This window comes from Paenibacillus sp. SAF-068 (assembly GCF_051967555.1).
Lineage (GTDB): Bacteria > Bacillota > Bacilli > Paenibacillales > Paenibacillaceae > Paenibacillus.
Map to the genome: position 1 here is coordinate 841919 of NZ_JBQCJX010000002.1, position 46085 is coordinate 888003.

49 protein-coding genes (1 of these 49 cut by a window edge) are annotated in these 46085 nt (G+C 46.3%); 44 read left to right on the forward strand and 5 right to left on the reverse strand.

The window, feature by feature from the left end; all coding sequences use genetic code 11:
• From ACTHPG_RS17590 to ACTHPG_RS17625, 8 genes are all read left to right on the forward strand, one after another.
• Positions 1 to 645, forward strand: the final stretch of a protein-coding gene (locus ACTHPG_RS17590; protein WP_440390780.1) for a stalk domain-containing protein. Its footprint begins 1605 nt before the window's first position; the window shows 645 of its 2250 coding nt (coding positions 1606-2250); its start codon lies off the left edge, out of view; its stop codon occupies positions 643 to 645.
• Between the two features lie 294 nt (positions 646 to 939).
• Entirely contained in the window at positions 940 to 1404 is a 465-nt protein-coding gene (locus ACTHPG_RS17595; protein WP_278294253.1) for a Fur family transcriptional regulator, read from the forward strand.
• Positions 1405 to 1406: 2 nt separating this feature from the next.
• Entirely contained in the window at positions 1407 to 1658 is a 252-nt protein-coding gene (gene yidD / locus ACTHPG_RS17600) for a membrane protein insertion efficiency factor YidD (protein WP_440390781.1), read from the forward strand.
• Between the two features lie 458 nt (positions 1659 to 2116).
• On the forward strand, positions 2117 to 4141 hold the full coding sequence (gene metG / locus ACTHPG_RS17605; RefSeq protein WP_440390782.1) for a methionine--tRNA ligase: 2025 nt from the start codon (positions 2117 to 2119) through the stop codon (positions 4139 to 4141).
• Positions 4142 to 4444: 303 nt separating this feature from the next.
• Positions 4445 to 5503, forward strand: a complete 1059-nt coding sequence (locus tag ACTHPG_RS17610) for a metal ABC transporter substrate-binding protein (protein WP_440390783.1) — start codon at positions 4445 to 4447, stop codon at positions 5501 to 5503.
• Between the two features lie 98 nt (positions 5504 to 5601).
• Complete coding sequence (locus ACTHPG_RS17615) at positions 5602 to 6360, forward strand: metal ABC transporter ATP-binding protein (protein WP_440390784.1); 759 nt, start codon at positions 5602 to 5604, stop codon at positions 6358 to 6360.
• Between the two features lie 52 nt (positions 6361 to 6412).
• The gene (locus ACTHPG_RS17620) at positions 6413 to 7216 is read left to right on the forward strand and encodes a metal ABC transporter permease (RefSeq protein WP_278294255.1); all 804 of its coding nucleotides are present in this window, start codon (positions 6413 to 6415) and stop codon (positions 7214 to 7216) included.
• 49 nt (positions 7217 to 7265) lie between these two features.
• Positions 7266 to 7979: a cytochrome c biogenesis CcdA family protein gene (locus ACTHPG_RS17625; RefSeq protein WP_440390785.1), complete on the forward strand. Its 714-nt coding sequence runs from the start codon at positions 7266 to 7268 to the stop codon at positions 7977 to 7979.
• 146 nt (positions 7980 to 8125) lie between these two features.
• Here the strand turns inward: ACTHPG_RS17625 and splB are convergent, their stop codons facing one another.
• On the reverse strand, positions 8126 to 9196 hold the full coding sequence (gene splB / locus ACTHPG_RS17630) for a spore photoproduct lyase (protein ID WP_440390786.1): 1071 nt from the start codon (positions 9194 to 9196) through the stop codon (positions 8126 to 8128).
• Between the two features lie 192 nt (positions 9197 to 9388).
• Here splB and mntR point away from each other — a divergent pair, with 192 nt between their 5' ends.
• The 3 genes from mntR to ACTHPG_RS17645 all read left to right on the forward strand — a co-directional run bounded on the left by mntR (position 9389) and on the right by ACTHPG_RS17645 (position 12729).
• Positions 9389 to 9817, forward strand: coding sequence for a transcriptional regulator MntR (mntR, locus tag ACTHPG_RS17635; RefSeq protein ID WP_062835284.1), 429 nt, complete (start codon positions 9389 to 9391; stop codon positions 9815 to 9817).
• 210 nt (positions 9818 to 10027) lie between these two features.
• Positions 10028 to 11638, forward strand: coding sequence for a family 10 glycosylhydrolase (locus tag ACTHPG_RS17640; RefSeq protein ID WP_440390787.1), 1611 nt, complete (start codon positions 10028 to 10030; stop codon positions 11636 to 11638).
• Between the two features lie 89 nt (positions 11639 to 11727).
• Positions 11728 to 12729 carry a patatin-like phospholipase family protein gene (locus tag ACTHPG_RS17645; RefSeq protein ID WP_440390788.1) on the forward strand — a complete coding sequence of 334 codons (1002 nt, stop codon included), beginning with the start codon at positions 11728 to 11730 and terminating at the stop codon, positions 12727 to 12729.
• 60 nt (positions 12730 to 12789) lie between these two features.
• Here the strand turns inward: ACTHPG_RS17645 and ACTHPG_RS17650 are convergent, their stop codons facing one another.
• Complete coding sequence (locus ACTHPG_RS17650) at positions 12790 to 13122, reverse strand: hypothetical protein (RefSeq protein WP_440390789.1); 333 nt, start codon at positions 13120 to 13122, stop codon at positions 12790 to 12792.
• 5 nt (positions 13123 to 13127) lie between these two features.
• Complete coding sequence (locus tag ACTHPG_RS17655; protein ID WP_062835280.1) at positions 13128 to 14120, reverse strand: DUF1385 domain-containing protein; 993 nt, start codon at positions 14118 to 14120, stop codon at positions 13128 to 13130.
• Between the two features lie 213 nt (positions 14121 to 14333).
• Between ACTHPG_RS17655 and ACTHPG_RS17660 the strand changes: the two genes are divergently transcribed.
• The 5 genes from ACTHPG_RS17660 (at position 14334) to ACTHPG_RS17680 (ending at position 18825) form a co-directional block, all read left to right on the forward strand.
• Positions 14334 to 14912, forward strand: a complete 579-nt coding sequence (locus ACTHPG_RS17660) for a YqhR family membrane protein (protein ID WP_440390790.1) — start codon at positions 14334 to 14336, stop codon at positions 14910 to 14912.
• A gap of 76 nt (positions 14913 to 14988) precedes the next feature.
• Positions 14989 to 15432, forward strand: coding sequence for a type II 3-dehydroquinate dehydratase (gene aroQ / locus ACTHPG_RS17665; RefSeq protein WP_062835278.1), 444 nt, complete (start codon positions 14989 to 14991; stop codon positions 15430 to 15432).
• A 39-nt stretch (positions 15433 to 15471) separates the two neighbouring features.
• Positions 15472 to 16545: a M24 family metallopeptidase gene (locus ACTHPG_RS17670; RefSeq protein WP_440390791.1), complete on the forward strand. Its 1074-nt coding sequence runs from the start codon at positions 15472 to 15474 to the stop codon at positions 16543 to 16545.
• 289 nt (positions 16546 to 16834) lie between these two features.
• Positions 16835 to 17392 (forward strand): elongation factor P, encoded by a 558-nt coding sequence (gene efp / locus ACTHPG_RS17675; protein WP_339166411.1) that lies wholly within the window; start codon positions 16835 to 16837, stop codon positions 17390 to 17392.
• Between the two features lie 179 nt (positions 17393 to 17571).
• The gene (locus tag ACTHPG_RS17680) at positions 17572 to 18825 is read left to right on the forward strand and encodes an aspartate kinase (RefSeq protein ID WP_440390792.1); all 1254 of its coding nucleotides are present in this window, start codon (positions 17572 to 17574) and stop codon (positions 18823 to 18825) included.
• An 88-nt stretch (positions 18826 to 18913) separates the two neighbouring features.
• Here the strand turns inward: ACTHPG_RS17680 and ACTHPG_RS17685 are convergent, their stop codons facing one another.
• Positions 18914 to 19663 (reverse strand): 2-phosphosulfolactate phosphatase, encoded by a 750-nt coding sequence (locus tag ACTHPG_RS17685; protein ID WP_440390793.1) that lies wholly within the window; start codon positions 19661 to 19663, stop codon positions 18914 to 18916.
• Positions 19664 to 19926: 263 nt separating this feature from the next.
• On the opposite strand from ACTHPG_RS17685, the gene spoIIIAA reads away from it, so the two are divergent.
• From spoIIIAA to ACTHPG_RS17815, 26 genes are all read left to right on the forward strand, one after another.
• Positions 19927 to 20931 (forward strand): stage III sporulation protein AA, encoded by a 1005-nt coding sequence (spoIIIAA, locus tag ACTHPG_RS17690; protein WP_440390794.1) that lies wholly within the window; start codon positions 19927 to 19929, stop codon positions 20929 to 20931.
• Positions 20924 to 21442, forward strand: a complete 519-nt coding sequence (gene spoIIIAB / locus ACTHPG_RS17695) for a stage III sporulation protein SpoIIIAB (protein ID WP_440390795.1) — start codon at positions 20924 to 20926, stop codon at positions 21440 to 21442. Before spoIIIAA ends, spoIIIAB begins: the two co-directional genes overlap by 8 nt.
• Positions 21443 to 21471: 29 nt before the next feature.
• Positions 21472 to 21675 carry a stage III sporulation protein AC gene (gene spoIIIAC / locus ACTHPG_RS17700; RefSeq protein WP_017687585.1) on the forward strand — a complete coding sequence of 68 codons (204 nt, stop codon included), beginning with the start codon at positions 21472 to 21474 and terminating at the stop codon, positions 21673 to 21675.
• A gap of 32 nt (positions 21676 to 21707) precedes the next feature.
• The gene (gene spoIIIAD, locus ACTHPG_RS17705; protein WP_017687586.1) at positions 21708 to 22097 is read left to right on the forward strand and encodes a stage III sporulation protein AD; all 390 of its coding nucleotides are present in this window, start codon (positions 21708 to 21710) and stop codon (positions 22095 to 22097) included.
• Between the two features lie 68 nt (positions 22098 to 22165).
• Positions 22166 to 23308, forward strand: a complete 1143-nt coding sequence (spoIIIAE, locus tag ACTHPG_RS17710; protein WP_397376270.1) for a stage III sporulation protein AE — start codon at positions 22166 to 22168, stop codon at positions 23306 to 23308.
• A gap of 31 nt (positions 23309 to 23339) precedes the next feature.
• On the forward strand, positions 23340 to 24170 hold the full coding sequence (gene spoIIIAF, locus ACTHPG_RS17715; protein WP_440390796.1) for a stage III sporulation protein AF: 831 nt from the start codon (positions 23340 to 23342) through the stop codon (positions 24168 to 24170).
• A gap of 15 nt (positions 24171 to 24185) precedes the next feature.
• On the forward strand, positions 24186 to 24824 hold the full coding sequence (gene spoIIIAG, locus ACTHPG_RS17720; RefSeq protein ID WP_440390797.1) for a stage III sporulation protein AG: 639 nt from the start codon (positions 24186 to 24188) through the stop codon (positions 24822 to 24824).
• Positions 24825 to 24890: 66 nt separating this feature from the next.
• Positions 24891 to 25709: a SpoIIIAH-like family protein gene (locus tag ACTHPG_RS17725; protein ID WP_440390798.1), complete on the forward strand. Its 819-nt coding sequence runs from the start codon at positions 24891 to 24893 to the stop codon at positions 25707 to 25709.
• 139 nt (positions 25710 to 25848) lie between these two features.
• Positions 25849 to 26313, forward strand: a complete 465-nt coding sequence (accB, locus tag ACTHPG_RS17730) for an acetyl-CoA carboxylase biotin carboxyl carrier protein (protein ID WP_440390799.1) — start codon at positions 25849 to 25851, stop codon at positions 26311 to 26313.
• Between the two features lie 56 nt (positions 26314 to 26369).
• Positions 26370 to 27713, forward strand: coding sequence for an acetyl-CoA carboxylase biotin carboxylase subunit (gene accC / locus ACTHPG_RS17735; RefSeq protein ID WP_440390800.1), 1344 nt, complete (start codon positions 26370 to 26372; stop codon positions 27711 to 27713).
• 218 nt (positions 27714 to 27931) lie between these two features.
• Positions 27932 to 28342 carry an Asp23/Gls24 family envelope stress response protein gene (locus tag ACTHPG_RS17740; protein WP_017687593.1) on the forward strand — a complete coding sequence of 137 codons (411 nt, stop codon included), beginning with the start codon at positions 27932 to 27934 and terminating at the stop codon, positions 28340 to 28342.
• A 145-nt stretch (positions 28343 to 28487) separates the two neighbouring features.
• Entirely contained in the window at positions 28488 to 29027 is a 540-nt protein-coding gene (amaP, locus tag ACTHPG_RS17745; protein WP_017687594.1) for an alkaline shock response membrane anchor protein AmaP, read from the forward strand.
• Between the two features lie 14 nt (positions 29028 to 29041).
• A complete protein-coding gene (locus tag ACTHPG_RS17750; RefSeq protein WP_017687595.1) occupies positions 29042 to 29275 on the forward strand; it encodes a DUF2273 domain-containing protein in 234 nt (77 codons plus the stop codon).
• A 220-nt stretch (positions 29276 to 29495) separates the two neighbouring features.
• Positions 29496 to 29948, forward strand: coding sequence for a transcription antitermination factor NusB (gene nusB / locus ACTHPG_RS17755; RefSeq protein ID WP_440390801.1), 453 nt, complete (start codon positions 29496 to 29498; stop codon positions 29946 to 29948).
• A 115-nt stretch (positions 29949 to 30063) separates the two neighbouring features.
• The gene (gene folD, locus ACTHPG_RS17760; protein WP_440390802.1) at positions 30064 to 30921 is read left to right on the forward strand and encodes a bifunctional methylenetetrahydrofolate dehydrogenase/methenyltetrahydrofolate cyclohydrolase FolD; all 858 of its coding nucleotides are present in this window, start codon (positions 30064 to 30066) and stop codon (positions 30919 to 30921) included.
• A 61-nt stretch (positions 30922 to 30982) separates the two neighbouring features.
• Complete coding sequence (xseA, locus tag ACTHPG_RS17765; RefSeq protein WP_440390839.1) at positions 30983 to 32296, forward strand: exodeoxyribonuclease VII large subunit; 1314 nt, start codon at positions 30983 to 30985, stop codon at positions 32294 to 32296.
• On the forward strand, positions 32286 to 32543 hold the full coding sequence (xseB, locus tag ACTHPG_RS17770) for an exodeoxyribonuclease VII small subunit (protein ID WP_017687599.1): 258 nt from the start codon (positions 32286 to 32288) through the stop codon (positions 32541 to 32543). Before xseA ends, xseB begins: the two co-directional genes overlap by 11 nt.
• Positions 32536 to 33441 (forward strand): polyprenyl synthetase family protein, encoded by a 906-nt coding sequence (locus ACTHPG_RS17775; protein ID WP_440390803.1) that lies wholly within the window; start codon positions 32536 to 32538, stop codon positions 33439 to 33441. The genes xseB and ACTHPG_RS17775 overlap by 8 nt, the downstream gene beginning before the upstream one ends.
• Before the next feature lie 283 nt (positions 33442 to 33724).
• Positions 33725 to 35632, forward strand: coding sequence for a 1-deoxy-D-xylulose-5-phosphate synthase (gene dxs / locus ACTHPG_RS17780; RefSeq protein WP_440390804.1), 1908 nt, complete (start codon positions 33725 to 33727; stop codon positions 35630 to 35632).
• 22 nt (positions 35633 to 35654) lie between these two features.
• The gene (locus ACTHPG_RS17785) at positions 35655 to 36500 is read left to right on the forward strand and encodes a TlyA family RNA methyltransferase (RefSeq protein ID WP_440390805.1); all 846 of its coding nucleotides are present in this window, start codon (positions 35655 to 35657) and stop codon (positions 36498 to 36500) included.
• 84 nt (positions 36501 to 36584) lie between these two features.
• Entirely contained in the window at positions 36585 to 37070 is a 486-nt protein-coding gene (locus tag ACTHPG_RS17790; RefSeq protein ID WP_440390806.1) for a hypothetical protein, read from the forward strand.
• Between the two features lie 77 nt (positions 37071 to 37147).
• Positions 37148 to 37597 carry a transcriptional regulator AhrC/ArgR gene (ahrC, locus tag ACTHPG_RS17795; RefSeq protein WP_017687604.1) on the forward strand — a complete coding sequence of 150 codons (450 nt, stop codon included), beginning with the start codon at positions 37148 to 37150 and terminating at the stop codon, positions 37595 to 37597.
• A 236-nt stretch (positions 37598 to 37833) separates the two neighbouring features.
• Complete coding sequence (gene recN / locus ACTHPG_RS17800) at positions 37834 to 39552, forward strand: DNA repair protein RecN (protein ID WP_440390807.1); 1719 nt, start codon at positions 37834 to 37836, stop codon at positions 39550 to 39552.
• A 120-nt stretch (positions 39553 to 39672) separates the two neighbouring features.
• Entirely contained in the window at positions 39673 to 41001 is a 1329-nt protein-coding gene (gene spoIVB, locus ACTHPG_RS17805) for a SpoIVB peptidase (protein WP_440390808.1), read from the forward strand.
• A gap of 195 nt (positions 41002 to 41196) precedes the next feature.
• A complete protein-coding gene (gene spo0A, locus ACTHPG_RS17810) occupies positions 41197 to 42003 on the forward strand; it encodes a sporulation transcription factor Spo0A (protein WP_062835258.1) in 807 nt (268 codons plus the stop codon).
• Positions 42004 to 42347: 344 nt separating this feature from the next.
• Positions 42348 to 43304, forward strand: coding sequence for a GGDEF domain-containing protein (locus tag ACTHPG_RS17815; protein ID WP_440390809.1), 957 nt, complete (start codon positions 42348 to 42350; stop codon positions 43302 to 43304).
• Between the two features lie 294 nt (positions 43305 to 43598).
• Here ACTHPG_RS17815 and ACTHPG_RS17820 read toward each other — a convergent pair whose 3' ends face one another.
• The gene (locus ACTHPG_RS17820) at positions 43599 to 44411 is read right to left on the reverse strand and encodes a hypothetical protein (protein ID WP_440390810.1); all 813 of its coding nucleotides are present in this window, start codon (positions 44409 to 44411) and stop codon (positions 43599 to 43601) included.
• Between the two features lie 542 nt (positions 44412 to 44953).
• On the opposite strand from ACTHPG_RS17820, the gene panD reads away from it, so the two are divergent.
• Together panD and ACTHPG_RS17830 are read left to right on the forward strand one after the other, a co-directional pair.
• Entirely contained in the window at positions 44954 to 45334 is a 381-nt protein-coding gene (gene panD / locus ACTHPG_RS17825; protein WP_210110441.1) for an aspartate 1-decarboxylase, read from the forward strand.
• 122 nt (positions 45335 to 45456) lie between these two features.
• On the forward strand, positions 45457 to 46085 hold a 629-nt coding region (locus tag ACTHPG_RS17830), incomplete at its 3' end, for an AMP-binding protein (protein WP_440390811.1).

The following is a 46085-nucleotide window of genomic DNA, read 5'->3' on the forward strand; positions in this document are numbered from 1 at the left end:
ACCGGACAAAAGAAAGTGTACATCCAGCCAGGAGAAAGCAAGCTGATTCTCAATGATCTGAGCGTACTCCCGATGAAACAGGGACAAGTCATCTCCTTGTATTCGGATGTATTCAGTGACTATGAACTGGATTACAACATTATCATGATCGAAGAAAACAAGGACCCGATGGAAGTGCTGTCCAGCCTGCCAGTTCTGGATCGTGATGGTGTTCACAACCGTGGTACCTATCCAAATGCCACACGGATCATTACGTACGATCAAGAAGTAGGGTCGAAGCCTGCACGTCTTCCACTTGGAGATAATGCAAGTGATCCGAACCTTGTAGGAACGGACCCTATGGCGTACACGGAAGCTTCCAACGCCGGTAACTTCGGTGTTTTGTACAAAATCACTTTAAATAATGTTGCTCCGCGCACGTTGATTTCATTCAACCCTCGTGGAGGCAGATACTCAGGTGTGGCGCTCGTGAATGGACAAGTCGTTCAGATTTCCACAGGTAAATCTGTAACTGCACCTAATGAGCAAAGCGTAATGTATCGCACAGGTTCGTACGGCGAGAGTGTAACTATTCTCTTCTCGGCGGCTCCAGGTAGTAACCTGCCTGTTAACCTGCTGTTCACACCGCTTCCGGCTGAAAAGTAATACCATGAACATGCACGGACGGTTTGGAGTGAAAGCTTATATCATATATACCCGTTCACCCCAAAAGTCGCCCGAACGATTGATCATCTGAACCGTCAGGAAGGGATTCCATCCACATGCAATGTCATTAGCTCAAAGCTAAACGTAATGGCAATGCGTGTATATGGAGTCCTTTTTATGTGATGTTGGAATGACCCAACCCGGTGGCTTCGTTGACTCTAATCGTAATTTGATGCATTATTAGATGTATACAGATGAGGAAAAATGCTCGTATGACAGGAGGTGCTTTAGATCATGCTGTCGACAGAACAGATTATTTCGACCATGTCCTCACAGGGGCTACGCATTACCGATCAGCGGAAAACACTGGCCCGGTTATTTGCCGAGTCCCCCGGGTATCTTACACCCAAGGACGTCTATGAATATATGGGTAAGACTTACAGCGGACTGAGTTTTGACACAGTATATCGAAATTTGCGTGTGATGCAGGAACTAGGTGTACTGGAACAGGTCATCTTCGAAGATGGCGTTAAATTCAAAGCACACTGCAGTGAAGATCATCATCACCATCATATGATCTGTCTGAAGTGTCAGAAGACATATCCTATTATTTTTTGCCCGATGCAACTTGCGGATGCGCCTGAGCAATTTCAGGTTGTAGACCATAAGTTCGAGGTGTTTGGATATTGCAAGGACTGTGCTGAGCATGCTCCGGCCAAAGCGGTCTCTGGACATCATCACGCTCACGGGAAGCATTAATTATGAAGTTATCGCGCAGAATAGCTCAGGCACCCATTCGGGTGTACCGCAACTATATTTCTCCATTAACGCCGCCAACATGTCGGTTCTACCCAAGCTGTTCGGCTTACGCCATGGAGGCGATTGAAGTGCACGGTGCGCTCAAAGGCTCGTTGTTAACAGCAAAACGCATTGCCAAATGTCACCCTTTTCATCCTGGTGGAGTGGATCTGGTGCCACCAAAGGCGGAGAAGTCCGCTCTGGTATCGGAGTAAGGTTATAACCTGAAGCATTCGGGTGGCCTGGAAGAAGCAGTAATGGATTGAACTTGAGGATGCTGTCCACTTGACAAAGGGGCTCGCATTTCAGTATATTTTTCCTATATGATTTTCCAGTGAAGGGATAAGTACAGACACACCCCCAGTGCAGAGAGCCGGATGAGCTGAGAACCGGTCTGGGAGGAGGATGGAACATGGTCCCGGAGGAACCTCTTTCGAGCGTGCAGACAGTGATTTCAGAGCTGCTGTCGTAAGGCTGAGGCGTGATCCAGCGTTAATGGGCGGTCGAAGGACCGACAGAGCCTGTGTTTTGTGAAAAACATGGGGAATTTGGGTGGTAACACGTGAGAGCAACTCTCGTCCCATAGGGGCGGGAGTTTTTTGTGTTCTTTTTTAGTTGTTTTGGACGAAGGGATCACATGAAGCAGGAACATTTGAAGGAGGAGAAGTCATTCATGGCTGACCAAAAAACATTTTATCTGACAACCCCGATCTATTATCCGAGTGACAAATTGCATATTGGGCATGCGTATACCACTGTGGCGGGAGATGCGATGGTTCGTTATAAGCGTCTGCGTGGGTATGATGCTCATTATCTGACAGGAACCGACGAACATGGCCAGAAGATTGAGCGCAAGGCACAAGAGAAAGGACAGACACCGCAAGCTTTTATCGACGATATCGTTGTGGGGATCAAGGAACTGTGGAAAAAGCTGGACATTTCCAATGACGACTTTATCCGTACAACCGAAGAGCGTCACAAAACCGTCGTTCAGGATATCTTTGACCGTTTGCTGAAACAGGGAGATATCTACAAAGGTGAGTATGAAGGCTGGTACAGCATTCCGGATGAGACGTATTACACGGAGACTCAACTGGTGGATGTAGAGAAGAATGAAAAGGGCGAGATTATCTCAGCCAAGAGCCCGGATAGCGGACACCCGGTTGAATTGGTCAAAGAAGAATCCTACTTCTTCCGCATGAGCAAATATGCAGATCGTCTGTTGAAATATTATGAAGAGAACCCGGGCTTTATTCAGCCGGAATCTCGTAAGAACGAGATGATCAACAACTTCATTAAGCCGGGTCTTGAAGATTTGGCTGTATCACGTACTACATTTGAATGGGGCGTCAATGTTAAAGGCGATCCAAAACACGTGGTTTACGTGTGGATTGATGCATTGTCCAACTATATTACAGCTCTGGGCTATGGTTCATCCGATGCATCCCTGTATAACAAGTTCTGGCCTGCGGATGTACATCTGGTAGGTAAAGAAATTGTTCGTTTCCATACGATCTATTGGCCAATTATGTTGATGGCATTGGATCTGCCATTGCCGAAGAAAGTGTTTGCACATGGTTGGTTGTTGATGAAGGATGGCAAGATGTCCAAATCCAAAGGCAATGTCGTTGATCCAGTCACTCTGATTGACCGCTATGGTCTCGATGCACTGCGTTATTACCTGCTGCGTGAAGTGCCGTTTGGTTCCGATGGTACGTTTACACCGGAGAGCTTCGTAGAACGTGTCAACTCCGATCTTGCGAACGATCTGGGTAACCTGTTGAACCGTACAGTTGCCATGGTAGACAAATATTTCGAAGGCAAAGCCCCTGCGTTTGCATCGAATGTAACGGAATTTGATGCTTCGCTGGAAGAAGCAGGCCATGCCACGGTAGAAAAAGTGGAACAGGCGATGGAAAACCTGCAGTTTTCCGTAGCACTGACAGCGATCAGCCAGTTTGTCAGCCGCACCAATAAATACATTGATGAGACGCAGCCATGGGCGCTGGCTCGTGATGAAGCAAAACGCGATGAATTGGCATCCGTTATGGCTCACCTGATCGAAAGCTTGCGCATTGCTTCCATTCTGTTGGAACCGTTCCTGACACGTGCTCCTCATAAAATCTGGGCACAGCTCGGCATTCAGGAAGGTGAACTCACGGCTTGGGATACAGCCAAGCAATGGGGTCTGGTTCCGGCTGGAAACGCCTTGCAAAAAGGTGATCCAATCTTCCCGCGTCTGGATTCCGAACAGGAAATTGCTTATATCTCAGAAGCGATGACTGGCGGCCAAAAAGCGGCACAGCCTGAAGCAAGTCAAACAGATGCTGGAACTTCGGCAGCTGTTGAACCAGTAACTGCACCTGAGGGTACCGAAGAGATCGGTATTGACGATTTTGCCAAAGTTGAACTGCGTGTGGCTCAAGTCATTTCCTGCGAACCGGTCAAAAAAGCAGATAAATTGCTGAAATTGCAACTCGATCTGGGTTATGAGCAGCGCCAAGTCGTTTCAGGAATCGCGAAGTTTTACTCGCCAGAAGAGATGGTTGGACGCAAAGTGATCTGTGTGACTAACCTGAAACCGGTGAAGCTTCGTGGTGAACTGTCTCAGGGTATGATCCTTGCAGCGTCCCATGGTGACCAGCTTACACTTGCTACAGTACCAGACAACATGCCTAATGGCGCACAAGTGAAATAAAAAGAATCAATTTCATATACCTTTAGCTGCTTCTATCAAGGGTAGTTACAAAAATCCTTTCTTATGAGTTATGAAATTGCTTCAAATACTGTCGTAACTATGACTCAAGGTGGCCCGATATAATTCGGGTCCCTTTTTTTATTGGTATAATTCATATCTGAAGGGAAGAGAACAAGCATATACTGTTATGAACTCCGGACTTCAGGAAAGAATGAATAGGACGGGATAGCTTGACAAGTAGGTTCAGGTTACCTATAATTCTTTCAGTAATGTTTACGATTAAGAGATACGGAGTGAATCATAATGACATTTTATAAAATGCAACATCAAGTTCAGGATAACCCGACAGGAAAGACGAGCAAAAGAGGCAACATGAAGTTGCTGTGGACGGGTTTGTTTATTCTCACTTTGCTGGTATTGTCTGCGTGTGGGCAGGATCGTTCCAATAGTGCGAAGATTGTGGAAGGTAAAGTAAACGTTGTGACGACATTTTATCCTGTATATGCTTTTACGACAGCAATCGGTGGTGAAGATGCCAATGTCATTAACCTGCTGCCAACGGGGGTAGAGCCACATGACTGGACTCCGAAGAGTCAGGATATTGTTAATACATCCAAGGCACAGCTGTTTTTCTATAATGGAGCTGGACTGGAAGGATGGGTGCCGAATTTCCTAAAATCGTTGAATAGCGATACACAGGTGAAGTCTGTTGCCGTTAGCGAAGGTGTGAAGCTGTTGACCGCTGAAGGTGATGACGGGCATGGGCATGGCGAAGAGCATGAAGACGAGCATGCAGATGAACACGCTGATGAGGCTACCAGTGAAGATGTCGCTGATCATCATATTGATCCACATACGTGGGTTAGTCCGAAATCAGCCATGATCATGGCTGAAAACATCAAAAATAGTCTGGTCGAAGCAGATCCTGATCACAAAGCAGGTTACGAACAGCGTTACGAAGAGCTTCATACCAAGCTTGAGACGCTGGATCAGCGTTTTACAGATGAGTTGGCTACCGTACCGAACAACGAAATTGTTGTCTCGCATCAAGCGTTTGGCTATCTTGCGCGTGATTATGGACTAACCCAGCATGCCATTATGGGACTCTCCCCGGATGCTGAACCGACAGGACAGGATATTGTGAAGCTTGCGAAATTGGTTAAAGACGAAGGCATTAAGTACATTTTCTTCGAAGAGCTGGTATCTGACAAATTGGCGAAAACATTGGCAAGTGAAGCAGGAGTGGAGACCATGGTCCTTAATCCGGTTGAGGGATTAACCAAGGAGCAGGCAACCAACGGGGATGATTATTTCACTTTGATGGAGAAAAATTTGCAAAATCTGCTGATCGCATTAAAATAAGATAGAATGAAGGATTCAGACCTAAGAGTCTTTACCGTTCGCGGTGAAGGCTCTTAGGTGCTATGAGATCCCCATATATAATGAAAGGCGGCTTTGCCATGCAGCAAATCATGCCATTATGTCATGATCCAATTATAGAGATCGAGAAACTATCATTTTCCTACGGGGACCAGCGAGTGATTGAGAATCTTGATTTTATGGCCCAGGAGCGGGACTTTGTCGGGATTATCGGTTCCAATGGGGCGGGTAAAACGACATTGCTGCGCATGCTGGTAGGACTGTTGCCTCCAGCGCAAGGAGATATTAAACTATTCGGACAGTCGATTCGCAGATTCAAAGACTGGGAACGAATCGGGTATGTGCCACAAAAGAACGCATTTAACCCATTATTCCCTGCGACTGTTCGAGAAGTGGTTATGTCTGGCTTGTACAACAACAAAAACATGTTTCGTCGTATGTCTCGCAAATGTCAGCAACAGTGTACGGATGCGATGGAAGTCATGCGAATCGAGGATCTGGCGAACAAACGTATTGGTCAGTTGTCTGGCGGACAGCAGCAGCGAGTATTCTTGGCACGAGCGCTTATCAATCACCCGGATCTGTTGATTTTGGATGAACCCACAGTAGGTATTGATGCTGAATCACAAGCCAGTTTCTTTGAACTGATTACGCATATGCATGAACATCACCGTATGACTTTTCTGATGGTGTCTCATGATATGGATCGGATGGAGAGTTATCTGGGTTCTGAAGCTGCGGTAACGAATGGCAAAATCAATTTCCATGTCCGTCATTCGCATGAGTTGCAAGATTGTGCCGAGACTAACCTGCAACATACTACAGCACAGGTACGCTAGACGTATATAAGGCGCATTAGATTAGAGCAAGGCCGAAGGAGTCGTGTTTGTTTTGGAAATATTAATGAGTGATTTTTTTCAGCGTGCGCTGGCGGGTGGTTTGCTAATTGGTATCACCGCGCCGTTGATCGGACTGTTTCTGGTGTTACGGCGGTTATCCATGATTGGAGACACCTTGTCTCATGTGACCATCGCCGGCGTAGCGCTTGGATTCCTGATTGAAGTGTATCCCATTGCGGTAGGTCTGATATTTGCTGTGCTTGCTTCGTTTGCGATCGAGAAATTGCGTAAAGCGTACAAGAGTTACGCCGAATTATCGATTGCCATTATCATGTCCGGTGGCGTGGCGCTGGCTTCCTTGTTCTTCACGCTCGGTAAAGGATATAATGCAGATGTTATGAGTTATTTGTTCGGCAGCATATATACATTAGACGCTACGGATCTGAAGCTGGTAGGTGTGGTTACGCTGATCGTGGTGATTGTAGTGGCGTTGTTACATAAGGAATTTTTCTTGCTCAGCTTTGAGGAAGATGCGGCAGCGGTCACAGGGTTGCCTGTGAGAATTCTGAACATGTTAATCACTGTAATGACAGCACTTGTCATTAGCACGGCAATTAAGATTGTCGGTGCGCTTCTGGTGTCTGCGCTATTAACCATTCCGGTTGCAGTCAGCCTATTGATGGCCCGAAGTTTCAAATCTGCCATTATTTTGTCTGTGGTGATCGGCGAAATTGCCGTAGTCCTTGGACTGGTCGTAGCAGGAGTCTGGAACCTCGCACCGGGAGCAACAATCGTACTATTGCTGATCATGATGCTGATTCTGACGATGATTGGAAAAAAAGGGTTCCGAGCCTGACGACTGAACGAGCAAGCACGTGAGCCCGGGGAAGGGAGACATCCGCTTCATGCCTGATGTTAATGTATGGATGGCTTTTGTAGCAGGTTTGGTCTCATTTATATCACCATGTTGTCTTCCGTTGTATCCGTCATATCTCTCTTATATTACAGGGATGACGGTGCAACAATTGAAGGATGACCGCAATCAACGGGAAGTCCGCTTTAAGACCATGACGCACACGCTGGCGTTTATTCTGGGCTTCTCGGCTGTGTTTTATTCACTTGGCTTGGGTGCCGGACTGTTTGGCCAATTTTTCAATGATAACCGGGAACTGATTCGGCAATTGTCTGCGATTTTGATTATGCTTATGGGGTTATTTTTGCTTGGTTTGTTCAAGCCGCAGTTTCTGATGAAGGAACGAAAGCTGGATATGAAGTGGAAACCAGCAGGCTATCTGGGCTCTTTCATATTTGGTATCGGTTTCTCAGCAGGATGGTCGCCTTGTATTGGTCCCATTCTCGCAACAATCATTGCGATGGCTGCGAGTGAGCCCACAACCTGGCTGGCGCTCATTACAGGTTATACCGCTGGGTTTGCCATCCCGTTTTTCATTTTGGCCTTTTTCATCGGTTCGACACGCTGGATATTACGGTATTCCAATGTCATGATGAAAATCGGGGGAGCATTGATGCTATTCCTTGGGGTATTGCTTTTTACAGACCAGATGACGAAGATTACGATCTGGTTGCAGCAGATTACACCAGACTGGATGATTATTTAAACGTATGAACAGAATTTGAATTTTTAATTATGTATGATAGCAGGCTACATGAATCCAGAGTTTTTCTGGATGATGTAACCTGCTTTTTAATCGTTTGTTAAGAATGCCATACCAGCATATCATGTCGAACAATCCTGGTTTAAGTTTTAGGTGAAGTAATCAATTTTGGCTAGTGGGAAATGTTCAAAGATGCGTTCGGTAATGAACTCCCGCAATGCATCCTGCTGGTCATCCTTATACACATATTTGTATTGTCCCCAGCGGCCCCATTTCATTTTTCGTTTCTCAATGTCCATCTCCAGCTTGGTTTTGGGATAACGCTTTTCAATGGTCGCTTTGGCTGTTTTGGTAAAACGGTGCTGAATCATCTCAAAGGTAAGATCCTTGGTTGCTTCCTCTGGAAGCGTATCTGCGAGCTTTTGCAAGAGCTCTGAGTACCCTTCTTCCCAGCCTTCATACCACATAATAGGAGCGATAATGAAACCCAGGGGATAACCGGCATGTGCAATCTTGCCAGCAGCTTCAATGCGTTCCTCAAATCTGGAGGTAGCCGGTTCAAAGTTTTTAATGACATAATCTGAATTGACGCTAAACCGAATACGAGTGTGACCGTTATGCTTAATGTTCAGCAGCGGATCAACGTGATGATACTTCGTTACGAAGCGCAATCGTCCATATTCTTCTTCCGCCATAAAACGGATCAAGTCACTTAAGTTCTCCGTGATATGCTCGAGTCCTACGGGATCAGACGTACAGGCGGCTTCAAATCGTGTGATTTCAGGCGCGCGTTCTTCAATATATCCTTTGGCTGCCTGTATGATCTCCTCAGTATTAACATAGACACGAACATAAGGTTTCGCACCAAGTGTCGTTTGAAGATAACAATAATGGCAGTGCCCCATACAGCCTGTAGAGATGGGGATGGCATATTCCGCTGAAGGTTTCGACTGGTCGAACTTGAGTGTTTTGCGTACACCGACGACCAGAGTACGCTTCGCCATCCGGTACTTTTCCTGTTCGGTTTCACCGGGCAGATTGGTGATTCGGTTATGAGATGTGGTCATCTGATAAGGGATGTTTTTGGATGTCACCCATTCCATAATCCGTTTGCCTTTATCATATTCCAACGCACCGGGTTCAAAATACACCAAATCGGGAATAAAGGGTTTAGTACCTTTTGCTTTACGAACTGGTGGTGAGGCTACACTTGTACTCACGAAATCACTCCTTTCGATGCGGAACTTTGCTTAGTTTGCCTCGTTCGGGGAGAAGTCACGCCTGCCAATTACTTGTGTAACAGCGCGCTGCGAAAGGTGCAGGACTTGCCAATGCGTATTGATAACATGTATCATTATAAGATAGGGACCAGGCACGAATAGGGGCCGGTCAGAGAGAAAAGAGGGAAGCAGATGCCAACGCCCAGTATGGAAGATTATTTGGAGCGTATATACAAATTAATTGATGAAAAGGGCTATGCTCGTGTGTCTGATATAGCTGAAGGACTGGAAGTACATCCTTCATCGGTGACGAAGATGATCCAAAAGCTGGACAAAGACGAGTACCTGATCTATGAGAAGTACCGCGGACTGGTACTTACACCAAAAGGCAAAAAGATGGGCAAACGTTTGATGGAGCGCCATCATCTGCTTGAACAATTTTTGACAACAATTGGTGTACAGGAAGAAAATATCTACAATGATGTTGAAGGCATTGAACATCACCTGAGCTGGGACTCTATCACATGTATTGAGTCCTTGGTTGAATACTTCCGTCAAGATGAGAGCCGATTGCGTGACCTCAAAAATCTTCAGGACGTCATGAGCAATACAGAGTCTTAAGTTTCAGCAGTGGAATAAACACATGGTGATATACAATGAACCGTATCCTGTGATCAAAGGATGCTTCTTGCCGTTTCAACGGCAGGAAGCATTTTTTGGTTGCATGGACACCATAATTTGGTGATTATCGCAACTAATCGAACAGTTGAAGCGTCTATTAAACTAGTAGAATTTACCGCAAATTTATAATGATTTTGGAGGACTGCACTAATGAATGTTCGTAAAGGATTGATGCTGCTGCTCATTTTTGTACTTGGATTACAGACAGCAGGCATGACGGCACAAGCAGCCGGGCAGAAGGAAATCGCTATTTTCCTGGACGGCAACCGCTTGGAATCGGATGTATCACCATACATCTTGCCCAAAGTAAATGTAACGATGGTACCTCTGCGTGTCATCAGCGAAGGACTGGGTGCGTCTGTTCTATGGTCGCAAGCTACTCGTACCGTGACCATTCAGAAATCCGATTCGGTCATCACGATGACAAGCGGACGCCAGCAGGCTACCGTGGATAACGCTATTGTTGGTCTGGATGCCTCGGTAGAGTTAAAACAAGGTCGGGTCATGGTACCCATCCGATTCGTCAGTGAGAACCTAGGCATTCGGGTAAATTGGAATCAGGGCGCCCAGACCATTGATCTGTACACAGGCGACGAATCAGTACCAACTCCTGAACCAACCCCGGCAACCCCGGCGGAGCCTGGAGGTACGGGCACTGTACCGGCATCTGAAGAGATGCGGGGAGCCTGGATCTCCACTGTGAATGGAGACTGGCCTTCATCCGGGGCCAAGGGTAATGTCGAGAAGCAAAAGCAGGAGTACACGAAACAGCTGGATACACTGCAAGGTATGGGCATTAATGCCGTATTTGTTCAAGTGAGAGCCAATGGGGATGCCATCTATCCTTCAGCTCTGGTACCTTGGAACAGCGTTCTGACAGGAACACAGGGGAAAGATCCAGGTTATGATCCCCTCGCGTTCATGGTCGAGGAAGCACACAAACGTGGCTTGGAGTTCCACGCCTGGTTCAATCCGTTTAGAGCAACGAATTCGGCGAATACATCCAATCTGGCTGCAAATCACATTTCCAAGCTTCACCCAGACTGGATTGTGAATGCATCCGGCAAAATGTACATTAACCCGGGTATCCCGGAAGCCAGACAGCATATTATCGATACAATCATGGAAGTGGTCAATCAATATGATATTGATGGTGTGCATCTCGATGATTATTTCTATCCATCCAATGTGACCTTTAATGATGATGCAGCCTTCAAAACCTATAACGCATTGAATACGAAAGACCGTGCTGAATGGCGTCGTGACAATATTAATCAGTTCGTCAAGCAGCTTGGACGAAGCATTCACAGCGTGAAAGCTAACGTTGAATATGGAATTAGTCCATTTGGTGTATGGCGTAACAAATCTGTTGATTTGACTGGTTCCGATACCAAAGCAGGAGTAACCGCGTATGACAGCATGAATGCAGATGTGCGGACATGGATTAATCAGGAATGGATCGACTATGTCGCTCCTCAGGTATATTGGAGTATGACACTAAGCGCAGCACGTTATGACAAAGTCGTGGACTGGTGGGCCAATGAAGTAGCTAACACAAATGTAAAATTGTATATCGGCCACTCTCCATATAAGCTAGGTACGCCGGAGATTGGCTGGCAGACATCACAGGAGATCATTGATCAGCTGAACTACAACAAGAAGTATGGCTCGGTCAAAGGGGACATTTTCTTTAGTTCACAGTACCTGACCAAGAATCCTCTCGGCTTGATCGCCAAATTGAAAGCCTATTATGGTCTATAAAACATTTTAACAACATAGTGATAAGACAAACCCTTGTTCTCATAGAGTGGCAGTAGAAATGTGCTGCCTGGAGAACGGGGGTTTTTTTGATGTTAATTAACGCGGTATTTGAAGGTGGAGGCATCAAGGGAATATCGCTTGCGGGTGCTGTGCAAGGTGCTCAGGATTGTGGCATTCAGTTCAATCGGGTGGCTGGCACATCATCTGGCTCCATTGTAGCTGCGCTGCTAGCGGCGGGTTACCGGGCCGAAGAGATGAAAGACATTATTGAGAATACACCCTTTGTTTCATTGCTGCGTCGTTCCCCCATATTTAATACCCGATGGATCGGACCCGCAGCAAGGCTGTTCTTGAAGAAAGGACTGTATTCGGGAGAAGCGTTGGAATCATGGATTCGCAAGATGCTGGCGCAGAAAGGAATTCGCACATTCGCTGACTTGCCGCAAGGCAAGTTGCTTATTACCGCATCCGATATATCCAATGGGACCATCCTGGTGCTGCCGGACGATATTCGGCGGTTCGGCATTGATCCTGCCAAGCTGGATGTGGCGAAAGCGGTACGCATGAGTTGTAGTATTCCGTATTTTTTCGATCCAGTCGTCATACGTAAATCACCAATATTCTCCAAAGGCCTTCCTTTTCAAGATCAGTTCGTATATGTAGTCGACGGTGGATTGCTTAGCAATTTTCCGTTGTGGCTCTTCGATGGTGATCGTTCAGAACGAGGAGGAGACGTTATTCCGGTTGTCGGTTTCAAAATGGTGGGGAAGACGGAAGTGGAACCTGCCCGGATTAAAGGTCCACTAAGCATGCTTCAGGCTCTTGTGGAGACGATGCTCACAGCACATGATGAACGCTACATCGAACAGATTAACCGGTTTCGTACAGTGAAAATACCAACACTTGGCATTAAACCGACGCAATTTCATTTATCATTACAGGACAGCACCGCCCTGTATCGGTCAGGCGCTACCGCAGGGAGCGAGTTTTTCAACGGGTGGAATATGAAAATATATGATGAACAGCTAGACAAACAAAGAAAAGAATTGCGCAAGAAACAAGCAGAAGCTCCACCTCTGATTCCTATATAAACGTGAAAAAAGCAATTCTCCGCGTGCTGGGAGAACTGCTTTTTGTGTGCTCAGTAACTTTTAGTGATATTTCGGTATATCTTCATCGCTTTTACCTTTTTGTCCCTGAATCACCTGGAAAGGATAATCCTTGCGTTTCTTTGAAGTGCCGCTGCTCTTTCTGGCACTGGACTGTGCTTTGACTTTCGCCATGGTTCGTGCCGATGGCTTGATTTTTGGTGATTTGGCTTTGTTTGCCCAGCGACGAGGCGGATATTTGTACAGCAGGAATACAGCTCCGAACACGACCAGAGGAATAATGATCCTGGATGGACTAGCATTTCCCAGCCAGGTCAAGACTCCAACAGCAGCTAGTGCGATGAACGTCCAAAATAAGATTGCCTGCTTGTTCATATCATTCACCCTTTCACAGGATCGAGTGTTGCAACAGGTACTTCTGATGTAGCAGAGACATTGGCAAGCTTGGCATCCAACTCACGCATCCGGTTAAACGAAGCAATGGATACTTCTACCTGTTCGTTGGTCGGTTCTTTTGTTGTCAGCAATTGCAGCCACAATCCTGGATAGCCGAGATAACGCAGTACAGGAATATCACGTACCGAATTCGTGAGCTTTAACAGTTCAAAAGAAATGCCTAGCACAACTGGCAATAACAACAGACGCTGACCCATACGTTCCCAGAGGTTATCGTATGTGAAGAGGGAGTATAGGAATACTCCAATAATGACAGTCAACATGATAAAGCTGCTTCCGCAGCGGTAATGCAACCGGCTGTACTTTTGCACGTTCTCCGGTGTCAGTTCTTCACCAGCTTCATGTGCGCTGATGACTTTGTGCTCCGCTCCATGATACTGGAAGAGACGTTTAATCATCGGCGTTTGTGAGATTAACCACAGATAGGCCAGTAACAGAATCAGCTTAATGCCGCCTTCCAGTAAATTATGCAAAAACTGATTGTCGAATGCATTTTTGAATAGAAAATTCTCGATAACAACAGGAAGCAATGTGAGCACCACTTTACCAAAAAGAAATGAAAGGATGGCTACGGCGGTTACACCAATAATCATGCTAAGGCTCCAGCCTGAGCCCTCTTTCTCTTTTTGTTTGGCTTTCTCTTCCGGTTCCAGTTCATCATCAGCATAGGCGTCAGCAGAATAATTGAGATGTCTGCTACCTTTGACACTTGAATCTATAATGCTGACAATTCCGCGTAATAAAGGAATCCGCCGCAATTTCGTGACCCAGGACTTGTCTTGCTTGGGAACTTCCAGATACGTAATTTCGCCGTCTTTTCTACGAACAGCTGTAACGTTGACATGTTTCCCACCGAACATTACGCCTTCAATGACAGCTTGCCCCCCATAGCTGACAGGCTTGGATTGTTGAGGCAAATTATTCACCTTCCTATTCTGTTCTAGGCCTTCGCGATCAAAGGCAGTTTAATAACCCTATTGTATCGAATTTTAAGCGCAATTTCTAGTTTGTGAGTCAATCCTTGCAGGTTGTTGTTAAGATTGTCCTGTTTTGAACATACTACCTCCTAGAATCAGACAGAAAATTCGAGGCATAGTACGGGATTATCAACTGAATGAAGGAGAATATCGATGACAGAACGCAAGCATGAAGATACATCACCCCAGGAAGGTCAACGTCTGAAAGAACGGCAGCAAAAAGACAGGGGCAGGCGCCCTACCCAGAGGCAAGGTCAAGCCCACTACTATACGAAGCCATTTTCCTTTGCTTTAGAGCTTGGCTTCTTTGCCGGTTTTATATGGGGTGGGCTACATTGGCTATTCTACCTGTTGCATTTTACGATTGTACCTGTCGGATTTCTGGCTGAGCCTTTTTTCAAACATCAATATATATATACCGCAGCAGGACATTTGACAGGATGGCTGTTTTTTATCGTTTTTTCCATCTTGGCTTCCTTGCTCTATACGTTCACGATTAGAAAACTGAAAGGGCCTATACCGGGCATGGTGTATGGTATCGTCTGGTGGCTAATTCTCTTTGTACTTGTCGGACCAAAAGTGGGGATGATGAAGCCTTTGAACGGTTTGACGTGGGATTCGATCTTCACGGAACTCTGTTTCTTTTTGCTATGGGGGCTGTTCATTGGTTACACAGTAGCCATGGAGTACACGGATGAACGCAAACGTGAGCCGGAGCAAGCGGGGGCATAGCGCAAAAAAGCTTCTCAATCCGGCAATGGCTGTGTTAAAATAGCAGATGGTTATTTGCAGAGAGGGTGGAGCAGCGATGAAACGAATTATTGTGATCAATGGTCCGAACCTGAACATGCTTGGTGTGCGTGAACCGGGCATCTATGGAACGCTTAGTCTGAAGGATATTGAGGACAAAATTCGCAGACAGGCTGATGAACTTGGCGTCTCCATCGCTTTTTATCAATCGAACCATGAAGGGGACATCATTGACCGCATTCATGCAGCGATGGGGGAGGCAGACGGAATAATTTTGAATGCCGGAGCATTTACCCATTATAGCTATGCTATCCGTGATGCTATCAATGCTGTAAAAGTCCCTACGGTTGAAGTACATCTATCCAACATTCATGCACGCGAAGCGTTCAGACATCATTCAGTGATTGCAGCGGAAACAATCGGGCAGATTGCCGGATTTGGCGAAGTAAGCTATGAACTGGGATTGCTGGCTCTTGTGCGTCATCTGGACAAACAAACCTGAGCCGGGAACCCGGGAATGTGAGAGAAAGAAGGGTTACCGATGGAAAACAAACGAGTAAATAAGTTGCGTGAAGCCATGCGTGAGCGTGAACTCAGAGCAATGCTGATTACAAATCCGATTAACCGTCGTTATATGACGGGCTTTACAGGCTCGGCGGGATATGTGCTGATTACAGAACAGGATGCTTTCTTGTTGACTGATTTCCGTTACATGGCTCAAGCGCCTCAGCAGGCCGAAGGATTCACTGTTGTGGAGCATGGAGCTAAGCCGATGGATACGGTGCGTGAACTGCTTGTATCCGCGAATATCAAAGAAGTTGGCTTCGAGCAGGATAGTGTTACATTCGGCACGCATTCCGCTTATGCTGAAGCACTTCAGTCTATTGATCTAAAAGCTGTATCCGGGATCGTGGAACAACTTCGCATGTTCAAGGATGAAGACGAGATCGCGGTTATGCAGAGAGCTGCAGATCTGGCAGATGCCACGTTCAGCCACGTTTTGCAGTTTGCAAAACCAGGCATGACGGAGCGTGAAGTGGATCTGGAGATGGAGTTTTTCATGCGCAAACATGGCGCAACATCCTCTTCGTTTGACACGATTGTAGCATCGGGTGAACGTTCTGCTATGCCTCACGGTGTAGCGAGCAGCAAGGTCATCGGACAGAATGAGTTAATTACATTTGACTTTGGTGCACTTTTGGACGGATACTGTTCAGATCTGACACGTACCATTGCAACAGGCACACCTGTACCTGAACTGCGCAAAATTTATGACATTGTACTGGAAGCTCAGTTACATACGCTAGAGAACCTGAAGCCGGGCATGACCGGACGGGAAGCAGATGCATTGGCTCGTGATATCATTGCAGGTCACGGATATGGAGATCAATTCGGACACAGCACAGGCCACGGTCTGGGTATGGAAGTTCACGAAGCTCCCCGCTTGTCCAAGCTTAGCGACGATGTATTGAAACCGGGTATGGTTGTTACCGTTGAACCGGGTATATATATTGATGGGCTTGGCGGCGTGCGTATCGAGGATGACGTAGTGATTACCGAGACGGGTATTCATATTCTCACGAAGTCGGACAAGAAGTTCACCGTAATCGGCTAAATTTCAGCCACAGGGATATAAGACGGTTTTTAATGTGCTATTTAAATTGAAAATAAGAAATTCCACCAAAACGGAGAGTGCAGAACCGATCTGAAGAAGCGAAGCGTTCGCCTTTATCACCGAATTTTACCATTAATAATGGGCTCAAAAAATCTGGGGATAACAGTGATCGGAGGATGGTACTGCAATCGAAGTGAACGAGGTGGCCTTTCTTGGATTCATTTTACATATAACATTAACCCATCGTCTTATATCACCTACTTTTCAACCATATCAGGAGGGATTTTTTGTGATTTCAGTAAACGATTTTAAAACAGGCTTGACTGTGCAAGTAGACAACGATATCTATACCGTGCTTGATTTCCAACACGTTAAACCAGGTAAAGGCGCTGCCTTCGTACGTTCCAAATTGAAAAACCTGCGTAATGGTAACACGGTTGAAAAAACATTCCGTGCAGGCGAAACTATTGGTCGTGCCATCATCGAAAACCGTGGCGTATCCTACCTGTATGCAAGCGGTACAGAGCACACGTTCATGGATAACGAAACTTATGATCAGTTTACATTGACTAGTGATCAACTGGAATGGGAATTGAACTTCCTGAAAGAAAACATGGTCGTTAAGATCGTTAGTTACCAAGGTGAAATCCTCGGAATCGACTTGCCAACAAGTGTTGAGTTGAAAGTAGTCGAGACTGAGCCAAGCGTTAAAGGTAACACAGCACAAGGTGCTACGAAAAATGCAAAAGTGGAAACAGGCTTGAACGTACAGGTTCCTTTGTTCATTAACGAAGGTGACGTTCTCCTGATTGACACACGTGAAGGTAAATACTCTTCCCGTGCGTAACTTTCACAAGATGTAATCTTTAACAACCCTTTGCCATTCCTTTGGCAGAGGGTTTTTTCGAAAAAAGATTAGCCTATCAGGCGCTTTCGTAATATACTGGGTTAAAGTCATTTCTCGTAGAGAATAATGACGATGGACATCAATTATGCATACTGCACAAGGTAGGGAGTGGATTTGCGTTGTCATTGTACGTCATGAAATTTGGGGGCAGCTCGGTCGGAGATACAGAACGCATGAAGCGTGTAGCCGGACGTGTTGTAGAAAAAGCTGATGAAGGACATCAGTGTGTAGTCGTGGTTTCGGCCATGGGGGATACAACAGATGATTTGATTGATCAGGCAAAACAACTGAATAGTGAACTGCCTGCTCGTGAGATGGATATGTTATTGACGACAGGAGAACAGATTTCGATCTCGTTGTTATCGATGGCTATTCAAGCGCTTGGACGTAAGGCAGTATCGTTTACGGGCTGGCAAGCGGGATTCCGCACAGAGCCGGTTCACGGAAAAGCACGTATTCATGATATTCAACCTGACCGTGTAAATGCAGCGCTTGCTGAAGGCAATATTGTGATTGTGGCAGGTTTCCAGGGCATGACGGAAGACGGCGAGATCACAACGCTGGGTCGTGGTGGTTCGGATACAACAGCCGTAGCGCTGGCCGCAGCCATTAAGGCTGATGCGTGCGAGATCTATACGGATGTGGATGGTATCTATTCAACAGACCCGCGGATCGTTAAGGTTGCGCGCAAACTGAAGGAAATATCGTATGACGAAATGCTGGAACTCGCTAATTTGGGAGCAGCGGTGCTGCATCCGCGTGCAGTAGAGTACGCGAAGCATTCCGGTGTACCTTTAATTGTAAGATCCAGCTTTAACCATAATGAAGGAACGGTTGTGAAGGAGGAAGCAGCAATGGAACAAGGCGTAGTGGTTAGTGGTATTGCCTATGACAAAAATGTGGCTCGCATCAGTATTTTGGGTGTGCCGGATGTACCAGGAGTTCTGGCTGAAGTATTTGGTGCGCTTGCATCCAATCAGCTGGATGTGGACATTATCGTTCAGAGCGGAGTAATGGATGGCAAAGCGGACTTCTCGTTCTCTGTTGCGCTGTCTGATCGTGAGAACGCATTGCGTGTCATTGAAGGCCTTCACAGCCGCCTGCCTTACCGTGAGGTTACTTCAGAGGAGAACCTCGTTAAAATCTCCATTGTTGGCGCAGGCATGGTCAGTCACCCTGGTGTAGCTGCGAAGATGTTCAAAGTTATTTCTGCTGAAGGCGTGAGCATCAAGATGGTGAGTACTTCCGAGATCAAAGTATCTTGTGTCATTGACGGAGATAAGCTGCATGACGTCATCAAGGCATTGCATACAGCATATGATCTCGACACAGCCGAGCAAGCCGTTATCGGCGGACCTCAAGATCGCAGATAAGGTGTTTCTGTGTATGTAAATTAGCAAAGGTGTACTGATGCCAACGGGCAGCAGTACACCTTTTTTCTGTTTCTAATCATAGCCATTCTCACATCAACTTGAACATTTTTCCCCCGCGTATGCCTCTATAAGGTTGCATGCGGTTGCCCTCCCCCATCTCGGGAACAACATCCAGCAGATTTAATTGAGAGCAATATGAAATATCATGAACCCTGCCTAACTTTTCAAGTCTCCGCCCGCTAATGGATCTCTGCACCAGATCCGGGATCTTCTCCTGACATTGGGATACCGCCTGGTGGAGCACGATGCCCAGATCGTTTAGTTGGATGGGAGAACAGGATTGACGGTGCAGTTCGTCGATGATACATCCAGCACACAAAGCGTCCTCCAGTGCAAATTCATCCTGATTCCCCGCACATAACAGTAATACATCTCGTTGAAGTTCGCATAGAACTGCTGCGATAGCCCTGACATTGAGAAATGATCCAGCTAGTACATGTTTCGCCCTGGAAGCCTTGATCAAAGCTCGGGTTCCATCGGTTGTGGTCAATATGATCGTTTTATCTGTAATGTCCTCGGTCATATATTCATAGGGGGAATTACCCACTTCGAATCCGTTGATTTTTTTGTCAAAACGCTCCCCGCCTCGAATACAATCTTTCACTTCCATTTGTTTGGCTTGTGGAACCGTCTCTACGGCAATCACAGCCGAAGCATCATATGCCAGAGCCGTAACAATTGTACTTGTCGTACACAAGACATCAATAACAACTGCACTTCGCCCTGCAATATCAATGGTACGTAATTCATTCACATTGCCAACCACATCGACTCGCACTCCCCACAGCTCCTTTCTGTATCTGGGGATGGGTAGTTCTGTTTTGAACCGGAATGGAACTTACCTATCTGCAATTACTATATGCATGCATTTCTAGACGGGTGCCTAGAACAGGAGGTTGATCTATGCTTTCTACTCTCAACCGTATTCTGAAGAATTGATAGATTTCAGCGTCATAAATTAAATGTACAGGCATAAACTTGAGATATGAACAAGCGCCAGAAGCGTAAAACATATGATCTCAAGGTTGGAGGAGCCTACTCATGAAGGTGAACTGGAAGGAACTTTTTCCGGAACCGATTCGAACCATTCTGGGAAGAATGCCGCCTGCTCTATTGGAACAAGTGGAGGAAGTACGTATTCGTGAAGGCAGACCCCTGGAGATTAATGCAGGCAACACATACCACTTCCTTACACCTCAAGGTAGTCCGACCGGCAATCCTGATGAAGCGTATGTTCCTCAGAAAGAAGTGACACACAGGTTGCTGGACCTGATCAGTAACCATTCACTTTATACATTGGAAGAGGAGCTGCGCAAAGGGTTCATCACCATACCTGGTGGACATCGAATCGGACTTGCTGGCCGGACGGTACTAAGCAGTGGACGTGTCGAATACCTGCGCGACATTAATGGGTTTAACGTTCGGGTAGCCCGTGAGGTGCATGGAGTGGCTGATCGTATCCTTCCTTATCTTCTCGATATGAAGAGCGGACAGGTCCTGCACACGTTGATCCTTTCACCACCACAACAAGGGAAAACGACGTTGCTGCGAGATCTGGCGAGACAAATTAGCAGTGGTACTAAGCTTTCAGCGGGCAATGAACTGGTTCAAGGAGCACGTCCGCGTCTGAAAGTGGGCATTGTGGATGAGAGGTCCGAAATCGCCGGTAGTTACAAGGGAGTACCTGGATTCGATGTAGGTCCCCGAACAGATGTGATGGACGGTTGTCCAAAGGCTGAGGGCATGATGATGATGCTTCGGTCCATGTCGCCCGATGTCCTGATTGTGGACGAGATCGGTCGTCCGGAGGATGCTGAGGCAGTAATGGAAGCCCTTCATGCAGGAGTCTCTGTGATTGCGACTGCTCATGGTCGTGACCTATCGGAGCTATCGGCCAGGCCCGCCCTCAGAAGCTTAATTACAGAGCAGATGTTTCAACGGTATGTCCAACTGCAACGGACGAGCCGGGGCATGACCTTTCGGCTGGCTGATGGAAAAATGCGTGGGTTGCAGCAGAGCGGGGCAGGAGGTGAATCCTTTGGTTAACATGCTTGGTGCGGTAATCATTCTGTTAGCCAGCACCCTCGCCGGTTTTTACAAGGCCAGACAGTATGCATTAAGACCGAGACAGTTGCGAGAACTCATTGCTGCCCTCCAGCGACTAATGACGGAGATTAACTATGGGCTCACTCCCTTACCCGATGCCATGGGCAAGATGGGAGCCCAGACCAAAGAACCTGTAAAGACGCTGTTCCTTCATGCAGCCACTCAGATGGAACCTCCCCATGGACGAACTGCCCGGGAAAGTCTGCAGTCAGGCGTGGATCTGGCGTGGGGAAGATCGGCCATGAAGGCGGACGAGCGGGAAGTCATGCTGCAATTAAGCTTCAGCCTTGGCACAAGTGACCGTCTGGATCAGACCAAACATATATCGTTAGCCATTCAACAACTAATGCATGAGGAATCCCGTGCCCAGGCTGACCAAATGAAATATGAACGAATGAGCCGAAGCCTCGGGATGCTTGTCGGAGCGTTAATCGTCATTCTGATCTTCTGAAATAGCCGGGATAGTGAGGTGCCAAGGTCATGAATCTAGAAGTGAACGCAATCTTTCAAATTGCGGGTATCGGAATTATCATCGCCATGATTCACACGGTACTGAAACAAATGGGAAAGGAAGATATGGCTCACTGGGTGACCGTAATCGGATTTGTCGTTGTATTGTTCATGGTGGTCCGTATGCTGGACAGCCTGCTACAAGAGATCAAATCGATATTTCTTTTTCAATGAAAAACGGTCATGAAGCCGGATGGTGGTGACCTGTGGAAATTATTCAAGTTGTAGGTTTAGCGCTCATCGCTACAGTGCTCATTCTGGTCATCAAGGAACAGAAACCGATGTTTGCTTTCCTCATTGCAGCCGCGACCGGCATTGTCATCTTCATGTTGCTAATTGGCAAGATCGGTGCAGTCATCGAAGTGTTGAAGCGGCTTGCCGAGAATTCAGGCATGGAAAGTATTTATCTGAAAACGGTGCTGAAAATTATTGGCATAGCGTACATTGCTGAATTTGGCGCACAGATTGTCAGGGATGCAGGTCAGGAGAGCATTGCGTCCAAGATCGAACTGGCTGGTAAGGTACTGATCCTTGTACTTGCTATACCGATCATCAGCATTATTATCGAAACCGTCATGAAGCTGATGCCGGTGTAGAAAGGGCGTGCGGACTTCATATGAAATCAATGCATCATAAGCCGCAGTGGCGCCTTACGGTTGTGCTGATGCTCTGTTTTCTGTTTGGTATCCTGGGACAGGTTACTGCAACCTCGCCTTCCGGTGAGTGGATGGAGCAGCAGGCCGATCAGCTTCCCAAGGATCAGGTGGAGAAATACTGGGATCAACTGATGCAACAATACGGTGGTTTCTTCCCGGATGGGAAGACCCCTTCCTTCATGGATATGTTAATCCCCGGCAATGAAGGGTTCAGCCTGAAATCGGTGTTTGTAGCGATAGGAACCTTCATGCTGCATGAAATTTTATATAATGGCAAGCTTCTGGTCACGATTGTGATGTTAAGCGTACTCAGCATGATTCTGGAGACGCTTCAGACCGCATTTGAGAAAAATAATATTAGCAAAATCGCCTATTCCATCTGTTATATGGTCATCATCATCATTGCAATCAACAGCTTCAGTGTGGCGATTGGATACGCCAAGGATGCCATAACCGGCATGATCAACTTCATGATGGCCATGGTTCCCTTGTTATTCACACTGCTTGCGTCCATGGGGAATGTCATCACCGTCTCGGTGACACATCCACTCATCATTTTCATGATTCATCTGGTGAGTACTTTGATTCACTTGCTGGTATTCCCGTTACTCTTCTTCTCAGCTGTTCTGCATCTCGTCAGTTCATTGTCTGACAAGTACAAGCTGACACAGCTGGCAGACCTCCTGCGCAATATTAGTGTGGCTCTGCTGGGTATCCTGCTGACGATGTTCTTGGGTGTAATCTCGGTTCAGGGAGCATCGGGATCGGTTGCGGATGGAGTCAGCCTGAAGGCTGCCAAATACATCGCAGGCAACTTTGTCCCTGTCGTGGGTAGAACATTTGCGGATGCGACGGATACGGTAATTACAGCTTCTCTGCTTGTCAAAAATGCAATCGGACTTACCGGGGTCATCATCATTTTGTTTCTATGTGCCTTTCCGGCACTCAAGATCCTGGCTCTTGCCTTGATATACAACGTTACCGGTGCCATTATGCAACCGTTGGGAGACACCCCGATTGTAGGATGCCTGCAGGCGATCGGTAAGAGCATGATCTACGTATTTGCGGCGCTCGCAGCCGTCGGGTTGATGTTTTTCCTGGCAATCACCATCCTGCTGACTGCGGGGAATCTGACGGTCATGATGCGCTGAATGTATGTTGGCAAGAAAGGGGATGGAAAGGATGGGGTGGCTGAGCAACTGGCTCCAGGAATTGATTATGATCGTTCTGCTGGCGACTTTCGTGGATATGCTGTTGCCCAATCGATCCATGGAACGTTATGTCAAGCTTGTGCTGAGCCTTCTCATCCTGCTGACCCTTTTATCTCCCATAACCAAGCTTCTCAAAAGTGACCCGGTTGGCGAATTGAAACGGGCAATGTCGGCAATGGATGCTCCATCGAATGGCAATGAAACACTCGAACAGATTTTGGCTCAGGGCAAGCGGCTGCAAGCGGGTGAACAGGAACAATCCCTGCAATGGACAGCGAAAGAACTGGCTAACGTCATGAAAGGCCAGATTGAAGAAACAACAGGGGCGAGGGTTCGATCCGTAGAGGTACAGCTGGCGATGAGCAAATATGAAACCGAGATGGAAGCTGCCTCATCCGTCGAACTGCCAGTGATCCAGCGTGTGTTGGTCGAGATGGGAGGAGAGGGTGCAGAAGGAGAAGTGAGGGCGATGCAGCAAGAAGTCGCTGTCAATACACAACCCGTATTTGGAACAGACACACAATCCGAGAGGGATAAATCACCTCAAACACAGCAGCCCATCCAGATTGGTCAGATTGAAGTGCCTGACGTACAGATTGGTGTGAGTAAAGGGCAACCAGATAAAAATGAAGCGTCTTCCGATCCTGTTATACGTGATCAGGCAGATGAAACGAAGCAGCATGCTGAAACGTCCACAAGGTCCGAACATGCGGTGCAGATTATTACATTGCTGACTGAAAAGTGGGATGTTGATGCAAACAAAATACAAGTGAAGGAACCGAAAAGTGCTGAAGTTCTGTGAGAAGGAGGATGTCCGATGAAGCAATGGTTCAAAAAGATGGAAACCTGGATGGGTGGCGGAGAGGGGGGAGCAAGAAGGAGTCAAACCTTCCGCTGGCTGATTATCCTCGGTTTGATCGGGGTGGGAATCATGCTATTCAATTCCTTCGTCAATGTCAAAAAAATTGATTCCGAAAATATCGGTCGCGAACCACCGGACCCTGCAACATCCATGGCGTCTATACAGAGTGATCCAATGGATCAGAACCCTTTTCAGGCGATCGAAATTGCATTTGAAGACAAAATCAAAGGTGTGCTGGAAAACATTGTTGGTGTGGGAACGGTTGATGTGATGGTTACTGTGGACTCTACAGAAGAACTGGTCGTTCAGCGGAACGTGAAAGATTCTCAGCAACTTACCGAAGAAACTGATGCTAGCGGGGGCAAGCGCCATATGACGCAATATACCCGTGATGGCGAGATCATTACGTACGAAGTATCAGGGGATCAGACACCGATCGTGACCAAAAAGCTCAAACCGCAGATCCGTGGTGTGCTTGTGGTTGCGAGGGGCGCAGAGAACAAGGTTGTAAAGGACTTGATAACCGATGCTGTGGAAAAAGGACTGAATGTGGCAGCTTACCGGATCTCGGTCGTACCGCGCAAACAAGACTAATTTGGTTTGTTGAATCACAAGATTCAATTCTCATAAGATTGAAGCCAATTTGAGGAGGAAGTTCTAATGAATAACAAACGTCAAACAGTATGGCTGGTGTCCATGCTGAGTCTGATGGTCATTTTGTCCGCGTATTATCTTTTCACTGAGGATTCCGGTCCGATCAATGCGCCTGTGGCTGACAGTCAGCAAGTCGATGGGATCAAGCAAGGGGAAGCGAAGGAGACGGCAGGTATTCTTGATCCGACAGAAGGTTTGGTTGTAAATGAAGTGGTGAATAGCGGGGAAATTGAAAGTGATCCAAGTCCAACTGGCGCTGTTGAAGAACCGGCAGCTACGGAAGGTAAAGAAGCAGGAAATGCAGAGAAAACCCCTGCTGTCGAACCAGGCGAGAACAAAGGTGAAGCAGGCAAAGAGACCGACAAGGGGGCAACAACTACACCGGAGACAGACAATCCAGCTGAGGGCACTGCCACGAAAACGGATGAGGAAGTCCTCAAGGAAATGGAAGAGCAGAATACGGCAGCATCTGCGAGCAGCCAGTTCCAAAACTACCAATGGCAGCGTGAAGAGAGCAACAATCGTAAGTATGAGGAACTGATGACCGTAGCTGGGGACTTGAGCAAAACGCCAGAAGAGAACGCCAAAGCAACGGAGCAACTCCGTACATTGGAAGAAAAAGAAGCCAAAATCACAGGCATTGAGGAGACACTCTCCCAACAGTTCGCCAATGCGATTGTTCAAGAAGATGCCGACAAGTATAAAGTGGTGGTCCTCAGTGACAAACTGGACGTAAAACAGGCCGTGTCCATTGTGGATCTGGTGATGAAAGAATTGGCGGTTTCACAGAACAAAATCAGTGTGCAATACGTCACAGAGCAGTAATCCAAATCATGGAAGAACAGTCCCGGGAGCTGGTTCCACTCTCGGGCTCTTTCCATTTTTAATGATTATGATATAATACATAAAGCCATATGACCGTCCTAGTGAGACTGGCATGATGCCGAAGGAGTGAATAATGGAAATGTTTAAATTGAGTGAAATTAAAGAACTGATCAAACTGGTAGATGAAAGTTCCGTTCAGGAGTTGGAAATTGAAAATGAAGGATCACGGTTATCGATCCGCAAACCGGGCAAAACGGAGTATGTTCAAGCAGCTGCTGTTCAACCGCAAGTGATTGCTGCTCCGCAAGTACAGCCGGCCGCAGCGGTAAGTGAAGCTGCACCGCAGGTCGATACTACAAGTCATTTACATAAAATTGTATCTCCGATGGTAGGTACTTTTTACAGAGCTTCCTCGCCGGAAGCGGGTCCTTTTGTGAGCGCAGGTGATAAAGTTGTTGAGAAAACAACGGTATGCATCATCGAAGCCATGAAGCTGATGAACGAGCTTGATGCTGACATCAAGGGAGAAATCGTTGAAGTGCTGGTTGAGAACGGACAGCTGGTCGAATATGGGCAGCCCCTTTTCCTGGTGAAACCGGAATAACCGTTATAGCTGGTTAACAGCTAACCGCATGAGCTTCGAAGGAGGACAAAACGAAAATGAAATTTCAAAAAATACTGATTGCGAACCGTGGAGAGATTGCGGTACGTATTATTCGTGCCTGTCGCGAAATCGGCATCTCAACGGTAGCCGTCTATTCGGAAGCGGACAAGGATTCTCTGCATGTTCGTCTTGCAGATGAGGCTTACTGTATCGGACCAACACTGTCCAAGGACAGTTATCTGAACTTCACTAACCTGATGAGTGTAGCTACGCTGACCGAATGTGATGCAATCCACCCAGGTTACGGTTTTTTGGCGGAGAATGCTGACTTTGCAGAAATCTGTGATTCCTGCAATATTACATTCATCGGCCCTTCACCCGATGCCATTACCAAAATGGGGGACAAGGCTGTTGCCAAACAGACGATGAAAGATGCGGGAGTACCAGTAATTCCTGGATCAGACGGGCTCGTTGAAAATATGGACGAAGCCATCATGATTGCCAGAGATATCGGATACCCTATCATTATCAAAGCTACTGCTGGTGGCGGAGGTAAGGGAATTCGTATTGCCGAAGATGAAGAAACGCTGATTAAGCAGATCACAGCTGCTCAGCAGGAAGCACAAAAGGCATTTGGCAATGCAGGTGTGTATTTGGAGAAATTCCTGACCGGTATGAAACACGTGGAAATTCAGATCATTGCCGATAAACACGGAAATGCAGCACATTTGGGAGAGCGTGATTGCTCGGTTCAGCGCCGCCGCCAGAAACTGGTAGAAGAAGCTCCGTGTCCGATTCTCTCCGAAGATGTGCGCACACTGATGGGCGAAGCTGCGGTACGGGCTGCCCTTGCTGTGAATTATTCGGGAGCAGGTACATTGGAATTCCTGCTCAGCCCGAATGGCGAGTTCTATTTCATGGAGATGAATACGCGTATTCAGGTAGAGCACCCGGTAACTGAGATGGTTACTGGCGTGGATCTGATCCGTGAGATGATCTCTGTAGCTGAAGGCAATCCACTTTCATTCCGTCAGGAAGACGTGGTTATCAATGGCTGGGCCATTGAGTGTCGTATCAATGCCGAAGATCCGGACCGTAACTTTATGCCATCACCAGGCAAAATCGGATTCTACCTTGCACCGGGAGGTCCTGGTGTTCGTGTAGATAGTGCTGCTTATCCTGGCTATACGATCTCACCTTTCTATGACTCCATGATCGCGAAATTGATTGTATGGGGAGCGAATCGTGAAGAGGCGATTGCCAAGATGAAGCGTGCGCTAGGGGAATTTGCGATTGAAGGCATCTCTACAACCATTCCTTTCCATCAGAAATTGCTGGAGCACCCAACGTTCCTTCGTGGTGACTTTGATATCAAATTTCTTGAGGAAAACGAGATTTAAAAGGTATATTGGGCTTGTTTGTCATAATGTAGCCCAAATGATATAGTATGTAATAATAAGAGCGCATGTCTCCTGCAAAGGATAAGCCCGCACCTCGCGGATGTTTGCAGGAGTTCCGGTAAAGCCGGACCGGAAGGGTTCTGAAGGTTGTCTAACCTGAGACCAGCGCCCTGACGGATGGCCGCAAACTTATCTCGCGAAAGGTGTGTTGAACAGTTATGAGTACACTACCGACTGAATTTGAACGAACGGATATCGGTGAAATCCAGATCGCACCTGAAGTTATTGAAGTGATTGCTGGATTGGCAACCCTTGAAGTGAAAGGCGTTGCAGGCATGAGTGGCGGATTCGCTGGCGGATTTGCTGAATTGCTTGGTCGCAAAAACCTTTCCAAAGGTGTTAAAGTTGAAGTGGGCCAACGCGAAGCTGCAGTTGATGTTTCCGTAATTATTGAGTACGGGTACCGTTTGCCACAAGTGGCTACGGAGATTCAACAGAACGTGAAACGTTCCATTGAGAACATGACAGGATTGAATGTGAATGAAGTGAATGTGCACATTCATGACGTTCAGTTCAAGAGCACCGAAAAAGTGGAAGAGATCGACCTGAACAGTCAGCGCGTAAAATAAAAGAAGACAGATTCCCCCGGCATCTTCTGCCGGGGGTTATCCCCGTCTTGGACAGGTCTTCTTTATAGCGAAAGCTTAATGGCGATCTGATTTTGCTAGTGAGCAGGTTAAGTCATGTTAGTGAGCAAGGGAGGCTGTGCAGTTCGTGGCTAAAATACTGGATCGGCTTCTGTTGTTTATATACAGCATAAGCGTTGGAGCAATATCGGCAGCCGTCATTCTTCTGATCAGCGGTGTGCTGCCTTACGAATTGAATTATCAGCAGGAACAAAACGTTATTGTTGCGTCGGTTATTGCAGCAGCGATTTTGTTTATCCTGAGTTTGCGGTTTTTCTACATTTCGGTTCGGCGTGAGCGTGCATCGTTGCCGTCTGTAGATCAACGTACTGAGTTTGGTGATGTACAGATTTCGATGGAGACGATTGAAAATCTCTGTTTGAAGGCGACTTCCCGTTTCCGGGGAGTACGTGATGTCAAGGCACGCATACGCGTGGTTGAGTCAGGACTGGAGATTATGATCCGTGCGGTAGTGGATGGCGAGACACCTATTCCTGCGCTGACTTCTGATCTGCAAAAGGCGATACATGATCATGTACAAGAGATTACGGGCATCCCGGTTTCTTTTGTCACGGTGTATATCGCGAATGTAACCCAGTCGCCTAACTACAAGAGTCGAGTGGAATGAGGTGAGTTTCACTGATGCTGTGGAAAGAGATTTGGGATAGTCATAGAGGCCGAATTACCGGAATTATCGGCGGCATCTTCTTTGGATTTCTTTATGTATGGATCGGTTTTTGGGATATGTTGTTCTTTGCACTCTTGGTGTTCATCGGTTATACGTTAGGCAGACGAAGCGATTCGAAGCTGGGTTCGTCCATTCCCTGGAGGGAGTGGGGGCAATGGCTTGGCGATCGCTGGCGTCCGTTTAAATGACCTATCTGAACCCTGCAATATGTTTCTTCCGAAAATAGAGCTGTAGTTTAGGTTGCCCGTTTTTTGGAGGAAATGTATTGCAGGTTTTTTTGTGAAAAGGGATAACAATAACAACACCGTGTAAGCCATCGATCAATCCATGCACGATTGGGTGAGATGGTTGCATGATTATAAAATAAGCATGATGACGCTCCGGACGGAGCGTTGCAGGAGGCAGGACATGAAAAGACGTTTGGCAAGGGAAATAGCAGTACAAAGTCTGTATCAGATGGAAATGAATGAAGTGGGTGCAGCAGAAGCTGTAAACATGTTGATTAATGAAGCTGCTGAAGATAATGAAACTGAAGTGGTTATCCGCGATGAAGATGTAATGCGTACTTATGTTACTGAGATTGTACAGGGAGCTTGGAACCATAAGGAAGCGATTGACGGATTGCTGGTGGATTATTTGAAAGGTTGGCAGATCAGCCGTCTGTCGCGCGTAGATCGCCAGATACTACGATTGTCTACGTATGAAATGGTGTTCCGTGATGACATTCCAGCCAAGGTATCCGTCAATGAAGCGATTGAACTGTCCAAATACTTCGGTACAGAAGAATCCGGCAAGTTTGTCAATGGCGTACTTGGACGCATGATTCAGGAAGTTGACGCCATTAAAGCAAAATTGTCTTAAGTTATGATTAACTATAGTGCGTGTTCAAAGGACCGGTTTTCAGTACCATTCGTAATCAAAAGCGTTTTTTTGAACAACCTCTAAATTTATATTCACATAAGGGAGAGAGAGTACAATGACAGCATCTATTATTAACGGTAAAGAAGTATCCCAAGAGATCCGCGCAAGCATGACAGCAGAAGTAAAACAGCTTAGCGAACAGGGGGTAGTACCTGGTCTTGCTGTTGTGCTCGTCGGGGAAGATCCGGCATCCCAAGTATATGTGCGTAATAAAGAAAAAGCATGTCATGACCTCGGCTTCTACTCCGAAGTACATCGATTGGATGCAAATACATCTCAAGAAGACCTGCTTGCCCTGGTGGACAAGCTGAACAATCAGTCATCCATTAATGGAATTCTGGTTCAACTCCCACTGCCGAAACATATTGAAGAGAAAGCGGTCATTGATGCGATTGCTGTGGATAAAGACGTAGATGGATTCCATCCAGTCAATGTTGGTAATCTCGTTATTGGAGACGATAGTCTGCTTCCATGTACCCCGGCTGGTGTAATCGAACTGATCAAGCGCACTGGACTGGAAATGTCCGGTAAACATGCGGTAGTTATCGGTAGAAGCAATATTGTCGGTAAACCGGTATCCCTGTTGCTTCAACGTGAGAATGCGACGGTAACCATGTGTCATTCCCGTACCGCCAACATGAAAGAAATCACGCGTCAGGCGGATATTTTGGTTGTCGCCATTGGTCGTGCCAATTTTGTGGATGCTGATTTTGTCAAACCGGGTGCTGTGGTTATTGATGTCGGCATGAACCGTTTGGAGAACGGCAAACTGGCAGGAGATGTAGACTTTGAGAGCGTGAAGGCAGTATCTGGTCCAATTACTCCGGTTCCTGGTGGTGTTGGTCCAATGACGATCACAATGTTGATGCAAAATACACTGATCGCCGCCAAACGCGCTCACGGATTGGCCTAGGGTTCTGTCTGTGGCAGATCAAAAGATCTACTCTATTAAAGACCTGAATCGATACATTCGGATGAAACTGGAATCGGATCAGGTCCTGTCGGACGTTTGGCTACGCGGGGAGATATCCAATTTCACACATCACTCCAGCGGTCATATGTATTTTACATTGAAGGACAAGGATAGCCGGATTAAGTCAATCATGTTTGCATCCCATAACCAGCGATTACCCTTTGTACCGAAGGAGGGTGCAAGGGTTATTGCCCGTGGTAATGTCTCGGTGTATGAACGGGATGGGCAGTATCAATTCTACGCTACTCATATGCAACCGGACGGGATCGGAAGTCTGTATCTGGCTTACGAACAGCTGAAGAAAAAGCTGGAGGAGGAAGGTTTATTTTCACCTTCCCGCAAAAGAGACATCCCGCGTTATCCACAGACGATCGGTGTTGTAACTTCACCGACGGGTGCAGCGGTACGGGACATCATGATTACACTCCAGCGCAGATATCCTTCTGCGAAAGTTGTTTTATATCCTGTTCTGGTCCAAGGAAAAGGTGCCGCACCTTCCATTGTTAAGGCTATTGGCAACTTGAATCGGATGGGAGAAGCCGATGTACTCATTGTTGGACGCGGAGGCGGTTCGCTTGAGGAATTGTGGGCCTTCAATGAGGAGATTGTGGCAAGAGCGATCGTCGCTTCAGATATACCTGTTATCTCTGCAGTTGGACATGAAACGGACTTTACCATTGCCGATTTTGCGGCTGATTTACGTGCGGCGACACCTACAGCTGCTGCGGAGCTCGCTGTACCTAATCGCGCTGAGTTGCTCGATCAGATCGCACAACGTCAGCGTCAGTTACAACACAGCTTGCGTCAGCGTGCTGTACATAATCGTGAACGGCTCGCGAGATTACAGCGTTCGCCTGTGCTTGTACATCCAAGACGTACCTTAATGCAGCACACGGAACGACTGGATATGATACATCAACGGCTATTGAGAACAGTGGATACGCGCATGAAATGGACGGGAGAAAAGCAGGAGCGTCTTCGGGCGGCACTGCAACGTTTCAATCCTCGTGATCAGGTCAATACAGCACGGCGTGAGAATGCTGCAGCACGCAGACAATTGGAACTTGCGATCAGAACCATAACCAGATCGAAGCAGCAACAATGGAAATCAACTGTGCGGCATCTGGATGCACTTAGCCCTCTTAAAGTCATGTCTCGGGGCTACAGCCTTGTCTATGACGAACAGGAACAGCAATTGATCAAGTCAACGAAGGATGTACAGCCTGGAGATTCAATTAAGATTAAATTAACAGACGGACAGCTGGACTGTCAGGTTTGGGGAATGAAGGAGGACGACAATACCCATGGCGAATGAACCGGAATTGAATTTTGAAGAGGCAATGGCGGCATTGGAAGACATCGTAGGCCAGCTTGAGCATGGTGATGTTCCGTTGGAACAGGCCATCGATCTGTTTCAACGCGGGATGAAACTTTCGCAACTTTGCGGTTTGAAGTTAGAACAAGTGGAACGTAAGATCGAGATGATCGTAGAAGAAGATGGAGAGCTTCGCAAGAAGCCTTTCGGAACTGCTGACGATGAGAGCGGTGAAGTCCATGAGTAATCGTCCTTCGTTTCAAGCATACCTCGAAGAGGTCACAGCTGAGGTGACAGAAGCGTTGAAACATACGCTTCCCGCTCACTGGGATGTACCCCAATCGCTGACAGATGCGATGCAGTATTCGCTTATGGCTGGAGGCAAACGCCTTCGTCCTCTTCTGGTCGTTGCTGCGGCGGAAGCCTTCGGTGCACAGCGTACAGCTGCAATGCCGGTAGCCTGCGCCGTGGAGATGGTTCATACGTATTCACTGATCCACGACGACCTGCCTGCTATGGATAATGATGATTACCGCAGGGGAAAATTAACGAATCATAAGGTATATGGTGAAGCAACAGCCATATTGGCAGGCGATGCGTTGTTAACCCATGCTTTTTATAGCATTGTTCAAGCTGGACGCCGTAGTGGTGTGGCGGCAGATGCATTGTTGTCTATCGTAGAGGACATGTCCGAACTTGCTGGAGCAAGAGGTATGGTCGGCGGCCAGGTTGCGGATATGGAAGGCGAACAAGGCATGACTGATCTTGCACAGCTTCAATATATTCATTTGCACAAAACGGGTGATCTGATTGTATTCTCCCTCATTGCAGGAGCACGAATCGGTGGAGCAACGGAAGGACAATTGGAATCCTTGCGTGTGTTTGGGCGTGATCTGGGACTGGCGTTTCAGATTCAGGATGATATTCTCGACCTGACGGGCGACGAGCAAAAGATGGGCAAGAAAACACAAAGTGATGTGAATCAGCAGAAGGTAACATACCCTTATTTTATTGGCATGCAGGCTTCTCTAGAAGAAGTGAAATCCCTTACCCAATCTGCAAAAGATGCACTTGAAAGAGCCGAATTACCGGACGCATCCAGATTGGTCGAGATTGCAGATTATTTGATGAGTCGAGATCATTAGATTATGATGAAGCTCGCTGTTTCAAAAGCTGTATAAGCGTGTAATGAATGTAATGTCCTTTTTCCGAGTGAATGGAAAAAGTCTGTCCCGAGTGGATGCGGGAATACATATGGAGAAGAATTCTAAATAACTTGCTGGCGAGAATGCTCGTTATCGGGAGTATACTGCAGTAAATTATGATTCTTGTTCTTTTATGTTATAATGATTTAATGTCATTTGATTCATAATGTATATATCGATTTACAACAATAACTAAACAATCTAGGAAAGCGGGGAGATTCTCGTGCTGCTTCCACAAATTAAACAACCCAGTGATCTAAAGTCGATGTCTCAGGATGATCTTGCCCTTTTGTCGGCAGAGATCCGGCAGTTTCTGATTGAGAAACTGTCCGTTACAGGTGGGCATCTCGCACCCAACTTAGGCGTGGTTGAGCTCACGGTAGCCCTGCATTACTGCTATAACAGTCCAGCAGACAAAATGATTTTTGATGTAGGGCATCAGGCTTATGTGCATAAAGTTCTGACAGGGCGTATGGATCGCTTTGATACTTTGCGTCAACATAATGGCCTGTGCGGGTTTGTCAAACGCAACGAAAGTGAACATGATGTATGGGAAGCTGGACACAGCAGTACTTCATTGTCCGCTGCGATGGGGATGGCCCTTGCTCGTGATCTGAAGGGCGAGGACAACCAAGTTATTGCAATGATTGGTGATGGAGCTCTTACAGGTGGTATGGCTTTTGAGGCCCTCAATCATATCGGTCATGAGCAGAGAAAACTGATGGTTATTTTGAATGATAATGAAATGTCCATTGCTCCAAACGTTGGGGCCATGCATAAATATTTGAGCAAAATTCGCTCGGATCGTCATTATTTGAAAGCAAAAGATGATGTCGAGGGAATGCTTAAAAAAATTCCTGCTATTGGAGATCGATTGGCTAAATCGGCAAGCTGGATCAAAGACAGTGTCAAATATATGATGGTTCCAGGTGTTCTTTTCGAAGAACTGGGCTTCACGTATTTGGGACCTATTGATGGGCACGATATTCCCAAATTGATCGAAACCTTCAAACAGGCGGATAATGTGGACGGTCCTGTGCTTGTACATGTGCTTACAACCAAAGGTAAAGGCTATCAGCCGGCAGAAGCCGATTCGCACAAGTGGCACGGGATTTCTCCGTACAAAATTGAATCCGGGCAAGTGCTGAAAGCAGTTGGAAAACCGATGTACACAGAAGTGTTCGGTCAAACGCTGATTGATCTGGCGAAGCAGGATAAGCGGATCGTAGCTGTAACGCCAGCAATGCCTACGGGATCGGGTCTTATTCCATTTAGTAAGGAATTCCCGGATCGCATGATTGATGTAGGTATCGCAGAACAGCATGCGGCGACGATGTGTGCTGCATTGGCCATGGAAGGCTTGAAGCCGGTCTTTGCCGTATATTCGACGTTTATGCAACGTGCATATGATCAGATTGTACATGATATATGCCGACATAATGCCAATGTGATGTTTGCCATTGACCGTGCCGGGTTTGTTGGCCCGGATGGGGAAACACATCAAGGGGTATACGATGTGGCATTCATGCGCCATATTCCAAATATCGTGCTGATGATGCCTAAAGACGAGAATGAATTGCGTCATATGATGAAAACGGCGCTTGATTATAATGAAGGCCCGATTGCATACCGTTATCCACGAAACAATGTGGTTGGTGTGCCTCTGGATGAAGTACTTGTGCCGATTCCAATCGGATCTTGGGAACAACTGCGCCCAGCGGAAGGGTATGCCGTTATCGCTTCAGGATCGATGGTACAACTTGCGGAAGAAGCTGCGGAGATGGTGAAGCGGGAAGGCATTACAGCAGGCGTAATCAACGCTCGATTCCTCAAACCTCTTGACGAGCAAATGCTGCGTGATCTGGCTGTTCGAGGCACCAAATTGATTGTACTAGAAGAAGCATCCCAAGCAGGTAGCATGGGTAGTGCTGTACTGGAATTTTATGCAGAGCAGGGATTGCATGATGTTCATGTACAATTAATGGGGATTCCGGATCGCTTCATTGAGCATGGCAGTATCAAGGAACAACGTGAGGAAGTGGGTCTTACCGTTGAGAATGTATGTGCTGAGCTGCGCAAGATGGCTGTTCAATCATCCTACGGCATACCCAAAACACGTTTTCCTTCGTAAATTTACATGATAGGAGAAAGACATGTCACTCCCGAAAGAACGAATTGATGTTCTGCTGGTTGAGCAGGGCTATTACGAAAGTCGTGAAAAGGCAAAAGCCGCAATCATGGCTGGACTGGTGTATGCCAACAATGAGCCGATTGAAAAAGCGGGCATGAAAATTCCACGGGAAGCCGAGCTGAAAGTTAAAGGCTCGGTACATCCCTATGTCGGCAGAGGCGGATTGAAGCTAGAAAAAGCGATCCGTCATTTCGGTCTTGATATGAAGGGACTTGTTATGCTCGACATTGGTTCATCCACCGGTGGATTTACGGATTGTGCACTACAACATGGCGCGTCTCACGTCTACGCTATTGATGTGGGATATAATCAGCTCGACTGGTCTTTGCGCAATAATGAGCGGGTTACCGTTATGGAACGAACCAACTTTCGCTATGTGACTCCTGAAGATCTGACAGGACCAGTGCCGAACTTTGCGAGTATTGATGTGTCATTCATTTCACTGCGAATCATTTTACCGCCACTTCTGGCTCTTTTGAAGCAACCTGCAGATATCGTTGCATTGATTAAACCTCAATTTGAGGCAGGGCGTGAAAAAGTAGGCAAGTCCGGTGTGGTACGTGATTCGAAGGTGCACAAGGATGTATTGCAGACGATGCTTCATTTTGCCAGTCAACTTGGTTTGCATCTGCAGAGTTTAACTTTTTCCCCCATAACAGGTGGAGAAGGAAATATAGAATTTCTCGCACATTGGCGTCTGGAAGCACCAGAGGCAACACAACCAGAGAACGATCCGGCTTCACTTGATGCACTTGCGGAACAAGTTGCAAAGGAAGCAGCTCATACATTTACGGGAAACTCATCATAAGATGGGTTTCTTTTCGCTTGAAAGGTGAATGGCGTAAAGGGAAATCGTGGATTGACCTCGAATATGTCTTCGAGGTGAGCGATAATGGATGGTCAATATGACACAATTTTTATAGGTGTACTTGCTGTCTGTTTGATCCTGTGGCTGTTCTTCGGATTGCGTAGCTGGGTGAACCGACCGATGCCGGTAAGCTTGTCTGGAATGCCACTGAACGTAAAAATTCAGGATTCCCCGGCATTGGACTTGCTTGAAGCAGAGGGTTATGAAGTTATCGGTGGCAAGATGAAAGTCCCTCTGGCTTTCGAAGCCAATGAATCCATTTATTACAGCAGATTATTTATTGATTATGTCGCAGAACGTGAGGATCTCAGATACCTGGTAAAAACATCACGTCGCAGGCAGCCAATTGAAATGACCGGCCCTGCGCTAAGGGATCGCTTCCTCAATTATCTGTTGTTATATCCAGGCTGTGAAGGATTGCTGTATGTTGACTTGGAGGATTCCGATATTAAGTTAATCAGGCTCATGGACTATCAGGAAGATGTGTATGATGGGGATGATCTGGATTAATATAAAAGAATGAAGGCAAGGTCTGCGGCAAATTACGATTGCTGCTTTATTGCAATACATTTTAACTGGAGGCATGTATGAAAGGACAAAGGCACATCAAGATTCGTGAAATCATTAGTCAAAATGAAATTGAGACCCAGGATGATCTGGTTGAAGCACTGCGCAAGTCAGGTTTTCAAGTAACTCAGGCGACGGTATCGCGAGATATCAAGGAACTCCTGTTAATCAAAATTCCGATGGATGACGGCAGATACAAGTACTCTTTACCGACAGATCAACGATATAATCCGATTCAAAAGTTGAAGCGTGCTCTCGTTGACAACTTCCTTCACATTGACCACACCAACAACCTGGTTGTGATGAAATGTTTGCCGGGAACAGCCAACTCCATTGCAGCTTTGCTTGATAATATTGAGTGGAATGAAGTCATGGGGACGATCTGTGGAGATGATACCATTTTGATTATCTGCCGGACTGAAGGTAACAGCGTGACCGTTATTGAACGCATCATGGGTTACATTGCTTAAAGTGCGTGTTCAAAAAGATTGGTTTTCAGTACCGAGAAGATGGGATGAAGCTAAAATGGAGTAGCGGAGCGTAGGAAAACTACGTGAGCAACAGACATTTCGGCTGAATGCCATATTCGATGCTGATGATGCCACCAGGCATCCTTCGTAATCAAAAGCGGACTTTTTGAACAACTCTTGAATCAATGGTTCAAAAACATAATATCTGAGTAAGTCATCCGGAGGTGTTTTTGCAGATGTTAGTTACGTTATCGATTCGCAATCTGGCTGTGGTGGAAGAAGTGGACGTAGTATTCCATCCAGGATTCCATGTACTTTCAGGAGAAACGGGTGCAGGGAAGTCGATTATTATAGATGCGCTAGGCTTAATTGCCGGTGGACGGAGTTCAGCTGATCTGATCCGGTACGGGTGTGAGAAGGCAGAGATGGAAGCCCTGTTTGAAATGGAGCAGAGTCATCCGGTATGGCAGACTTTAGAGAAGCTGGGTATCCACTGTGAACCAGAAGAGCATTTGGTCATTCGACGTGAGCTGAACACACAGGGGAAAAGCACGTCCCGTATTAACGGGCAATTGGTCAATCTGACCATGCTGCGCGAGGTAGGCGAGAAGCTGATCAATATTCATGGACAGCATGAACATCAGAGTTTGCTACGTGCAGAGAGCCATCTGGGGCTTCTCGATACCTACGGCTCTGAAGTGATCGGACCCGTCAAAGCGAAGTACCAAGAGCGCTACAGCAAGTTTATCACGGCGGAAAAAGAACTGCGTGCGCTTCAGGAGTCCAGTCAGAGGGCATATCAACTCTTGGACATGTATCGCTTTCAGCTCGAGGAGATTGCAGCGGCAAGCCTTACACGAGGCGAGGATGAATTACTCGGGGAAGAACGGGTCAAACTATCCCATAGTGAGAAAATGATGGACAGTGTTGCCGGTGCATATGAACTGCTCAGTGGTCAAAGAGGGCTCGAAGCGGTGAGCATTGCTCTTTCAAGAATTGAAGATATTTCCGGGTATGACAGCAAAGGACTGCAGCCTATCGTAGAGCAGTTGCAATCCGCCTTTTATCAATTGGAAGATGCGACATTCCAATTAAGGGATTATCGGGAGAAGATTGAATTTAATCCGGCAAGATTGGAAGAAGTGGAGCAAAGGCTGAATCTGATTTCTGGCCTCAGACGGAAATACGGGGACAGTGTTGAACTTATTCTGAGTTATTATGATCAGATTAGCCATGAAACCGACCAATTGGAGAACAAGGATGAACGACTGGAGAAATTGCGAGCTGAACGTGATAAGATGCTCAACCTTGTGATGGAGTCTGCTGAAGAACTCAGCAAGGTACGCAAACAATGCGCCGAGGAACTTGCTTCACAGGTGGAAAGCGAACTCAAGGATCTGCAGATGGAGCGGACCACCCTGCGTGTTCAGATTACTCCTTTTGAAGATCCGAAGGGCATTGAATGGAATGGACGCCGTATTCGTCTGAATCGTCAGGGTGCGGACAATGCAGAATTCCTGATCTCACCCAATCCTGGCGAGCCATTACGACCACTTGGCAAGATTGCTTCAGGTGGCGAGTTGTCAAGAATGATGTTGGCGATGAAGAGTATCTTTGCGCGACATGACCGGATACCTGTGTTGATTTTTGATGAAGTTGATACCGGCGTTAGCGGTAGAGCAGCTCAATCCATTGCGGAAAAACTGTTCCGCTTGTCTTCGACTTGTCAGGTTTTCTCAATAACTCACTTACCACAAGTGGCTTGTATGGCAGATCATCAGTATCTCATTGAGAAACATGTCTATGATGGACGGACGATGACGCAGGTGGAATCGCTGTCAGACGAAGGCAGAGTGAAGGAATTGGCACGTATGCTGGGCGGCGTGGAAATTACAGAAAAAACGCTGCATCACGCACAGGAAATGCTGAATTTGGCGGAAGCCAAAAAAGGGTGAAACGGACGGCTGGCGTAATGATTGACAGTAATAAAAGCCTGGGGGCGAGGTTATCTTAAAGGTACGCAATTGGCGACCACCTTTCGTCAAGCGAAAGAAGCAAAGGGAGTGTGACAGCCATTGAATTCCCCCCTCAGGAAGAAATTGCTAGGTCTTTTATTTGCCTTCTTTCTTTGTGTGATTAGCCAGGCCATTCAGCCTGTGCAAAGTTATGCTTCACTGCCGGATGAATTGCAGGTGTTTGCTGGCAGGCAAGCGGATGTTCGGCTCGCTGTACCTGCTGCTTCAAGCGCCGTTGTAGATCGTCCTGATATTGTTGGTTTGGATGATCAGGCAGCGATGCATGTTACCAGGCAACAACCTTTGCATCTTAACCCACAACAGACGGGACATGCCAAATTAACGTTGAAGTTGTGGGGCAAAATTCCGGTCAAAACAGTCCATGTGAATGTGATACCGGATTTGCGTGTTGTACCCGGGGGTCAAACGATTGGCGTCAAAGTTAAGTCGGCAGGCATTCTGGTGGTTGGTCATCATCTGGTCCATTCCGGGCAGGATGAGCGTGTTTCGCCAGGAGAAAACGCAGGCATTAAGCTAGGAGATCTGATTACGCATATGGATGGTAAACGTCTTGATGGTGTGGCAGGTGTCTCTGAAGCCGTTGAACTTGCAGGCAAAAGTAAAAAAGGTATTGATGTTGTGTTGAAACGTGGCAAGGAAACGGTCAAGACAAGATTGACTCCGGCGTATGACTCCGAGGATCAGGCGTGGAGACTTGGTTTATACATTCGTGATTCCGCAGCCGGTGTTGGCACACTTACCTTCTATGCTCCCGATCAGGGCGTATACGGCGCACTCGGCCATGTCATTACGGACATGAACACGCAAACATCTATTGTTGTCGGTAGTGGTCAGATCGTTCAGTCCAATGTGACGTCCATTTCAAAAAGTGAGACCGGTGATCCGGGTGAAAAACGTGCTCATTTCCTCAAGGAAAGCAAGATTTTGGGCAATATTGAACGTAATACGGCTTTTGGTATCTTTGGTAAAATGTCCGGAAATCCTGAGCACAGTCTGTATTCTAAAGGTATTCCCGTCGCTTTCTCTCATGAAGTCAAAGAAGGACCGGCCGAAATACTTACCGTGGTTGACGGTCAACAAGTTGAACGCTTCTCCATTGACATTGTCCACGTGGCAGATCAAACGGAGCCAGCAACAAAAGGTCTGGTACTTCGAATCACCGACCCGAAACTGCTGGATAAGACCGGAGGCATCGTTCAAGGTATGAGTGGCAGCCCCATTGTACAAAATGGTAAGTTGATCGGTGCAGTCACTCATGTATTTGTGAATGATCCGAAATCGGGTTATGGTTGCTTCATTGAATGGATGTTACAAGATGCTGGTGTGATGATGAAAAAAGAAAACACGAAGAACCTCAAGGCTGGATAAACAGCCCTGAGGTTCTTTTTTGTCGAAAGGAAACATAATATATCAGATAATGAAATAAATTATTTATTATATAGGATCGAGAAAAAAAAATAAAGAAAAATAATTTTCGACAGGAGGAATTTAACCTGCTGTGTCGAAAATTTAACCTGTAAGGAAATGTACGAAACGATGTTTAATTTAAAGGAGGATACCGTTTTGCAAAAAATTGAGGTATTGCTGGCCGATGATAATCGTGAATTTACGAATTTGCTTGCCGAATATATATCTGAGCAGGAAGATATGGAAGTAACCGGTATTGCATACAATGGAGAAGAAGTACTGCAATTGCTGGAGCAAACTCGGGATGTGCCGGATGTATTGATTCTGGATATTATCATGCCTCATCTGGACGGTCTGGGTGTGCTTGAGCGCTTGCGTAACCTGAACCTTTCTCCACAGCCTAAGGTCATTATGCTTACGGCATTCGGACAAGAGAACATCACACAGCGTGCCGTGCAACTCGGAGCTTCCTATTACATTCTCAAGCCGTTTGACATGGAAGTGCTTGCGAATCGTGTGCGTCAACTGGTGGGAACACAGACAGCGATGTCCACAAGCAGCGGATCATCCATGTTCATGAAATCCAATGTCGTGCCAATGGGTAAACACAAAAATCTGGATGCAAGCATTACGTCCATCATACATGAAATCGGTGTACCTGCGCATATTAAGGGATATCAATATTTGCGCGAAGCCATTACGATGGTTTATAACAATATCGAAATTTTGGGAGCCATCACCAAAACACTGTATCCGGCAATTGCCGAAAAATTCAAAACGACACCTTCACGCGTCGAACGTGCGATCCGTCATGCTATTGAAGTGGCGTGGACGCGCGGTAACATCGACAGCATCAGCCACTTGTTTGGTTATACGATTAACATCAGCAAGTCGAAACCGACGAACTCCGAGTTCATCGCGATGGTTGCAGACAAGCTGAGAATTGAGCATAAGGTAAGCTGAAAGGACCAGGAGTAGTAATTCTGCAAGGAAACTGTAAATTCAGAGTCGATACCAGCCGAATGAAATCCGGCACTAATATCTGAATTGCTTCTTTGCATGCCGATACATTTCTGTGATATATGCCAACGAATACCGTCAATTATTGGATTTAAGATATCCAGTAACTGACGGTGTTTTTGCGTAACGAAAAGACACATGATTAGGTATAAATATGTTCTTTCATAAATTTTTACCTTCAGTTAACGCTTTTTTAAGTGAAAAGTGGTACGATGTGACCATTGACAAAGGCCTACATATATTTGGAAAGTTAGGATTAGATGCTACGAACAGAGGAGTAGAATAGTATGTTTACGCAAATAGGCGAGATTGCTGAACCAATTCCTGTAGTACAATCTGATACAAAATGTGATGTCGTCTATCATCTTTTCAAGTCCAATCCCAGTCTGGAAGGTATAGCTGTTATGGGGGAGAAGGGTGTGTCATTGATGATGCGCCCGCGATTCTTTCAGCAGATTGGCACCCAGTATGGATATAACCTGTATATGGGACGTCCTGTAGAGCTGGTGATGAACACCCAGGCATTGGTCGTGGATTATTCGGAACAGATCACCGATGTCAGTGTTCTGGCCATGGATCGAGATGAAGGGGAAATATATGATCTTGTACTGGTCACATCAGGGGAACGTTTCTATGGAGCTGTGAGTATTCGCCGTTTGCTGCTTGCTGTTGCTGATGTACGGGCTGAGATGGCGATTTTTATGAACCCGCTGACGGGCCTTCCAGGAAACCATATTATAGACGAACGGCTATATCAGGCGCTTCAGATGGACCATTTTAGCGTACTATACGTTGATCTCGATCAATTCAAATCCTACAACGATAGCTACGGTTTCAAAATGGGAGATCAGCTTATTCAGGCGACAGCTAACTTGCTTCGCAAGCTTTTTGTTTTTCCTGAAGCTTTTCTTGGACATATCGGTGGTGATGATTTTATTACAATCCTGAATCACCATGATTACCAGCAGATTAGTGAGGAAGTCATCTCTGGTTTTGAGGACATGAAAAAGACGTTCTACAACGAACATGATTGGCATAATCAATATGTTCTCGGGGAAGGCCGTTCCGTGCTGATTCGGCCCATTCCTCTCGTGTCTGTATCTATCGCTGTTGTAACCAATAGAAAGCAAAAATATGAAAACATAGATCAGATTATTGATGAGGCCACACGCATCAAAAAAGGTTGTAAAGCGATTGCTGGTAGTATCATCTGTGCAAATGATACCATCAGTCATCCATATTAGAAGTAATATACACATACGATGTGGATTGAAATATCCAATTATACGAGAACGTAGAGGACAGAATGAACCTGAAGAAGTGGATCTAAAAGCTTGCTGCAGGATGCTTCTTCTGAAGTTTAAGCTTCAACCTAATACACATAACAGTAAAATGCAGAAAAACCGCTATTCATCAGGCTTCAGTCACCTGTAATAGCGGTTTTTCTATTATTAGATGCGAGTGGAGAACTATGTTGCGAAAAAAACACGTCAACCCCAATATGTATGCATATAAGATTACGTTTGATCAGAGCGTACTCATATTCGAATATCTACAGATGGGTATGAAGCAGCAGGAGATGCAGAAGCCGGATTTCGCGGGCCATTTCCGGATTGCTGATTAGTGGTTCCTCCATCTGATCGGAGCTCTTTGCTTCCTGTTTTCTTTTCTTCATGTACTTCCTGATCTTCTTCTCCAGATGTTGCTGAGATAGGTGGTTGTGCCGCCTCTTTAGGCGCGGGCTGTTGGATCTCTTTCACCAGATCCCCAATCTTTTGATTGACCTTGCTGAGCTGAGAATCGATGTCCTGAACAACCTCACGTTTTGCCTGGAAAACGGTGCGCTCTGAGTTTTCCAACATCATTGATTTGCCGAGATCAAAATCATTTGCTGGAGGATTAATCTCCAGAACGAGTCGGTCGAATCGGGTCTCTCCTTCAGTAGTCTGAACGGAGCCCTGCATGCGATCACGCAAACCGACCAGCTTACCCAATTGATCATAAGTCTGACTATGTTTGATTAGATGATCCAGTGAAGGGGCTTGTGTTTCATCGGTTGGTTTGGGTTGTTGCTGTTGAGTCTTTTCGGGCTGTCTTAATTTGTTCTTCTCTTGCAATTCCTCTGCTTTAATCTGAGCAATTTGGCTATCGATCTGGGATATGGAGCTTGTTAAGGATTTAATCCGCTGAGCTTTGGTTTTGGTATCCAACTCGTCATTGGTTTTTACACCTTGCATTTCTTCATTGAGCCGAATCTTCTGCTGCACAAGTCCCTGAATTTCTTTATCCCGACTCGAGACTTGATTTCCTGGAGTGAAACTGCTTATAGTTGCAGATGAGATTGAATTCATATCCTCGTTCTCCTTCTCTCTTTATCATGGTTCTATTTACATATATCGGATGTTAAGAGAAGGAATTGAAGGCTATTCGGAGCATTCATATGTTACTTTCTGAAGGTCGCCATGATATCGATTTTTTTGTCAATGAGCAGTGTATGTTCCTTCGGCCTGTTAAGAACACATTAATTATGAATGGGCAATAAAAACCAAATTTTCATACTAAATAATTTGTTGTAATGAATGATTGAAGAAAAATAAAATAATTTTGTATATTATGAATTAAGATCAATAAAAGTATATATCTTTAATTATATTCTTGAATTATCCATTTATGTATGATAAATTTCTATTGAGTTGTCTGTTTACAAATTTTGTGGAATTTTGTTTTTTAAGGGGGAATTAGAGGGGGATAAGGTGGATTAATTAATGGGTTACTTTAAAGATCAATGGGATGGAACCTTCAAGCTACATGATAGCATTTCTTGTATCTATTCGCTTTTACACATTGCTTCAATAAAGTTTATAACTAATCAGATAATGGAGAGTGAGTATTTATGTTATTAAGTCTAATGAAATCTAAATTACATCGGGCCACTGTTACAGAAGCAAATTTAAATTATGTTGGTAGCATTACTATCGATCAAGGATTAATGGAAGCGACAAATCTATTACCTAACGAAAAAGTACAGGTTGTTAATATTAACACGGGGGATCGATTGGAAACTTACGTGATATCAGGCGAAAGGGGACATGGTGACATCTGTCTCAATGGCGCAGCAGCGAGATTGGTGCAGCCTGGTGATAAAGTCATTATTATATCGTATGGATTAATGACAGAAGTTGAGGCGCAGAACCATTATCCGGTGGTAGCCGTATTGAACGACAACAACGAAATTGATCAAATGATCTTGGAAAAGGCTCATTCTACGGTGTAGGTTTGCATTGTTGATCTTTTGAGATGCTCGATTCCTGCCTATTATTAGCAGGAATCTTTACTAAAATGAATTTAGTAGCTAATGACTGAGAAATCTGTGCTTGAAAGAAAGGACTGAAACCAATGGATTCAAGCATTCTCCAGAAACTCCCTCCCGCGATTTGCCATGGAGGCGAAGTGGAGCAGGCCCGGAACGGTGTATACACCTTAACGGACGTGTTCCAGCGAGTTAAGGAACAGACAGATAATCATGGAATCCTGTATGTAAACGAGGAAGGTCAGGAGCATTATCGCAGTTATGACGAACTGGTTGACGAAGCAGGCAGGATGTTATCCGGGTTGAGGGGATTGGGGCTTAAAGCCGGAGACAAGGTGATTTTACAATTCGATCGACAAGAGGACTTTGTTACGGTTTTTTGGAGCTGTATTATAGGTGGGATTGTTCCAGTTCCGATGACAACGTCCAAAGACTATCGTGAGAAAAGTAACGAGGCCAGTGCGCTGTATAGTGTGTGGGAAATGTTGGACAAACCCGTCATATTGACCAGTGGAACGCTGGAACGTGGGCTTATGGAGTTTAGCCAAAACTACGGGGTGAATTCCCATTACATTCAGGCCATTGAAAAGATGAAACAAACGGTTGGGGAAGAGGTTTGGCATATCAGTAAACCAGAAGACCTGGCTTTGATGCTCTTTACGTCGGGAAGCACGGGAAAACCGAAAGGAGTACAGCTGACGCATGGGAACATCAT

What these genes read in the sequence shown, in the direction of transcription:
- ACTHPG_RS17815 (WP_440390809.1), top strand. Translation starts at nt 42,348, where the DNA reads ATGTTTACGCAAATAGGCGAGATTGCTGAACCAATTCCTGTAGTACAA.
- xseB (WP_017687599.1), top strand. Translation starts at nt 32,286, where the DNA reads ATGGCGAATGAACCGGAATTGAATTTTGAAGAGGCAATGGCGGCATTG.
- recN (WP_440390807.1), top strand. Translation starts at nt 37,834, where the DNA reads ATGTTAGTTACGTTATCGATTCGCAATCTGGCTGTGGTGGAAGAAGTG.
- ACTHPG_RS17660 (WP_440390790.1), top strand. Translation starts at nt 14,334, where the DNA reads ATGACAGAACGCAAGCATGAAGATACATCACCCCAGGAAGGTCAACGT.
- yidD (WP_440390781.1), top strand. Translation starts at nt 1,407, where the DNA reads ATGAAGTTATCGCGCAGAATAGCTCAGGCACCCATTCGGGTGTACCGC.
- accC (WP_440390800.1), top strand. Translation starts at nt 26,370, where the DNA reads ATGAAATTTCAAAAAATACTGATTGCGAACCGTGGAGAGATTGCGGTA.
- ACTHPG_RS17740 (WP_017687593.1), top strand. Translation starts at nt 27,932, where the DNA reads ATGAGTACACTACCGACTGAATTTGAACGAACGGATATCGGTGAAATC.
- spoIIIAE (WP_397376270.1), top strand. Translation starts at nt 22,166, where the DNA reads ATGCTCTGTTTTCTGTTTGGTATCCTGGGACAGGTTACTGCAACCTCG.
- xseA (WP_440390839.1), top strand. Translation starts at nt 30,983, where the DNA reads ATGAAACTGGAATCGGATCAGGTCCTGTCGGACGTTTGGCTACGCGGG.
- ACTHPG_RS17625 (WP_440390785.1), top strand. Translation starts at nt 7,266, where the DNA reads ATGCCTGATGTTAATGTATGGATGGCTTTTGTAGCAGGTTTGGTCTCA.
- spoIIIAF (WP_440390796.1), top strand. Translation starts at nt 23,340, where the DNA reads ATGGGGTGGCTGAGCAACTGGCTCCAGGAATTGATTATGATCGTTCTG.
- ACTHPG_RS17595 (WP_278294253.1), top strand. Translation starts at nt 940, where the DNA reads ATGCTGTCGACAGAACAGATTATTTCGACCATGTCCTCACAGGGGCTA.
- ACTHPG_RS17670 (WP_440390791.1), top strand. Translation starts at nt 15,472, where the DNA reads ATGGAAAACAAACGAGTAAATAAGTTGCGTGAAGCCATGCGTGAGCGT.
- ACTHPG_RS17785 (WP_440390805.1), top strand. Translation starts at nt 35,655, where the DNA reads ATGTCACTCCCGAAAGAACGAATTGATGTTCTGCTGGTTGAGCAGGGC.
- ACTHPG_RS17615 (WP_440390784.1), top strand. Translation starts at nt 5,602, where the DNA reads ATGCAGCAAATCATGCCATTATGTCATGATCCAATTATAGAGATCGAG.
- spoIIIAG (WP_440390797.1), top strand. Translation starts at nt 24,186, where the DNA reads ATGAAGCAATGGTTCAAAAAGATGGAAACCTGGATGGGTGGCGGAGAG.
- ACTHPG_RS17820 (WP_440390810.1), bottom strand. Translation starts at nt 44,411, where the DNA reads ATGAATTCAATCTCATCTGCAACTATAAGCAGTTTCACTCCAGGAAAT.
- mntR (WP_062835284.1), top strand. Translation starts at nt 9,389, where the DNA reads ATGCCAACGCCCAGTATGGAAGATTATTTGGAGCGTATATACAAATTA.
- accB (WP_440390799.1), top strand. Translation starts at nt 25,849, where the DNA reads ATGTTTAAATTGAGTGAAATTAAAGAACTGATCAAACTGGTAGATGAA.
- nusB (WP_440390801.1), top strand. Translation starts at nt 29,496, where the DNA reads ATGAAAAGACGTTTGGCAAGGGAAATAGCAGTACAAAGTCTGTATCAG.
- ACTHPG_RS17640 (WP_440390787.1), top strand. Translation starts at nt 10,028, where the DNA reads ATGAATGTTCGTAAAGGATTGATGCTGCTGCTCATTTTTGTACTTGGA.
- aroQ (WP_062835278.1), top strand. Translation starts at nt 14,989, where the DNA reads ATGAAACGAATTATTGTGATCAATGGTCCGAACCTGAACATGCTTGGT.
- ACTHPG_RS17650 (WP_440390789.1), bottom strand. Translation starts at nt 13,122, where the DNA reads ATGAACAAGCAGGCAATCTTATTTTGGACGTTCATCGCACTAGCTGCT.
- folD (WP_440390802.1), top strand. Translation starts at nt 30,064, where the DNA reads ATGACAGCATCTATTATTAACGGTAAAGAAGTATCCCAAGAGATCCGC.
- ACTHPG_RS17645 (WP_440390788.1), top strand. Translation starts at nt 11,728, where the DNA reads ATGTTAATTAACGCGGTATTTGAAGGTGGAGGCATCAAGGGAATATCG.
- panD (WP_210110441.1), top strand. Translation starts at nt 44,954, where the DNA reads ATGTTATTAAGTCTAATGAAATCTAAATTACATCGGGCCACTGTTACA.
- spoIIIAA (WP_440390794.1), top strand. Translation starts at nt 19,927, where the DNA reads ATGAAGGTGAACTGGAAGGAACTTTTTCCGGAACCGATTCGAACCATT.
- ACTHPG_RS17775 (WP_440390803.1), top strand. Translation starts at nt 32,536, where the DNA reads ATGAGTAATCGTCCTTCGTTTCAAGCATACCTCGAAGAGGTCACAGCT.
- ACTHPG_RS17610 (WP_440390783.1), top strand. Translation starts at nt 4,445, where the DNA reads ATGACATTTTATAAAATGCAACATCAAGTTCAGGATAACCCGACAGGA.
- ACTHPG_RS17750 (WP_017687595.1), top strand. Translation starts at nt 29,042, where the DNA reads ATGCTGTGGAAAGAGATTTGGGATAGTCATAGAGGCCGAATTACCGGA.
- spoIIIAC (WP_017687585.1), top strand. Translation starts at nt 21,472, where the DNA reads ATGAATCTAGAAGTGAACGCAATCTTTCAAATTGCGGGTATCGGAATT.
- ACTHPG_RS17790 (WP_440390806.1), top strand. Translation starts at nt 36,585, where the DNA reads ATGGATGGTCAATATGACACAATTTTTATAGGTGTACTTGCTGTCTGT.
- ACTHPG_RS17725 (WP_440390798.1), top strand. Translation starts at nt 24,891, where the DNA reads ATGAATAACAAACGTCAAACAGTATGGCTGGTGTCCATGCTGAGTCTG.
- metG (WP_440390782.1), top strand. Translation starts at nt 2,117, where the DNA reads ATGGCTGACCAAAAAACATTTTATCTGACAACCCCGATCTATTATCCG.
- ahrC (WP_017687604.1), top strand. Translation starts at nt 37,148, where the DNA reads ATGAAAGGACAAAGGCACATCAAGATTCGTGAAATCATTAGTCAAAAT.